This window comes from Microbispora rosea, from assembly GCF_044460045.1.
GTDB lineage: Bacteria > Actinomycetota > Actinomycetes > Streptosporangiales > Streptosporangiaceae > Microbispora > Microbispora rosea.
Genome location: NZ_JBITJO010000015.1, coordinates 107,113 through 163,045, shown reverse-complemented (window position 1 = coordinate 163,045; position 55,933 = coordinate 107,113). Strand labels below are relative to the sequence as shown.

Annotated in this window: 56 protein-coding genes and 1 tRNA gene (2 of these 57 running past the window's edge); 25 read left to right on the top strand and 32 right to left on the bottom strand. The window is 71.1% G+C overall.

Features of this window, described 5'->3' with window-relative positions; all coding sequences use genetic code 11:
- The 4 genes from rplK to ACIBK1_RS38120 all read right to left on the bottom strand — a co-directional run.
- Nucleotides 1-121 carry the start of a 50S ribosomal protein L11 gene (gene rplK, locus ACIBK1_RS38135; RefSeq protein WP_030510282.1) on the bottom strand. The gene continues 311 nt to the left of window position 1, outside the view, so the window shows 121 of its 432 coding nt (coding positions 1-121); its start codon is at nt 119-121; the stop codon falls past the left edge of the window.
- A 94-nt stretch (nt 122-215) separates the two neighbouring features.
- On the bottom strand, nt 216-998 hold the full coding sequence (nusG, locus tag ACIBK1_RS38130; RefSeq protein WP_030510283.1) for a transcription termination/antitermination protein NusG: 783 nt from the start codon (nt 996-998) through the stop codon (nt 216-218).
- A gap of 55 nt (nt 999-1,053) precedes the next feature.
- Nucleotides 1,054-1,311 carry a preprotein translocase subunit SecE gene (gene secE / locus ACIBK1_RS38125; RefSeq protein WP_030510284.1) on the bottom strand — a complete coding sequence of 86 codons (258 nt, stop codon included), beginning with the start codon at nt 1,309-1,311 and terminating at the stop codon, nt 1,054-1,056.
- A 75-nt stretch (nt 1,312-1,386) separates the two neighbouring features.
- Nucleotides 1,387-1,459: transfer RNA gene (locus tag ACIBK1_RS38120), tRNA-Trp, on the bottom strand.
- Between the two features lie 235 nt (nt 1,460-1,694).
- Between ACIBK1_RS38120 and ACIBK1_RS38115 the strand changes: the two genes are divergently transcribed.
- Nucleotides 1,695-2,900, top strand: a complete 1,206-nt coding sequence (locus tag ACIBK1_RS38115) for a pyridoxal phosphate-dependent aminotransferase (RefSeq protein WP_030510285.1) — start codon at nt 1,695-1,697, stop codon at nt 2,898-2,900.
- Between the two features lie 186 nt (nt 2,901-3,086).
- On the opposite strand, the gene ACIBK1_RS38110 is transcribed toward ACIBK1_RS38115, so the two are convergent.
- Together ACIBK1_RS38110 and ACIBK1_RS38105 are read right to left on the bottom strand one after the other, a co-directional pair.
- Complete coding sequence (locus ACIBK1_RS38110; RefSeq protein WP_081903811.1) at nt 3,087-4,085, bottom strand: PASTA domain-containing protein; 999 nt, start codon at nt 4,083-4,085, stop codon at nt 3,087-3,089.
- The gene (locus ACIBK1_RS38105) at nt 4,082-4,582 is read right to left on the bottom strand and encodes a SigE family RNA polymerase sigma factor (RefSeq protein WP_030510287.1); all 501 of its coding nucleotides are present in this window, start codon (nt 4,580-4,582) and stop codon (nt 4,082-4,084) included. Before ACIBK1_RS38105 ends, ACIBK1_RS38110 begins: the two co-directional genes overlap by 4 nt.
- A gap of 74 nt (nt 4,583-4,656) precedes the next feature.
- Here ACIBK1_RS38105 and ACIBK1_RS38100 point away from each other — a divergent pair, with 74 nt between their 5' ends.
- Nucleotides 4,657-5,676, top strand: a complete 1,020-nt coding sequence (locus ACIBK1_RS38100; protein WP_036408073.1) for an adenosine deaminase — start codon at nt 4,657-4,659, stop codon at nt 5,674-5,676.
- 9 nt (nt 5,677-5,685) lie between these two features.
- On the opposite strand, the gene ACIBK1_RS38095 is transcribed toward ACIBK1_RS38100, so the two are convergent.
- Nucleotides 5,686-6,450, bottom strand: a complete 765-nt coding sequence (locus tag ACIBK1_RS38095) for a hypothetical protein (RefSeq protein ID WP_396740498.1) — start codon at nt 6,448-6,450, stop codon at nt 5,686-5,688.
- Nucleotides 6,434-6,985: an RNA polymerase sigma factor gene (locus tag ACIBK1_RS38090; protein WP_030510290.1), complete on the bottom strand. Its 552-nt coding sequence runs from the start codon at nt 6,983-6,985 to the stop codon at nt 6,434-6,436. The genes ACIBK1_RS38095 and ACIBK1_RS38090 overlap by 17 nt, the downstream gene beginning before the upstream one ends.
- Before the next feature lie 301 nt (nt 6,986-7,286).
- On the opposite strand from ACIBK1_RS38090, the gene ACIBK1_RS38085 reads away from it, so the two are divergent.
- The 4 genes from ACIBK1_RS38085 (at nt 7,287) to ACIBK1_RS38070 (ending at nt 12,098) form a co-directional block, all read left to right on the top strand.
- Nucleotides 7,287-8,018: a class I SAM-dependent methyltransferase gene (locus tag ACIBK1_RS38085; protein ID WP_387073486.1), complete on the top strand. Its 732-nt coding sequence runs from the start codon at nt 7,287-7,289 to the stop codon at nt 8,016-8,018.
- A 78-nt stretch (nt 8,019-8,096) separates the two neighbouring features.
- Entirely contained in the window at nt 8,097-8,795 is a 699-nt protein-coding gene (locus ACIBK1_RS38080) for a response regulator transcription factor (RefSeq protein ID WP_030510292.1), read from the top strand.
- Nucleotides 8,795-10,180 (top strand): sensor histidine kinase, encoded by a 1,386-nt coding sequence (locus ACIBK1_RS38075; RefSeq protein WP_051762162.1) that lies wholly within the window; start codon nt 8,795-8,797, stop codon nt 10,178-10,180. Before ACIBK1_RS38080 ends, ACIBK1_RS38075 begins: the two co-directional genes overlap by 1 nt.
- 40 nt (nt 10,181-10,220) lie before the next feature.
- Nucleotides 10,221-12,098: an acyl-CoA dehydrogenase family protein gene (locus tag ACIBK1_RS38070; protein ID WP_357321996.1), complete on the top strand. Its 1,878-nt coding sequence runs from the start codon at nt 10,221-10,223 to the stop codon at nt 12,096-12,098.
- A gap of 64 nt (nt 12,099-12,162) precedes the next feature.
- Here ACIBK1_RS38070 and ACIBK1_RS38065 read toward each other — a convergent pair whose 3' ends face one another.
- The 6 genes from ACIBK1_RS38065 to ACIBK1_RS38040 form a co-directional block, all read right to left on the bottom strand.
- Nucleotides 12,163-12,321: a hypothetical protein gene (locus ACIBK1_RS38065; protein ID WP_156081078.1), complete on the bottom strand. Its 159-nt coding sequence runs from the start codon at nt 12,319-12,321 to the stop codon at nt 12,163-12,165.
- A gap of 504 nt (nt 12,322-12,825) precedes the next feature.
- On the bottom strand, nt 12,826-13,971 hold the full coding sequence (locus ACIBK1_RS38060; protein ID WP_363423643.1) for an acetyl-CoA C-acetyltransferase: 1,146 nt from the start codon (nt 13,969-13,971) through the stop codon (nt 12,826-12,828).
- A gap of 105 nt (nt 13,972-14,076) precedes the next feature.
- Nucleotides 14,077-15,102 (bottom strand): hypothetical protein, encoded by a 1,026-nt coding sequence (locus tag ACIBK1_RS38055; protein WP_396740495.1) that lies wholly within the window; start codon nt 15,100-15,102, stop codon nt 14,077-14,079.
- A gap of 81 nt (nt 15,103-15,183) precedes the next feature.
- Nucleotides 15,184-16,092: a class F sortase gene (locus ACIBK1_RS38050; RefSeq protein WP_030510297.1), complete on the bottom strand. Its 909-nt coding sequence runs from the start codon at nt 16,090-16,092 to the stop codon at nt 15,184-15,186.
- Between the two features lie 8 nt (nt 16,093-16,100).
- Nucleotides 16,101-17,021 (bottom strand): hypothetical protein, encoded by a 921-nt coding sequence (locus tag ACIBK1_RS38045; protein ID WP_030510298.1) that lies wholly within the window; start codon nt 17,019-17,021, stop codon nt 16,101-16,103.
- Nucleotides 17,022-17,177: 156 nt separating this feature from the next.
- Nucleotides 17,178-17,663 (bottom strand): hypothetical protein, encoded by a 486-nt coding sequence (locus tag ACIBK1_RS38040; RefSeq protein WP_156081079.1) that lies wholly within the window; start codon nt 17,661-17,663, stop codon nt 17,178-17,180.
- A 16-nt stretch (nt 17,664-17,679) separates the two neighbouring features.
- Between ACIBK1_RS38040 and ACIBK1_RS38035 the strand changes: the two genes are divergently transcribed.
- Together ACIBK1_RS38035 and ACIBK1_RS38030 are read left to right on the top strand one after the other, a co-directional pair.
- Nucleotides 17,680-18,222 (top strand): hypothetical protein, encoded by a 543-nt coding sequence (locus ACIBK1_RS38035; protein WP_156081080.1) that lies wholly within the window; start codon nt 17,680-17,682, stop codon nt 18,220-18,222.
- 316 nt (nt 18,223-18,538) lie between these two features.
- Nucleotides 18,539-19,300: a hypothetical protein gene (locus ACIBK1_RS38030; protein ID WP_156081081.1), complete on the top strand. Its 762-nt coding sequence runs from the start codon at nt 18,539-18,541 to the stop codon at nt 19,298-19,300.
- Between the two features lie 11 nt (nt 19,301-19,311).
- Here the strand turns inward: ACIBK1_RS38030 and ACIBK1_RS38025 are convergent, their stop codons facing one another.
- Nucleotides 19,312-20,196, bottom strand: coding sequence for a class F sortase (locus ACIBK1_RS38025; RefSeq protein WP_051762163.1), 885 nt, complete (start codon nt 20,194-20,196; stop codon nt 19,312-19,314).
- A gap of 11 nt (nt 20,197-20,207) precedes the next feature.
- Nucleotides 20,208-21,629: a hypothetical protein gene (locus tag ACIBK1_RS38020; protein ID WP_363529158.1), complete on the bottom strand. Its 1,422-nt coding sequence runs from the start codon at nt 21,627-21,629 to the stop codon at nt 20,208-20,210.
- Between the two features lie 237 nt (nt 21,630-21,866).
- Here ACIBK1_RS38020 and ACIBK1_RS38015 point away from each other — a divergent pair, with 237 nt between their 5' ends.
- Complete coding sequence (locus ACIBK1_RS38015) at nt 21,867-23,012, top strand: acyl-CoA dehydrogenase family protein (RefSeq protein ID WP_030510304.1); 1,146 nt, start codon at nt 21,867-21,869, stop codon at nt 23,010-23,012.
- Nucleotides 23,013-23,021: 9 nt separating this feature from the next.
- On the opposite strand, the gene ACIBK1_RS38010 is transcribed toward ACIBK1_RS38015, so the two are convergent.
- On the bottom strand, nt 23,022-23,183 hold the full coding sequence (locus ACIBK1_RS38010) for a hypothetical protein (RefSeq protein ID WP_396740492.1): 162 nt from the start codon (nt 23,181-23,183) through the stop codon (nt 23,022-23,024).
- 65 nt (nt 23,184-23,248) lie between these two features.
- Nucleotides 23,249-24,037 (bottom strand): alpha/beta fold hydrolase, encoded by a 789-nt coding sequence (locus tag ACIBK1_RS38005; protein ID WP_357314276.1) that lies wholly within the window; start codon nt 24,035-24,037, stop codon nt 23,249-23,251.
- A 161-nt stretch (nt 24,038-24,198) separates the two neighbouring features.
- Between ACIBK1_RS38005 and ACIBK1_RS38000 the strand changes: the two genes are divergently transcribed.
- Both ACIBK1_RS38000 and ACIBK1_RS37995 read left to right on the top strand, forming a co-directional pair.
- Nucleotides 24,199-25,398, top strand: coding sequence for an RNA-guided endonuclease InsQ/TnpB family protein (locus tag ACIBK1_RS38000; protein ID WP_396740489.1), 1,200 nt, complete (start codon nt 24,199-24,201; stop codon nt 25,396-25,398).
- 183 nt (nt 25,399-25,581) lie between these two features.
- Nucleotides 25,582-26,508, top strand: coding sequence for a hypothetical protein (locus tag ACIBK1_RS37995; protein WP_051762165.1), 927 nt, complete (start codon nt 25,582-25,584; stop codon nt 26,506-26,508).
- Nucleotides 26,509-26,552: 44 nt separating this feature from the next.
- Here the strand turns inward: ACIBK1_RS37995 and ACIBK1_RS37990 are convergent, their stop codons facing one another.
- Complete coding sequence (locus tag ACIBK1_RS37990) at nt 26,553-28,781, bottom strand: ATP-binding SpoIIE family protein phosphatase (protein WP_030510308.1); 2,229 nt, start codon at nt 28,779-28,781, stop codon at nt 26,553-26,555.
- Between the two features lie 120 nt (nt 28,782-28,901).
- On the bottom strand, nt 28,902-29,606 hold the full coding sequence (locus tag ACIBK1_RS37985; protein WP_030510309.1) for a metal-dependent transcriptional regulator: 705 nt from the start codon (nt 29,604-29,606) through the stop codon (nt 28,902-28,904).
- Nucleotides 29,607-29,684: 78 nt separating this feature from the next.
- On the opposite strand from ACIBK1_RS37985, the gene ACIBK1_RS37980 reads away from it, so the two are divergent.
- Nucleotides 29,685-30,296 carry a UdgX family uracil-DNA binding protein gene (locus ACIBK1_RS37980; RefSeq protein WP_030510310.1) on the top strand — a complete coding sequence of 204 codons (612 nt, stop codon included), beginning with the start codon at nt 29,685-29,687 and terminating at the stop codon, nt 30,294-30,296.
- A gap of 20 nt (nt 30,297-30,316) precedes the next feature.
- Here the strand turns inward: ACIBK1_RS37980 and pdxH are convergent, their stop codons facing one another.
- Nucleotides 30,317-30,961, bottom strand: a complete 645-nt coding sequence (gene pdxH, locus ACIBK1_RS37975) for a pyridoxamine 5'-phosphate oxidase (RefSeq protein WP_030510311.1) — start codon at nt 30,959-30,961, stop codon at nt 30,317-30,319.
- Between the two features lie 170 nt (nt 30,962-31,131).
- Between pdxH and ACIBK1_RS37970 the strand changes: the two genes are divergently transcribed.
- A complete protein-coding gene (locus ACIBK1_RS37970; RefSeq protein WP_030510312.1) occupies nt 31,132-32,238 on the top strand; it encodes a citrate synthase 2 in 1,107 nt (368 codons plus the stop codon).
- Between the two features lie 127 nt (nt 32,239-32,365).
- Here the strand turns inward: ACIBK1_RS37970 and ACIBK1_RS37965 are convergent, their stop codons facing one another.
- Nucleotides 32,366-35,101: an ABC transporter substrate-binding protein gene (locus ACIBK1_RS37965; RefSeq protein ID WP_396740487.1), complete on the bottom strand. Its 2,736-nt coding sequence runs from the start codon at nt 35,099-35,101 to the stop codon at nt 32,366-32,368.
- Nucleotides 35,102-35,224: 123 nt separating this feature from the next.
- Between ACIBK1_RS37965 and serC the strand changes: the two genes are divergently transcribed.
- The 3 genes from serC (at nt 35,225) to ACIBK1_RS37950 (ending at nt 37,734) form a co-directional block, all read left to right on the top strand.
- Entirely contained in the window at nt 35,225-36,343 is a 1,119-nt protein-coding gene (serC, locus tag ACIBK1_RS37960; protein ID WP_030510314.1) for a phosphoserine transaminase, read from the top strand.
- 150 nt (nt 36,344-36,493) lie between these two features.
- Complete coding sequence (locus ACIBK1_RS37955; RefSeq protein WP_396740485.1) at nt 36,494-37,060, top strand: RNA polymerase sigma factor; 567 nt, start codon at nt 36,494-36,496, stop codon at nt 37,058-37,060.
- Nucleotides 37,057-37,734, top strand: coding sequence for a hypothetical protein (locus ACIBK1_RS37950; RefSeq protein WP_030510316.1), 678 nt, complete (start codon nt 37,057-37,059; stop codon nt 37,732-37,734). Before ACIBK1_RS37955 ends, ACIBK1_RS37950 begins: the two co-directional genes overlap by 4 nt.
- A gap of 12 nt (nt 37,735-37,746) precedes the next feature.
- Here ACIBK1_RS37950 and ACIBK1_RS37945 read toward each other — a convergent pair whose 3' ends face one another.
- On the bottom strand, nt 37,747-38,373 hold the full coding sequence (locus tag ACIBK1_RS37945) for a rhomboid family intramembrane serine protease (RefSeq protein WP_030510317.1): 627 nt from the start codon (nt 38,371-38,373) through the stop codon (nt 37,747-37,749).
- A 134-nt stretch (nt 38,374-38,507) separates the two neighbouring features.
- On the opposite strand from ACIBK1_RS37945, the gene ACIBK1_RS37940 reads away from it, so the two are divergent.
- Complete coding sequence (locus ACIBK1_RS37940) at nt 38,508-39,110, top strand: TetR/AcrR family transcriptional regulator (RefSeq protein ID WP_030510318.1); 603 nt, start codon at nt 38,508-38,510, stop codon at nt 39,108-39,110.
- Nucleotides 39,107-40,015 carry an SDR family oxidoreductase gene (locus tag ACIBK1_RS37935; RefSeq protein ID WP_030510319.1) on the top strand — a complete coding sequence of 303 codons (909 nt, stop codon included), beginning with the start codon at nt 39,107-39,109 and terminating at the stop codon, nt 40,013-40,015. Before ACIBK1_RS37940 ends, ACIBK1_RS37935 begins: the two co-directional genes overlap by 4 nt.
- A gap of 147 nt (nt 40,016-40,162) precedes the next feature.
- Here ACIBK1_RS37935 and ACIBK1_RS37930 read toward each other — a convergent pair whose 3' ends face one another.
- The 3 genes from ACIBK1_RS37930 to ACIBK1_RS37920 are packed head-to-tail and all read right to left on the bottom strand — an operon-like array spanning nt 40,163 to nt 42,136.
- A complete protein-coding gene (locus ACIBK1_RS37930; RefSeq protein WP_051762170.1) occupies nt 40,163-40,960 on the bottom strand; it encodes a crotonase/enoyl-CoA hydratase family protein in 798 nt (265 codons plus the stop codon).
- A 15-nt stretch (nt 40,961-40,975) separates the two neighbouring features.
- Nucleotides 40,976-41,755 (bottom strand): SDR family NAD(P)-dependent oxidoreductase, encoded by a 780-nt coding sequence (locus ACIBK1_RS37925; RefSeq protein ID WP_076438470.1) that lies wholly within the window; start codon nt 41,753-41,755, stop codon nt 40,976-40,978.
- Nucleotides 41,756-41,788: 33 nt separating this feature from the next.
- Nucleotides 41,789-42,136, bottom strand: coding sequence for an STAS domain-containing protein (locus ACIBK1_RS37920; RefSeq protein ID WP_030510322.1), 348 nt, complete (start codon nt 42,134-42,136; stop codon nt 41,789-41,791).
- 353 nt (nt 42,137-42,489) lie between these two features.
- Here ACIBK1_RS37920 and ACIBK1_RS37915 point away from each other — a divergent pair, with 353 nt between their 5' ends.
- Nucleotides 42,490-42,705 carry a helix-turn-helix domain-containing protein gene (locus ACIBK1_RS37915; protein ID WP_396740482.1) on the top strand — a complete coding sequence of 72 codons (216 nt, stop codon included), beginning with the start codon at nt 42,490-42,492 and terminating at the stop codon, nt 42,703-42,705.
- Between the two features lie 21 nt (nt 42,706-42,726).
- Complete coding sequence (locus ACIBK1_RS37910; RefSeq protein ID WP_396740512.1) at nt 42,727-43,674, top strand: RNA-guided endonuclease InsQ/TnpB family protein; 948 nt, start codon at nt 42,727-42,729, stop codon at nt 43,672-43,674.
- A gap of 35 nt (nt 43,675-43,709) precedes the next feature.
- On the opposite strand, the gene ACIBK1_RS37905 is transcribed toward ACIBK1_RS37910, so the two are convergent.
- From ACIBK1_RS37905 to ACIBK1_RS37890, 4 genes are all read right to left on the bottom strand, one after another.
- Nucleotides 43,710-44,462, bottom strand: a complete 753-nt coding sequence (locus tag ACIBK1_RS37905; RefSeq protein WP_076438468.1) for an energy-coupling factor ABC transporter ATP-binding protein — start codon at nt 44,460-44,462, stop codon at nt 43,710-43,712.
- A complete protein-coding gene (gene cbiQ / locus ACIBK1_RS37900) occupies nt 44,459-45,223 on the bottom strand; it encodes a cobalt ECF transporter T component CbiQ (RefSeq protein WP_030510325.1) in 765 nt (254 codons plus the stop codon). Before cbiQ ends, ACIBK1_RS37905 begins: the two co-directional genes overlap by 4 nt.
- A 162-nt stretch (nt 45,224-45,385) precedes the next feature.
- Nucleotides 45,386-46,435: an energy-coupling factor ABC transporter permease gene (locus ACIBK1_RS37895; protein WP_030510326.1), complete on the bottom strand. Its 1,050-nt coding sequence runs from the start codon at nt 46,433-46,435 to the stop codon at nt 45,386-45,388.
- 75 nt (nt 46,436-46,510) lie between these two features.
- Nucleotides 46,511-48,400 carry a glycosyltransferase family 2 protein gene (locus tag ACIBK1_RS37890; protein WP_396740479.1) on the bottom strand — a complete coding sequence of 630 codons (1,890 nt, stop codon included), beginning with the start codon at nt 48,398-48,400 and terminating at the stop codon, nt 46,511-46,513.
- Nucleotides 48,401-48,546: 146 nt separating this feature from the next.
- Here ACIBK1_RS37890 and ACIBK1_RS37885 point away from each other — a divergent pair, with 146 nt between their 5' ends.
- From ACIBK1_RS37885 to ACIBK1_RS37870, 4 genes are all read left to right on the top strand, one after another.
- Nucleotides 48,547-50,910, top strand: coding sequence for a GH1 family beta-glucosidase (locus ACIBK1_RS37885; protein ID WP_396740477.1), 2,364 nt, complete (start codon nt 48,547-48,549; stop codon nt 50,908-50,910).
- A 96-nt stretch (nt 50,911-51,006) separates the two neighbouring features.
- Nucleotides 51,007-51,228, top strand: coding sequence for an EF-hand domain-containing protein (locus tag ACIBK1_RS37880; protein ID WP_030510329.1), 222 nt, complete (start codon nt 51,007-51,009; stop codon nt 51,226-51,228).
- A gap of 87 nt (nt 51,229-51,315) precedes the next feature.
- The gene (locus tag ACIBK1_RS37875) at nt 51,316-51,957 is read left to right on the top strand and encodes an acyl-CoA-like ligand-binding transcription factor (RefSeq protein ID WP_030510330.1); all 642 of its coding nucleotides are present in this window, start codon (nt 51,316-51,318) and stop codon (nt 51,955-51,957) included.
- Nucleotides 51,958-52,197: 240 nt separating this feature from the next.
- Nucleotides 52,198-53,778: an FAD-dependent monooxygenase gene (locus tag ACIBK1_RS37870; protein WP_396740475.1), complete on the top strand. Its 1,581-nt coding sequence runs from the start codon at nt 52,198-52,200 to the stop codon at nt 53,776-53,778.
- Nucleotides 53,779-53,782: 4 nt separating this feature from the next.
- Here the strand turns inward: ACIBK1_RS37870 and ACIBK1_RS37865 are convergent, their stop codons facing one another.
- Complete coding sequence (locus ACIBK1_RS37865; RefSeq protein WP_030510332.1) at nt 53,783-54,352, bottom strand: isochorismatase family protein; 570 nt, start codon at nt 54,350-54,352, stop codon at nt 53,783-53,785.
- 89 nt (nt 54,353-54,441) lie between these two features.
- Here ACIBK1_RS37865 and ACIBK1_RS37860 point away from each other — a divergent pair, with 89 nt between their 5' ends.
- Complete coding sequence (locus tag ACIBK1_RS37860) at nt 54,442-54,885, top strand: MarR family winged helix-turn-helix transcriptional regulator (protein ID WP_036408055.1); 444 nt, start codon at nt 54,442-54,444, stop codon at nt 54,883-54,885.
- A 4-nt stretch (nt 54,886-54,889) separates the two neighbouring features.
- On the opposite strand, the gene ACIBK1_RS37855 is transcribed toward ACIBK1_RS37860, so the two are convergent.
- Nucleotides 54,890-55,933, bottom strand: the 3' portion of a protein-coding gene (locus ACIBK1_RS37855; protein ID WP_030510334.1) for an MFS transporter. Its footprint extends 192 nt past the window's final position; 1,044 of the gene's 1,236 nt are visible here — the last part of the coding sequence; its start codon lies beyond the right edge, outside the window; it ends in the stop codon at nt 54,890-54,892.

Here is a 55,933-nt window from a genome sequence, read left to right as displayed (position 1 = left end):
CGAAGTCCATGATGTTGACGCCGTGCGGACCGAGCGCGGTACCGACCGGCGGCGCGGGGGTGGCCTGCCCAGCGGGAAGCTGGACCTTCACCAGGGCCGCGACTTTCTTCTTTGGAGGCATTTGTCTTTCTCCGGGTCCTTTGTCCTACAAAAGCCTCACGGGCACGCCGAAACAGGGCGTGCGTGAGGACGGCTATCGAGTCTACGCGAGGCGCTCAGATCTTCGAGACCTGGTTGAACGACAGCTCGACCGGGGTCTCTCGACCGAAGATCGAGACGAGGACCTTGAGCTTCTGCGACTCGGCGCTGATCTCGCTGACCGTGGCCGGCAGCGTGGCGAACGGCCCGTCCATGACCGTGACGGACTCGCCGACCTCGAAGTCGACGGTCGCGGTGGCGGTCTTGGTCGTGGCCTTCTTGACTTCCTCGGAAGGCTCCGGGGCCAGCAGCTTGGCGACCTCGTCGAGGTTCAGCGGGCTCGGCTTGTTGGACAGGCCGACGAAGCCGGTCACACCGGGCGTGTTACGCACCGCGGCCCAGGACTCGTCGGTCAGGTCCATCCGGACCAGAACGTAGCCGGGAAGCACGCGCTCCTTGATCGGAGTCTTCTTGCCGCCCTTGAACTCCGTGATCGTGTGGGTCGGCACCTCGACCTGGAAGATGAAGTCCTCCATGTTGAGGGACCCGATACGGCTCTCGATGTTCTGCTTCACGCGGTTCTCGTAACCGGCGTACGAGTGGATGACGTACCACTCGCCGAACTGACCGCGAAGCTGACGCTTGAACTCCTCGACCGGGTCGACATCCGGAAGGACGTCACCGTCCTCGTCGACCTGCGCGGCGGCCTCGGCCGAGTCTTCGCCGCCGTCACCGCCGTCTGAGTCGGCGACCGTGGTCTCCTCGGTCTCCTCGACCTCTGCTACGGCCTCGTCCTGCTCGGTGCCCCACTCGTCATGCTCATCATGGGAGCGGTCGGCCGGCATCGGGGACTCGGACACGGGACTCTTCCTTCTTCGCTTGGTGTCTTGACGTGCTGTGACGTCTCGGACCGGATCAGGATCCGCCGAAGAGCCAGAGCACTGCCTTACCCAGCAGCGTATCGATCCCGAACACGAGCCCAACCATGATCACAACGAAGACCAGGACAACTACGGTGTACGAGATCAGGTCATTACGCCGGGGCCAGATGACCTTGCGCAGCTCGGCGACGACCTGCCGGTAGAACAGAGCGGGCGAGGTGCGCTTTGCCTTCTTCTCACTGGTCGGCTTGCCTGGCTTGCCAGCGGTTTCACCGCGGGTGTCGATCGCCACAGTCCTCACCTGATCCGTCGTGTCCGTCGCAGTTGCGGCGCGCTTTCACGCCATTGTTGCGCGGACCGCACTCCGCAGGGCACGAGGGACTCGAACCCCCAACCGCCGGTTTTGGAGACCGGTGCGCTACCAATTGCGCTAGTGCCCTAAGCCGTGCACCACGATACCCGAGAAACGCGCCGGAGCGTCCGTCCCGTCGTTCACGTGGCCCACTAGTCGGTGAAGTGTACGCGGGATTCACCACTCCGTCGAACCACACGGCCACCGCACCGCCCGGAGGCGGCTCGGGTGCCGTTCGCGTGCGGTCTAAAGCTACCGTGCGAACCCGTCCGCATCCTGGATATGGAGACGAAACCGCGTGGCGCGTCTGGAACGATGGAGGCATGACGCGACCTCGCATCTCCGCACGTATATCCGCGATCTCCGAGTCCGCGACTCTGGCCGTGGACGCCAAGGCCAAGGCGATGAAGGCGGCCGGTCGCCCGGTCATCGGCTTCGGCGCCGGCGAGCCCGATTTCCCCACGCCCGACTACATCGTCGAGGCGGCCGTCGAGGCGTGCCGGAACCCCCGGTTCCACAAGTACACGCCGGCCGGGGGCCTGCCCGAGCTCAAGCAGGCGATCGCCGACAAGACGCTGCGCGACAGCGGGTTCCAGGTCGAGGCCGCTCAGGTCCTGGTGACGAACGGCGGAAAGCAGGCGGTCTACGAGGCGTTCGCCACGCTGCTCGACCCCGGTGACGAGGTCCTGGTCGTGGCGCCCTACTGGACGACGTACCCGGAGGCGATCAAGCTCGCGGGCGGTGTCCAGGTCGACGTGGTCACCGACGAGACCACCGGTTACCTGGCCTCGGTCGAGCAGCTCGAGGAGAAGCTGACCGACCGCACCAAGGTCCTGCTGTTCGTCTCGCCGTCCAATCCGACGGGGGCCGTCTACTCCCCCGCCCAGGTCGAGGAGATCGGCCGCTGGGCCCTGGACAAGGGCCTGTGGGTCGTGACCGACGAGATCTACGAGCACCTGGTCTACGGCGAGGCGCAGTTCTCCAGCATCGCCACCGCCGTCCCCGAGCTGCGCGACCGGGTCGTCGTGCTGAACGGCGTGGCCAAGACGTACGCGATGACCGGCTGGCGGGTGGGCTGGCTGATCGGCCCGTCCGACGTGGTCAAGGCGGCGACGAACCTGCAGTCCCACGCCACCTCGAACGTCTCCAACGTCGCCCAGGCCGCCGCGCTCGCGGCCGTCTCCGGCGACCTGTCGGCCGTCGCCCGGATGCGCGCGGCGTTCGACCGGCGCCGCCAGACCATGGTCCGGATGCTCAACGAGATCCCCGGCGTGGTCTGCCCTGAGCCGTTCGGCGCGTTCTACGCGTACCCGTCGGTCAAGGCGCTGCTGGGCAAGGAGATTCGCGGCAAGCGTCCGCAGACCTCGGCCGAGCTGGCCGAGCTCATCCTTGAGGAGGCCGAGGTCGCGCTGGTGCCCGGCGAGGCGTTCGGCACCCCCGGCTACTTCCGCCTGTCGTACGCGCTGGGCGACGACGACCTGACCGAGGGCGTCAGCCGGGTGACCAAGCTCCTGGCCGAGGCCCACTGAAAGATTCAGCCGGCCCGGCATCGAGGCGCACCGGCGACGGAGACCCGCTGAGAACCGAGTCCTCCTGGACGCCACGGATTCCGGTGCGAAGGCCCGGTCCCCCGAAAGCGGGACCGGGCCTTCGTCATGCTCCGGGCGTGATCGCGAAGCCCACCACAGAACGCGGGGGCCCGGATCGGGGTGGGGTCACTTGTCGAGGGCGGCTCCGGCGGCGATCTTCTTCAGCTCCTTGTCGGCCTCCGCCGTGCCGAGCTTGGCCGCGTAGTCAGGGCTGATCATGACCTCGGCCCCGACGCCGGGCGCGAGGGTCCACACGATCGTCCGGGTGCCGCCGTCCAGGATCCGGTCGCCGCCCTCCGACACGCTGACCAGGTAGGCCTTCCTGCCGCCGACCTCGACCGGCTCGGCGCCCTGCGCGGCGAAGCTCTGCATGCGCTTGGCCAGCACGCTCGCGGCGTCCTTCCGGTAGACGACCATCTGGACGTTGTACATGCCGGGTTCCAGGCCGGGCTCCACCCAGCTCGTGGTGTAGGTCTCCTTGCCGAACCCGTCCTTGCCGGACCACTTGCCCCATTCGAGCCGTTCGGGCAGGTAGCCGAGGTGCACACCGCCGAGCGTCCGGCCGTCCCCCAGGTCGCCGAGGTCCTGGGGCATCCCCGCCCCCTCGGCGCTCTCCGAAGGGGCGGGGGTCGGACCGGCCGTTGTGGCGATCATGATCGTGACCGCCGCCCCGGGGGGAGCGGCCGTCCCGGGCTGCGGCATCTGGGCGAAGACCGTGCCCGCCGGGGCGTCGTCGTTGAGCATCTTCATGACCCTCACCGTGTAGCCGGCCTCCTTCAGGATGGCGTCGACCTCCACGGCGCGCTTGCCGACCACGTCGGGGACGAGCACTTCCGGCGTGGCGACGGTGTCGCCGGAGGCGGCTGCGGACGCGGCCGGACCTCCCTGGCCGCCGGCGCCGGTCCCGGCGAGGCTGCCGGGGTTGGAGGCGGTGTCGGGCCGGGCGGTCAACGCCACGGGCACGCCCACGGCGACCGCCCCGGCGAGCACGACCGCCCCCGCCACACGAAATCTGACGGCGTGGCGGCGGTTGCCCCGCCGGACCGCCTGGCCCAGCGACGGCGACGCGTGCACGCCGGCGACCTGAGCGGCCATGGCATCTCTCAGTGCCTCTTCGACGTTCATGCGGACGCTCCTTCCAGGTTCTCCATGCGTGCGCGCACGCGTGCCAGGCCACGGGCGGCCTGGCTCTTGACGGTGCCGACCGAGCAGCCGAGCAGCGCGGCGGTCTCGGCCTCCGACATGTCCTCCCAGTAGCGAAGGACCAGTACGGCCCGCATCCGGGCCGGCAACTTCCTGAGTTCGGTGACGAGCACGTCGCGCAGGCCGAGGTCCGGCGACTCCACAGGTGTCTCCGGCGGCTGGGCGAAGGTGATCTCCTGGAGCACCTTGCGCCGCCTGGCCTTGCTGATCGCGCCGTTCACCACGACCCGGCGCGCGTACGCCTCGGGGTTGTCGTGCCGGATCCGCGGCCAGTGCCGGTAGACCTTCTCCAGCGCGTTCTGGACCATGTCCTCGGCATCCGACGCAGAGGCGCCGCAGACCAGGATCGCGGTGCGCAGGAGGGCGGTGCTGCGCGCGGCCAGGAACTCGTCGAAGGCCGCCTCGTCTTCTTCGGTCATGAGCTCCCCTTTCGCCCCTCCCCAACGCGCCAACCCCGCGACGGGTTGAGAGCGACATGCGGCAACATATGGAGATGGCACGTCCACTAAACACGCTCCCCAAGGCACACCTGCACCTGCACTTCACCGGCTCGATGCGGCATTCGACGCTGATCGAGCTCGCCCGGGAGCAGGGCGTCCACCTTCCCGACGCTCTGGTGGAGGACTGGCCGCCGAAACTGCGGGCGACCGACGAGCGCGGCTGGTTCCGGTTCCAGCGGTTGTACGACATCGCGCGGTCGGTGCTGCGCCGGCCCGAGGACGTCTACCGGCTGCTGCGCGAGGCCGCCGAGGACGAGGCCCGGGAGGGGTCGCGCTGGCTGGAGATCCAGGTGGACCCGTCCGGGTACGCCCAGCGGTTCGGCGGGCTGACCGAGACACTCGAACTCGTCCTCGACGCGACGGAGAGGGCAGCCCGGCAGGCCGGGATCGGCATGGCGGTGATCGTGGCGGCCAACCGCACCCGGCACACGCTCGACGCCAGGACGCTGGCCCGCCTGGCGGCGCATTACCAGGGCAGGGGCGTGGTGGGCTTCGGCCTGTCCAACGACGAGCGGCGCGGCCGGGCCAGGGACTTCGAGCACGCCTTCCGGATCGCCAGGCGTGCGGGGCTGCTCGCCGTGCCGCACGGCGGCGAGCTGCTGGGCGCGGCGAGCGTCGCGGAATGCCTCGACGACCTGGGCGCCGACCGGATCGGTCACGGGGTGCGCGCGGCCGAGTCGCCCCGCCTGATGGAACGGCTGGCCGACCGGCAGATCACCTGTGAGGTGTGCCCGCTGTCCAACGTGGGCCTCGGGGTGGCGGAACGGCCCGAGGACGTGCCGCTACGGCGGCTCTTCGAGGCCGGGGTGCCGATCGCCCTCGGCGCCGACGACCCGCTGCTGTTCGGCGCCCGGCTGCTGCCACAGTATGAGCTCGCCCGGGAGGTGTACGGCTTCGCCGACGCCGAGCTCGCCGAGCTGGCCCGGCAGTCGATCCGGTCGTCGACGGCGCCCGACGCGGTGAAGAAGGAGTTGCTCGGCGAGATCGACGCCTGGCTCGCCTCCCCCGAGTGAGTCCGCCGTTCACCGGACCGAGAGGGCGATCCGCACGGCCTCGTCGCGGTCCGGCCCCTCCAGCCGCAGCCCGACCAGCTTGTGCTGCCAGATGAGCGTCGGCCCTGCCACCCGCGCCTCTTGCGGCGCGCCGCCGGCCGACGGCATGTACGACACCCCGTGGGGCTGCTGGATCCACCATCCGCCGACCGCGCCCACCTGATCCGGCCACGGCTCTCCGAGCTCCTTGCGCCAGACGACGCTCAGCGTGCCGTCGAACTCGTCGAGCCGGACGCCCGGCCACAGGAGCGTCACCACCCGGCCGCCGTCGGCGACGCGTACGTCGGCCGGCACGCCGAGCGCGGACGGCACGGCGACGGGGAAGCGGGCGGTCCGCCGCGCCTCCTCCAGCGTCACCCGGCGCTCGCCGGGCAACGGGCCCGGCACCCCCGTGGGCAGCGGCCCGGCGCCGCCCACGTGGATCTCGACGCCCGCGAAGCGCAGCACCGACACCACCGCGGCCCGGCCCTGGGGGGTGGCCCCGAGCAGCACGGCCATCAGCACCGCCACCGCCGCTGCCGCCACGCGCGGCGACGGCCGCCATGCGGCCCGCCGCCGTGCCCTGTCGCCGGCGCGCCCGTCGTGGGCCCGGCCGTCTTCGAGGCGGGCGCGTACGGCGCGCGCCAGGTCGGCGGGAGGCGGCGCAGGAGGCACCGCCAGGTCCTCGCCGAGGGCCCGCAGCCGTGACTCGAGGTCCTCCGGTGCGATCGGATCGCTGTCATCCGAGGTGCTCACGGCCCACCTCCTCCCGCAGGCGCCGCAGGGCCCGGAACGTCCGCGACTTCACCGTGCCGAGGCGCACGCCGAGGACCTCGGCCGTCTCCGCCTCGGACAACTGCAGGAAATACCTGCAGACCACGGCTTCGCGTTCCCCGTCGGGCAGCGCGCGTACGGACTCCAGCAGGCGGGTCCTGCCGTCGGCGTCCACGGCCGCGTCCTCCGGGTCCTCGGGATCCCCTGGTCCGTACGGCTCCCGCTCGCGGCCCAGCCGTACGGCGAGGTCGGAGCGGCGGCCGCGCGACCGGGTGAGGTCGTGGGTCGCGTTGGCCACGATGCGCAGCAGCCAGGGGCGGAAGGACGAGCCGCGGCGGAACCCCTTGAGGTGGCGGAACGCCTTGACGAACGCCTCCTGGACGACGTCCTCCGCCTCGTCGGCCGCCCCGAGCAGGCTCGCCGTCCGGTGGGCGACCGCGCTGTATCGGGTGACCAGCACCTCGTAGGCGTCAAGGTCACCGGCCAGGGCGCGGGTAACTGCCTCGTCGTCGTCCATCAGGGGCAATCGGGGGCAATCGGGGGGCGGGATGGAGGTGAAGCCTACGATCAGGCGGGCATCTCGTCCACAGTGCTCTCTGAAGAACGGTGCTCGCCGAAGAACAGTGCTCGCCGAGAACGTGCCGTCGAAAGAATGGCGCCGCAGAAAGATTCACCGTGGCATCGAAGGATTCACAGTACCGCCATGAGAACAGTGCGGGCCGAAGCCGTCATCGGCGGCCCCTCCGGCGAAGCGGACGCCCGCCAATGGGGCGGGCACTACACTTTCCACGACCGTCAGCGTGCAGATCGAGGATCCTATGTCTGGGTATGACCGAGTAGTCCAGCCGGCGGCCGGGGACGAGGCTCTGGAGAACCACCTCGGCGGCGACGAGGCCAAGAACTACCGGCAGTACGAGTTCGACATGGTCGCACCGCACGTCGGGCGGTCGCTCCTGGAGATCGGTTCGGGTCTCGGGCACTTCGCCGAGCAGTTCCTGCCGCGCCTGGACCGGCTCGTGGTCAGCGACTTCGATCCCTACTGCGTGGAGCAGCTGCGCAAGAGGTTCGCCGACCGCGACGACGTGTCGGTGCTCCAGTTCGGCCTGCCGACCGAGATCCCCCTGGCCGACCCGGTCGACACCGTCGTGATGATGAACGTCCTCGAGCACATCGAGGAGGACGCCGAGGCGCTGCGGTCGCTGGCCAAGGTGACCGCTCCCGGCGGGCGCATCATCATCTGGGTGCCCGGCTACATGCAGCTCTACGGGGACTTCGACCGCAAGGTGGGGCACGTCACCCGCTACACCCCCGCCACCCTGCGCAAGACCGTGACCGACGCCGGCCTCGAGGTCCAGGTGCTCAAGCCGATCAACTTCCTCGGCGGCATCGCCTGGTGGGCGGCCGTGCGGCGGGGCGGCGTGGGCTACCCCGACCCCCGGCTCGTCAAGATCTACGACCGCACCGTCGTGCCGCTGACCCGGCTCATCGAGCGGTTCGTCCGCCCGCCGTTCGGCCAGACCGTGTTCTGCGTGGCCCGCGTCCCACGCTGACGCGCGACTGCCGCGTGGAGCGGCCACGGAGACCGTAATTGTGCGGCAAATGCCTTCTACCTGCACAATGGGTCCCTCATGAGTGAAACCAGGATCCTCGTCGTCGAGGACGAGCCAAACATCCGGGACGTCGTGGAAGTCGCGCTCAGATTCCACGGCTTCCGGGTGACGGCCGTGGGCACGGGAGCCGCGGCGCTCGGCGAGGTCCTGCGGGACCAGCCCGACCTGGTCGTCCTCGACGTCATGCTGCCCGACATCGACGGCTTCGAGGTGTGCCGGCGGATCCGCGCCGGCGGAGTGCACCCTCCCGTGATCTTCCTCACCGCCCGCGACGCGGTCGCCGACACGGTGCGCGGGCTGACGCTCGGCGGCGACGACTACGTCACCAAGCCCTTCTCCGTCGAGGCGCTGGTCGCGCGGATCCGCGCCGTGCTGCGCCGTACGACGGTGCCGGCGGCGGCCGAGCGGGCGGACGGGCCGATCCTCCGGGTGGCCGACCTGGAACTCGACGAGGCGCGCTGGGAGGTGCGGCGCGGCGGCGTCCCCGTTGAGCTGTCGCCGACCGAGTTCCGCCTGCTGGCCTTCCTGATGTCCAACGCCGGCCTGGTGCTCACCAAGCGGCGGCTGCTGGAGGAGGTCTGGGGCTACGGCGGGAGTTCGCAGGTGCTGGAGACCTACATCTCCTACCTGCGCCGCAAGCTCGACCCGCTCGGACCGCCGCTGATCCACACCCAGCGCGGCATCGGATACGCGCTGCGGCCTCCCCAGGATTCCTGATGTCGCTCAGGACGCGCCTGCTCGCCGGGTTGCTCGGGGTGAGCGCTGTCCTGCTCGTCGTGTTCTCCCTCGTCAGTGTCCTCGTCCTGCGCGGCCACCTGCGTACGCGGCTGGAGGGGCAGGTGGTGGCGGCGACCGTCACGGCGGCACGCCGGGTGGTCGTGGGCGACCCGCTCGAACAGGCGCTGACCGGCTCCACCTATGCCCTCGCCGCCTACGACCTCACCGAGGACCGCGCCCATCTGGTCAGCGGCGACGCCGCCGACGCCGCGGCGGTCCCCGGGCTGGCCGAGACGCTGGGCAAGGAGAGGTTGCTGGCGTACGCGGCGCAGGGCCGCACGTTCGACCTCGACCCGAGCCGCGACCACGACATGATCGCGGCGGTGGCGATGTCGCCGAGCGGTCTGCGGCTGGTGGTCGTCGCGGTGCCCCTGGACGCGGTCGACGACCCGGTGCGCCACCTGCTGATCAGCGAGCTGGCGACCGGCGGGGTGCTGATCCTGCTGCTGGCCGCGGGCGGCCGGCTGCTGATCGCCGGTGGTCTCGCGCCTCTCGGCAAGATGGCGGGCACCGCCCACCTGGTGGCCGAGCGAGTCGACCTGTCGGCCCGGATGCCCGAGGGGCCGTCGGAGGTCGGCAGGCTCGGCGCGGCGATCAACCTCATGCTCCACCGGATCGCCGACGCCTTCCGCGACCGCGAGGCGTCAGAAGAGCGCGTGCGCCGCTTCGCCGCCGACGCCTCCCACGAGCTGCGCACCCCGCTGTCGACCATCTCCGGGTATGCGGAGCTGTACCGGGCCGGGGCGATCCCGCCGGAGGACCTGCCCAAGATCATGGGGCGGATCGAGGCCGAGGCCAACCGCATGGGCCGCCTGGTGGGCGAGATGCTGGAACTCGCGCGGCTCGACCGGGGCGCCGCACTCGCGCTCGATGAGACCGACCTGACCGAGATGGCCCGCGAGGTCGCCGCCGACTCGGCCGCCCTCGATCCCGCGTACCCCGTGACGGTGGAGGCCCCGCCCTCCCTGGTCGCGACCGTGGACGAGGCCCGGGTGCGCCAGGTGCTCGTCAACCTGCTCGGCAACGTGCGGGCACACACCCCCGAGGGCACCCGGGCCACCTTACGGCTGCTGCGGGCCCCGGAGTCGGTGACGATCGAGGTGCGCGACACCGGGCCGGGGATGAGCCCGGAGCAGGCGGAGCGGGCCTTCGACCGCTTCCAGCGCGGAGAGGTGCACCTGTCCGGCGGGGCGGGGCTCGGCCTGTCGATCGTGAAGGCCATCGTGGAGGCGCACGGCGGCCGCTGCCGGATCGTCTCCTCCCCCGGCGAAGGGACGGCCGTACACATCGCGCTTCCCGCGATGCAAAAGGCTACTGGCGGGTAGTTAACGAGCACAGCTCCTATCACCGCCGAGGAGGTCGATGATGACGACCGATTACGCCAAGGCCAGGGAGGTGGCCGAGCAGGCGCGCGAGACGGAGTGGACCCGCCCGAGCTTCGGAAAGCAGCTCTTCCTGGGGGACTTCCGGCTGGACCTCGTGCACCCCGCCCCCCGCCTCACCGAGGAGGAGATCAAGAAGGGAGACGACTTCCTGCGCGCCCTGCGGGCGTTCCTGCAGGAGAAGGTCGATCCCGCGCTCATCGAGCGCACCGCCGTGATTCCGGACGAGGTGGTCAAGGGCCTGGCGGCGATCGGCGCGTTCGGCATGACCATCGAGGAGGAGTACGGCGGGCTGGGGCTGAGCCACCTGTACTACTGCCGCGCGCTGGAACTCGTGACCTCGTGCTCCCCCGCGCTCAGCGCGCTGCTGTCGGCGCACCAGTCCATCGGGGTCCCGCAGCCCCTGCGGCTGTTCGGCACCCCCGAGCAGAAGCGCCGCTTCCTGCCCCGCTGCGCCCGGGGCGAGATCTCCGCCTTCCTGCTCACCGAGCCGGACGTCGGCTCCGACCCCGCCCGCCTGTCGACGACCGCCGTCCGCGACGGCGACGCGTACGTGATCAACGGGGTCAAGCTGTGGACGACCAACGGCGTGGTGGCCGGCCTGCTGGTCGTGATGGCCCGGACCGGCGCCAAGATCTCGGCCTTCGTCGTGGAGGCCGACGCTCCCGGCATCACCGTCGAGCACCGCAACCAGTTCATGGGCCTGCGCGGCATCGAGAACGGCGTCACCCGCTTCCACCAGGTGCGGGTGCCGGTGGAGAACCTGATCGGCCGTGAGGGTCAGGGCCTGAAGATCGCCCTGACCACGCTCAACACCGGTCGCCTCTCCCTCCCGGCCACCTGCGTCGGCGCGGCGAAGTGGGCGACGAAGATCGCCCGCGAGTGGGGATGCGAGCGGGTCCAGTGGGGGCGGCCGGTCGGCCAGCACGAGGCCATCGCCCGTAAGGTCGCCTTCATCGCCGCCACCGCGTACGCGCTCGAGTCGGTGGTGGACCTGTCCAGCCGGATGGCCGACGACGAGGGCAACGACATCCGCATCGAGGCCGCGCTCGCCAAGCTGTACAGCACGGAGATGGCCTGGCGGCTCATGGACGAGCTCGTGCAGATGAGAGGCGGGCGCGGTTACGAGACCGCCGAGTCGCTGCACGCCCGCGGGGAGCGCGGCGTGCCCGCCGAGCAGATGCTGCGCGACCTGCGGATCAACCGCATCTTCGAGGGCTCGACCGAGATCATGCACCTGCTCATCGCCCGCGAGGCGGTGGACGCCCACCTGTCGGTCGCGGGCGAGCTCGTCGATCCGAAGGCCGGCCTGCGCGCCAAGGGCCGGGCGGCCACCCGGGCCGGCGCCTTCTACGCCAGGTGGCTGCCGGGCCTGGTGACCGGGCCCGGCCAGGTGCCCACGTCGTACGCCGAGTTCGGCCCGCTCGCCCAGCACCTGCGCTACGTCGAGCGGACCTGCCGCAAGCTCGCCCGATCGACGTTCTACGGCATGTCGCGCTGGCAGGCGCGACTGGAGCACAAGCAGGGGTTCCTGTCGCGGATCGTGGACATCGGCGCCGAACTGTTCGCGATCACCGCGGTCTGCGTGCGCGCCCAGGAGGACGCGGCCGAGTTCGGGCGCAAGCCGTACGAGCTGGCGGACACCTTCTGCCACCAGGCCCGGCAGCGGGCCGAGGCACTGTTCGACCGGCTCTGGGACAACACCGACACCATGGACGTGCGGCTGGCCCGGCGGGTGCTCGACGGGCGCTACACCTTCCTGGAGGAGGGCATCGTCGACCCGTCGCTGGAGGGCCCGTGGATCGCCGCCCAGCGCACCGGCCCGTCCATGTTCGACGACGTCCACCGGCGCATCGGCTGACGGGAACGGCACGGCCCCGCCCCCGGGACGTGGGGGCGGGGCCGTGCAGCGAGGCCGGTCAGGCTCACACGTCGAGGCACCACATCGTGCCGTACCCCGGCACGTAGCAGCGGTACCAGCCCTCGGGCATCTGGGCGTGCGCCGGGGCGGACAGGACGCCGAAGGTGGTGACCGCGACGGCGGTGGTGGCGAGAACGGCCGCGACGCGCTTGAGTGACTTCATTGGTATCTCCTGTGCAGGGAACGTCTCTCTGACGCGGTTGAGTACACAGGAACCCACTTGTCGCAGTCTGGTGAGCCGCTTGGAAGCGGCTTGGTCGCCTTGGACGGAACGAAAACCCTTTGTCCGGCGATACGACGGCTTGTTACTGTCATCCGCATGTGGATTCTCTACGGCGACCGCTGATCAGCTCTCTGAGCCGCTGATCCGCTCAGCTTTCCGGCCCTGTCCATCCGACGCGGCAGCTGAGTGACGGCACCTCGGTGCCGCGTTCCCGACGTACAAGGAGATCCCGTATGCGTACTCGCGCGTCCAGCAAGAGCGGCAAGCAGCAGAACCCGCGCACGCCGCAGCCTCAGCGTTCCTTCCCGCCGCCGCGCCAGATCCCGGCCCCGCCCATGCGACCGGTACGGCAGCCGCGGCGACTGCCGAGAGCCAAGTAACCGGCCCGGCAGGCAAAGGGCACCCCGGATCCATCCGGGGTGCCCTTTTTCTTTCGGCGGACGATCAGAGACGCTCGATGATCGTGACGTTGGCCTGGCCGCCGCCCTCGCACATCGTCTGCAGGCCGTACCGCCCGCCGGTGCGCTCGAGCTCGTGCAGGAGCTTGGTCATGAGGATCGCGCCGGTGCCGCCCAGCGGGTGCCCCAGCGCGATGGCGCCGCCGTTGGGGTTGGTCCGCGCCGGGTCGGCCCCGATCTCCTTGAGCCAGGCCAGCGGCACCGGGGCGAACGCCTCGTTGATCTCGATGACGTCGATGTCCTCGATGGCGAGCCCCGCCCTGGCCAGCGCCTTGCGCGTGGCCGGAATCGGCGCCGTCAGCATGTAGATCGGGTCGTCACCGGTCAGCGCGAGCGTGACGATCCGGGCGCGCGGCACCAGGCCGTGCTCGCGCACCGCCTGCTCCGAGGCGATGAGCAGCGCCCCGGAGCCGTCGGAGATCTGCGAGGAGGTGGCCGCGGTGATCCGGCCGCCCTCGCGGAGGGTCTTCAGCTCGGCCATCTTCTCCAGCGTGGTGTCGGGCCGCGGGCCCTCGTCGTCGGTCACGCCGTTGACCGGGGCGATCTGGTCCTTGAAGTGTCCGTTGGCGATCGCCTTCGCGGCCCGCTGGTGGCTCTCGTAGGCGTAGCGTTCCAGCTCGTCGCGCTCCAGGCCCCACTTCTCGCACATCAGCTCCGCGCCGCGGAACTGGGAGATCTCCTGCTTGCCGTACCGCTCCACCCACTTGTCGCCGAACGGGAACGGCATCCCCTTCTCCAGCGCCGCCGAGATGCTCGACCCCATCGGCACGATGGACATCGACTCGACGCCGGCCGCGACGACCAGGTCCTGCGTCCCCGACAGCACACCCTGCGCGGCGAAGTGGATGGACTGCTGCGACGAGCCGCACTGCCGGTCGATCGTGACCCCGGCCACGGTCTCCGGGAGGCCCGCGCTGAGCCACGCGTTGCGCGCGATGTCCATGGACTGCGGGCCGAACTGCATGACGCAGCCCATGATCACGTCGTCCACGGCGGCGGGGTCGACGCCGGTGCGCTCGATGAGCGCGGAGAGAGTGTGGGCGGCCAGGTCGACCGGGTGGACCGTGGAGAGCCCGCCCTTCTTCTTGCCGACCGGCGTGCGGACCGCCCCGACGATGTACGCCTCTGCCACAGTGCCTCCATAAGAAACCGAGCAATGTTCGGTTAGTGAGAGGTTACATCAGAACTTTCGTCGGGGGAGGCGACGATACGGGCACGGTTTATCCATGGGCAGGGCTCAGGCATATCCCCCCGGCAGCACGTCGGCAGGCTCGGCAAGCTGGAAACCCCGGCTGTCGGCAGCGATCCCCCGGAGCGCGTTGGCGAGCGTCACCGCGACGGCCGCCCGGACGAGCAGCGCCGCCCGCACCTCGTCGGCGCCCTCCGTGTCGTTCCCGCTCAGCACGTCCTCCGCGTCGGAGCCGGCATCCGTGTCGGAGCCGGCATCCGTATCGGATCCGGCATCCGTATCGGATCCGGCGTCCGTGTCCGTGTCCGCGTCCGTGCCCGATGCGGCGTCCAGCGGGCCCGGGGCCGCGTCCGCGTCCGGCACGCCTTCCGCCGGGCCGTCGGCAAGGTCCGCGTCCTCGCCTTCCGGCTCCTCCGTACGCGTCACCGGGGAGACCCGGGCGATCGCGATCTCCGTGAGGTACGGCCAGCGCGTCTGCGCGGCGGGCGGCAGGCGGTGCCCCTCCTCGATCGTGACCAGCACGTCGGCCCCCGCGTAGACGTCGGCCACCCTGCCCCCGCGGACGGGGACGTGGACGATGCCCTCGATCAGCTCGCCTTCCGGCCACCTCTCGGCGTCCACCGCCTCGGCGTGCCGCAGCGCCTCGGACAGAACCGGCAGGATCTCCTCGGGCTCGGGCACGGCCGGCAGATAGACCAGCGGGTCTCCGGCGTCCTCCGCCGGATCGAGCGGCTCGCCCTGGCACAGCGACCAGCCGCCCAGGCGGTAGGCGATGCCCTCGGCCAGGCTCTTGTCGAAGAAGTCCACCGGCAGCGGCCCCTCGGCCGCGATCCGGCACGCCCAGAGCCCGTCATCGTCGGGCACGCCGAGTTTGGCGAGGACGTCCGCGGTCAGTTCGACGGGCGGCTGGATGCGCGATCCGCCCGCGAGGATGTCGTCGCCGTCGGTTCTCGCCTCGGGATCGGCGAGCTGTGCGACCGCCAGCAGTGTCTTCGGATCCGGCCGGGCAGGCAGCAGCGCCGTGGGCCCTGTGCGCAGCCGACCGGGCAGCAGGAGTTTCGAGAACCAGCTCACAGGCCCTCCTCATGATCGGTCGAAGAGACCATAGCCTCCACGGCCTGCCCGCCACGAGCCCTTCCCGGGAGGTGTTCCGGCTCAGGACTTCGTTTTCGCCAGACGCGTTCCGGTCATCGTGGCGTAGACGATGACATTGTCGAAGTAGTGACCGGTCGAATAGTTGTATTTGCCGCCGCAGGTGATCAGCCTGAGCTCGGCGTTGTCGGCGTGGCCGTACACCCGGTTGGTGGGGAACGTCTGCTTGTCCGCCTGCTCGATACCGCCCACGGTGAAGATGGCCACGGTCCCGTCGAGGCGATACACCTCGATCTTGTCGCCGTACGCCAGCTCGTGCAGGCGGCTGAAGACGGCGCCGCGCGAAGTGGTGTCCTTGTGGCCGAGCATGACCGCCGGGCCCGCCTCCCCCGCCGTCGGGCCACCGCGATACCAGCCGACCAGGTTCGAGTTGCTGATGGGAGGCGTCTGGATCGCGCCTGAGCGGTCGAGGCCGACCGACTTGATCGGCGCGTTGACGCCGATCTTGGGGATGACCAGGCGCTTGGGTGTGGACGGCTGCATCGCCGGAGCCGCCGGAATCTTCGGAACCGGCGGAGGCGCGGTGGCGACGGCCTGCGTCAGCGGCTGCCCGACGCCGCCCGGCCCCACCGAGGGGGCGAGCCCGTTCTGCGGCGCCGCGAGCCTTACCGTCGAGCGGCTCGGCGCGCCGTACTCGTCGGGGTTGTTCACCATGATCACTACGCCCACGATCACGACGACCAGGCCCACGATGGCCGCCGTGATCAGCAACCGCCGGACCGCCGCCGCGCTGTCACGGGGAGGCTTCTCCTCCGGTGGCTGCGGCGGAGGCACCGGCTGCATCTGCGGCAGCATCACCGGCTGGAAGACCGGCTGACCGTAAACCGGCTGCGGGTAGCCCTGCCCGCCCGGCCCGGGAGGCACGCCGTACGGCTGGCCCGGCGGGTACTGTCCAGGTGGCGGGGTGGTCATGGTTCGTCCTACTGCCTCGCCGGGCGGCGCCGGGCCCGGAGCACGAGGCCGCCGGCGCCCGCCGCCAGCATGAGCGCGGTGCCGGTGAGGACGAAGAGCCGAGCGTCGGGGCCCGCCTCGCCTCCACCGCCGGTGGCCGCGCCACCCCCGGGCGTGTTCTCGACCTGGGCGGTCTTCGTCTTCGTCTTGACCGGTGTGGGCGATGCGAAGACCGTTTCGAACACCGTCCTGGTGCCGCGCGGCGAGGGCGAGGCGCTCGCGGAGGGGCTCGCGCTGGGGCTGGCACTCGCGCTCGGAGACGCCGAGGGGCTCGCCACCGCGATCGTCGCGACGGCGGGCGCCGTGTTGGCGCCCGTGGTGGCGATCAAGCAGTTGTAGAGCGCGGTCGGCGTCGTGGTGGTCGTGCCCGTGCCGGCGGGCGCGATCATGCTGATCTTGAAGTCTTTCGCCGTCAGCACGACGGAGGTGGCTCCGGCCGACGGCGTGACGGTCAGCGTCGCCGTGGGAAGCGGCGGCATCGTCCCCTGGGCCGTGACGGCCGCGGTCAACGGCGTGCCGGTCGGCGAGGGCGTGGACACGCCCGCGGTCATACCGGCAGGAAGCGCCGACGCCGACACGGTGGGCTGCAGCTCGATCGTCGCGCCGCTCGCGATCTGCACCGGCGCGGGGAACGCCGAGGTCGAGATCGGCTGGATGCTCAGGGTCGCGGTGTACTGGGTGCCGGTCACCGCCGAGGTGGCGGCGCTGAGCGTCACCGTGAAATCGTGCGTCACCGCCGCGCCGCCCGCGCTCGGGCTGCAGCTGTACGTGACGGTCTTCGTGTCGGCATGCGCGCCGAGCGCGCCCAGGCCCAGGAGAAGGCCCGCGCTGACCACTCCGGCCGCGGCGGCCCTTCCGGCGACACGGCCCCGCGCCTTTGACTTCAGCACTGACGTCTCTCCACTTCGATGCTCGCAGTCAACAGGCGTACCAGCATTCCAGCATACGGTCACAGTCAGGTAGAGATCTTACGGACAAAAGCCCCAAGACCGCCTCCGATTGCTCAAACTTTCTTCTGTTCTCGGCATGTTCATGTCAGCCGAACGCTAGCGCCTGCCGTACGAGCCGGGGTTCGGACCGAAGCGCCGCAGCAGCAGCCCTCCGGCCGCCGCGGCTGCCATCAGCGCCAGGCCGGTGAGCACGACGAGCCGGGCGTCCGGGCCCGCGTCGCCACCGCCCCCGGTCTGCGCGCCACCGAGCGGCGTCGTCTTGATCTGCGTGGTCGCCGTACGGGAGGCCGTCGCGGTCGCCGTGACCGTGGTGGTCGTCGTGGTCCTCGGGCTCGCCGACGCCGAGGCGCTGGGACTGGGCGAGCTGCTCGCGTTGCCGTTGCCGGCCGGGCTCGGCGAAGCGGACGGTGACGGAGACGGCGAGGGAGACGCCGCGGAGGCGGCCACCGTGACCGCGAGCGATGCCCGGGTCGCGGTCGCCGGCAGCGTGCACGTGTAGAGCGCCTCACCCGCGCCTGTGGTGTCCCCCGCGGCTCGCAGCCTCAGCGTGAAGTTCCCGGCCGCGACTCCGACCGTGCCCACCGCCGTCGGAGTCAGCGTGACGAGCAGTTCGGGGATCGGCGTCAGCGTGGCCGACGGCGAGAGCGACGACGCGAGCACCGTGGAGGCGGACGGGGTCAGCGTGATGGCCGGACTCTCCTCCTGCGTGCCGGTCTCCGTGTCATCCGTGGCGGAGCCACTGGCGGAGGGCGACGCACTGGCGGAGGGCGACGCGCTCGCGGAGGGGCTCGGGGACGTGCCCGTCGCCACCCGAGACTGCGTGCCGCCCTCCGAGCCGTTGAGGGAAGGCGATGCCGAGGGCGATGCCGAGGCGGATGGAGAGGCCGATGGACTCGGCGTCGGGGAGCCGGAGGGGCTGGGGCTCGGCGACGCGTCCGCGGGCTCGCTCACGACGGGAGCGCCGGTCACCTCCACCAGGCCCTCGGCGATCATGACGTCGTTCGCCGCGACGCCCGTCGCCGGCGCCACCATCGCGCTCTGGCCCTCCGACGGCGACGCGGGAGCGATCCGCCAGGTCACGGTGGCCGTGCTGCTCACCACCGGGTCGTCGGGCGCGACCAGGGTCACGTTCACGGGGTAGGTCGCGGCGGCGCCGCCGGCCGGAGTGCAGGAATACGGCACAGTCGTGGTTTTGGACGCCGCGAGAACCGGCCACGTCATCAGGGCCAGCGCGGCCGTCGCTCCCGCCGCCGACCGGGCCGCGATGCGACGCCGGGCACTCCTGCGCCGGGCACTGGGGTCGGGCACGACGTCTCTCCTGCCACCTCAGTCACGTACACGTGGCGAACAGTCTCCCAGAGTTGACCACCGGCATAACCCGTGGGTGCCCGATGTCAGGAAATTCCCAGGGAACCTTCATCCCCCTCCCACGGTAGGGAGGGGTGGAGGTGGTGAACATGAGACGACTGCTCGTGGCCCTCGCGGCGATGGCGGCGTTCCTCGCGCCGGCCCTGCCCGCTCACGCGCGGGCCGGCTTCTGGGCCGTGACCGAACTCGACCCGTTCCCCGGCAAGGTGCGGCCCGACGTCTCCTACACGGTGGGCTTCTGGGTGCTCCAGCACGGCACTCATCCGTACGAGGGCCCCGGCGCGCTCGAACCGATCGGCCTGCGCCTGACCGGAGAGGACGGCACGACACTGACGTTCGACGGGACGCCGCTGCCGGAACCCGCGCACTATGCGACGTCTGTCACGGTGCCCGCCGGCCGGTGGCGGGTGCAGGGTCTGCAGGGCATGTTCGCGCCGTACGAGATCGGCACGCTCACGGTGCCGGGCGGGCTGAAGGCGGCTCCGCCGCAGTTCCCGGTGCCCGCCGGCACCGAGGTCATGGACTATTGGGGGCCCGTGAAGCCGCCTGGGTTCCCCTGGAAGGCGGCGGCCGTCACCCCCAACCACCTGCCTGCGGCGACGCCCGCCGCGTCCGCGCAGCCGGTTCCGGCCGCCCAGCCGACCCTGGCCACCCAGCCGACCCGGGTCGCTGCGGCCGGCGGCGACTCCTCGCCGTGGCGTCAGCCGTACGCGCTGGTGGTCGTCGCGGTGGCAGCGGTGGCGGGCACACTGCTGATCCAGCGCGCGGCCCGGACGGTCGTACGGCGCAGGCCCCACGATCCGCCCGAGCGCGAGGCGCGGGAGGGCGAAGAGGTGATCAGCGCGGGCTGATCACCCCGTGATCACTTGCCCTTGGTCTCGGTCAGCGTCGCGTAGACGATGATGTTGTCGGTGTAGTGGTGCTGCTTGGCGTTGTAGACCCCGCCGCAGGTGATCAGCCGCAGCGACGACGTGATCGTGTTGTTGTAGACCCGCTTGGTCGGGAACGTCGACTTGCTGACCTGCTCGATCCCGTCCACCGTGAAGATCGCCATTTTGCCGTCCGCACGGAGAACGGCGATCTTGTTGCCGCGCTTGAGCTCGCGCAGACGGCTGAAGACGGCGGCGCCCTTGCGGGTGTTCACGTGCCCGAGGATGATCGCCGGCCCCTGGTCGCCGGGGGCCGGTCCGTAGCGGTACCAGCCGGTGAGGCTGGGCTTGCTCAGCGGGGGCGTCTGGATGACGCCGGACTTGTCCACGCCCACCGAGCCCACCGCGGCCTTCACGCCGATCGCAGGGATGCTGATCTTGAGCGGCCTGCCGGTGACCTTCGTGGTCGTCGTCTTCTTCGCGCCGGACGACGAGGACGACAGCGGCTTCGAGGACGACGAGGCCGCGCTCGTGAGGGTCAGCGGAGCGATCGGCTGCAGCGCGGGAGCCGGCGGCGGCGCGGTCGGGTCCGCCGCCGTGAGCGGCACGCCCGGCCCGCCCGGGCCCACGGTCGGTGGCAGGAAGGCCACATTGCCCGCGTCCTGGACGTTCACCGCGCCCGGAACCGGCCCGCTCTCCTGCGGGTCCGAGGGGCTCAGCACGACGAGCATCCCGGCCATCACCGCCGCGATGCCGGCGAACGACCCGGCCACGAGCAGGGTCGCGAGGACCGGCTGAGGCAGCGGCTTGCGCGTCTTCTTGGCGTCGGTGTCCGCGCCGCCCTGCTCGGGAGCGCCGTCGTCAGGAGTGCCGTTCATCGTCATCCTCCTCAGCCCCGCTCGCCCGAGTGCGCCGCCCTGCGCCGGAGCAGTGCCACACCGCTGAGCATGCCGATCAGCAACAGCGCGCCGCCCGAGCCGATCAGCAGCATGCCCGAGAACGAGACACGCTCCGGAGCCTCACCGGTCTGCGCGCCGCCCTGCGGCGTGATCGCCACCTGCGCCACGCTCGGCGTCGCGGTCAGAGTCACCGTCCTCGTCGCCGTCGGCGACGGACTGCCCTGCGTCACCACCGCTGTCACGACGTAGTTCTGCGTCTGCGCCGCAGCCGGCGACGGACTGGCCGACGGAGAGGGCGAAGGCGTGGCCGAAGGCGAAGGCGACGGCGATTCATCGCCCGGGTTCTCGTCCGTGGGACTGGCCGAAGGACTCACGGAAGCGCTGGCCGATGCGCTCGGCGACGTGTCAGGCGAGCTGTCCGGCGACGGGCTGGCCGGGTTGTCGCCACCGCCACCGATCTTGACCTGAACGGCGACCGGCGCGCTGACGATCTCGCACGTGGCGCGGTACTCCTGCGGCGGGTTGGCCAGCTCCCGCGTGACCACACGGAAGGCGTCAAGCTGGCCCCACTTGCCGTCCTCGACGTTCTTGACACTGATCGTGTGCTCGCCGAACTTCAGGCCCCGGAACTTCCACAGGGTCTGTCCGCCCTTGTTGGCGTCGTTGACCACCGTGCCGTCTTCGTTCCTGGAGGGGTCGACACGCGGCGGGGTGCCCGGCTCATTGTCGACGTAGATGTCGACCGGTCCGGCGCGCTGGTCCCTCTGCGCGATGTAGTCGATCCCGGTGCCCGTGAAGGTGAACGACGCCCACGCGTCCTTGGCCGTGGTCCTGTGCAGGTCCAGATGATTGTCGTTGTTCTGGCTCGGCTGGTCGTTGAGGTCTTCCCACCCGGGCCCGTAGGAGATCCGAGGATCGTCGTCGTTGACCACGACCTCCGAGGCAGGCGGGCGGAAGTCGATGAACAGCTTGCCGGGCTTGACCGTGAGGGTGCCCTCCCGGTCCGTGTAGGCGAAGTCCGCGATGCCTTCGGGAAGCTTGAGCGGAGTGCCCTTGACCATCGCCCCCGGCTGGTCCACGAACCCCTTCGGCTGAAGCTGCCCGATCCAGCTGCCGCTGAGGTTGACCCGTCCGGTCACCTCGACGCGGCCGCCGTTGGGCAGGAGCGCGGGCGCTCCCAAGCGCGTCGCGTCCTTGTAGCCGAGCTTCCAGGAGACGTTGAGTGGATCGCCGACGTTCAGCGTCGTCGGGACGGTGAGCTTCGTCCGGAGATGAACGGTGCCCGAGCCCGAGGTGGCGATGCCCTGCTGACAGGCATAGTCCACCACGAGGTCGGCGGTATTGGCCTCCGCCGTCACCGCCGGGACGACAATCGCCGCCGTACCGGCCAGGCCGAGGGCCAGAGCGGCCATGGTCCTAGGGAGACCAGCTTTCCACCGAATCACCGCATACTCCGATCACAGGACCGCCCTGGCGGGCCTATAGCAAACCGAAGGTAGATCTTAGAGGCAACCGAAGCGGTCAAAGGGGGCGTTATGGCGATGGTTTCGGAGTTGTGACCGTCCGTACAACGTGGAGCCGATCGACCGGGGATGACTAGAATCGTATTCTGGTGCGGCCAACAGACCCTGAGCCGGAAGGCGTACCCGATGCGGCGAGACCTCTTCGACGAGGAGCACGACCTCTTCCGCGAGACCGTCCGTGAGTTCATGGCCCGCGAGGTCGTCCCCCACCACGCGCAGTGGGAGAAGGACGGCATCGTCCCCCGCGAGGTGTGGAAGAAGGCGGGCGAGCTGGGCATGTTCGGCTTCTCGGTCCCGGAAGAGTACGGCGGTTCCGGGATCACCGACTTCCGCTACAACACGGTGATCGTCGAAGAGATCATCCGCGTCGGCGCCACCGGCCTGGGATTCGGCCTGCACAACGACATCATGGCGCCCTACATGGTCGATCTGACCAACGACGAGCAGAAGCAGCGCTGGCTGCCCGGCTTCGCGTCCGGCGAGCTGATCACGGCCATCGGGATGACCGAGCCGGGAGCCGGCAGCGACCTGCAGGGCATCCGCACCACCGCCGTCCGCGAGGGCGACCACTACGTGGTCAACGGGCAGAAGACGTTCATCACCAACGGCATCAACTCCGACCTCGTCGTGGTCGTGACCAAGACCGACCCCTCGGCGGGCGCGCGCGGCACCTCGCTGCTGGTGGTGGAGCGCGGCATGGAGGGCTTCACCCGCGGCCGCAACCTGGAGAAGGTCGGCATGCACGCGCAGGACACCGCCGAGCTGTTCTTCGAGAACGTCCGGGTGCCGGTGGCCAACCTCCTGGGCGGCGAGGAGGGCCAGGGCTTCTTCCAGCTCATGAACAACCTGCCGCAGGAGCGGCTGTCGATCGCGGTTGCGGCCGTGGCCGCGGCGGAGACGGTGCTGGAAGAGACGATCGAGTACTGCCGCAACCGCACGGCCTTCGGCCGCAACATCGGCAAGTTCCAGAACACCCGGTTCCTGGTGGCCGAACTGGCCACGGAGGTGGACATCGCCCGCCACTACGTGGACAAGTGCGTGCGGGCGCTCAACGCCAAGGAGCTCACGGCCGTCGACGCCGCGAAGGCCAAGTGGTGGACGACCGAGCTGCAGAACAAGGTCGTCGACCGGTGCGTCCAGCTCCACGGCGGCTACGGCTACATGCTGGAGTATCCGGTGGCCAAGGCCTGGCTGGACAGCCGCGTGCAGACGATCTACGGCGGCACCACCGAGATCATGAAGGAGATCATCGGCAGGTCCTTCGGCTTCTAGAGCCACACGTCAGCTCTGCTGCTGTCCCCAGATCAGCAGCATGGCCACCACGAACACGACCATCACGCCTCCGTAGGCCACCGGGCTCAGCCGGAAGACCCGGCGCACCTTGTTCAGCAGCCACGCGAACAGGAGTGCCAGGAAGACCAGAAGGATGAGTCCGGTGTCCACACTGATCAGTATGCGCGGGTTTCCCCGGCCCCGCGTGTCCCTCGGCACAAGCGGCACGGGAAGACTCAGCGAGGGTCGCCGCCTTCGCGGGCGCTGCCTTCGAGAATCACCCGCGCGACCAGGTCCGGGTCGTCGCTCATCGGCACGTGGCCGCAGCCCCGCAGCAGCAGCGTCCGCTGCCCCGCCCACCGCGCCGCCCGTACGGCCTGGCGGGGCGGCAGCAGCCGGTCGCGGTCGCCCCAGGCGATCGTGACCGGCACCTGGGGCGGCGCGGGCGGCGCGGCCCACGCCAGCGAGTCCAGCGCCTCTTCGAACCCCACGCACTCACGCATCGCCGTGGCCGCCGCGACCACGGCCTCGCGCGACAGCCGCTCCGGGTGGGCCACCAACAGGCCCATGGCCAGCGCCCTGCCCTCGCCCGTGCCGGCCGCGAGCGCGGGCAGCCCGTCCGCCCGCGTCGCCAGCCGCAGCAGGCGCAGCACGGCCCGCGCGTACGCGTGCTCGGTCCGGGACCAGAACCCCGCGGGCGACAACGCGACGGCCGTGCGGACGTCGGCGGAGGACGCCAGGTCGAGCGCGATGTAGCCGCCGAGCGAGTTGCCCGCGACGTGTGGCCGGCTGAGGCCGAGCCCGCTCCAGAACTCGCGCACCGCCCGCCCCAGCGTCTCCACGTTGTACGGCGTGCCGTACGGCAGCGGCGGAGACTCCCCGAAGCCGGGCAGGTCCACCGCGATGACGTCGTGCCGCTCGGCGAGCAGATCGAGGACCGGCAGCCAGCCGTGCCGGTGGTGACCGATGCCGTGCAGGAGGACCAGCGGCGGACCGCTGCCGCGGCGGTCGTGGGCGAGCTCCATCAAAGTCTCCCGAGGGGACCGTCGCCTTGAGAAGACGGTGGAATCGGGATCGGGAGGGCGGCCAAGGTTCGAACGTGCCCTGACCTTCGTGGTCTGCGCATCACAGATTTCCTTCCGGGTTTTGTCGGTGCCTTCCAGTAGCGTGATGATCTGATTACTGAATGTGGGAGGTGGGTGTGCGCCGGTCGTTCAAGTTCCTGCTGCGCCCCACCCGTAAGCAGGCCGCCGCGCTCACGCAGTGCCTGCACGACCACCGGGAGCTTTACAACGCCGCCTTGGAGCACCGCCGTACGGCCTACCGCAGAGCCGGGGTGAGGGTCCGGTACGGCGACCAGTCGGGCGAGTTGAAGCACATCCGCGCCGACGACCCCACCGGTCAGGGCCGGTGGTCGTTCTCCTCCCAGCAGGCCACGCTCCGCCGGTTGGACAAGGCGTTCCGTGCGTTCTTCGCCCGTGTGAAGGCCGGGCGCACGCCGGGGTTTCCTCGGTTCAAGGGGCGGGGCTGGTTCGACACGGTGGAGTGGCCCAAGGACGGCGACGGCTGCCGGTGGGACTCCCAGCCCGAACACCCGGCCGTGACCTACGTGCGGCTGCAGGGTATCGGGCATGTCCGGGTTCACCAGCACCGCCGTGTGCTCGGCACCGTCAAAACGATCAGCGTCAAGCGGGAAGGCGCCCGCTGGTTCGTCGTGCTGTCGTGCGACGAGGTGCCGGCCGGATCCCTGCCCGTGACGGGCGCGGTCGCGGGGATCGACATGGGCGTTGCGTCGCTGGCCACCACATCGGATGGCGATCACATCGAAAACCAGCGGCACCTGGCCGCGTCCGCTGACCGGCTGGCCGCCGCTCAGCGGGATCTCGCCCGTAAGAAGCGTGGGGCCACGCGTCGCCGTACGGCGGTGGCGCGCGTCGCCGCGCCGCATGCCAAGGTGCGCCGTCAGCGGTTGGACGGCGCGCACAAGGCCGCGCTCACTCTGGTCCGCGCATACGACGTGATCGTGCACGAGGACCTGCGGATCGCCGGTATGACCCGCTCGGCCGCCGGCACGATCATCCAGCCTGGGCGGAACGTCGCGGCCAAGTCCGGGCTGAACCGGAGCATCCTGGACGCGGGATGGGGGGTGTTCCTGCGTGTGCTCGCGCACAAGGCTGAAAGCGCCGGTCGAGAGCTGATCACAGTGAACCCCGCCAACACCTCCCGCACCTGCTCGCGTTGCGGGCACTGCGCGAAGGACAACCGCCTCACCCAAGCCGAGTTCGCCTGTAAGGCGTGTGGGCACACCGCGCACGCCGACGTGAACGCGGCCAAGAACATTCTCAGGGCAGGGCTTGCCCTTCGCGACGCTGCGGAAGCGGCTTAGCGAGAAGCCGCTCCCTTCAGGGAGCGGAGGAGTCACGCGTCCGAGTCAAGCACCAAGGGACGGCCGGAAAGAAGCGTCGGCGCGTCGCGTCCGTCGATGTCAGTTAACAGGCCCGCCGTTCGCTCGTCTTCTGCGCCTGCAATCATGTCCCGTCGCATTGGTTGAAAACGGAATGAACCACAAATGACCATCACCAAGCCGGAGGAACACTCCGGCCTCGCCGATCTGCCGGAGCCGGACACGAAACCCGGCGTCGTCGATCCACCGGAGCCGGACACGAAAGCCGGCGTCGTCGATCTGCTGGAACGCGGCGGATCGGTCGTGGTGCCGATCGGTATCGCCCTCTACGCGCTGCTCTATCTCGGCATCCAGCAGGTCTACGGCATCTTCAACATCAGCCCCGAGCAGGCGGGCATCGACCAGGCCACGATGTTCGGCCGTCTGGTGGGGACGCTGGTCCTGCTCATCATCGCCGGCGCCCTGCTCGCGGGTGTCGTCGTGGCTGTCGTGTGGCTGCTCGACAAGGCGAGCCTCGGCCATCTGTTCCGCCTGACCCAGGCCGTACGCGTGCGCCCGTGGGCCGCCGCGATCATCGGCGCGCTGTGGTGCGGAGCGAGCTACTGGGGCTTCCTCGGCTACCTCGGACTGGGCGAGGGCGTGTCGATGGCCGGCGTCGTGATCACCTCGGTGCTGATCGGCGCCCTGGCCTTCCTCGTGCCGTTCCGGCTGCTGCGGCGGCGCCCGAGCGGCCGCGCGGGCATGAAGATCGTGGTGGCGGCGTTCACCGGCATCGGGCTGGGCTTCGCGCTGATGGGGCAGATGGAGAGCGACGCGATCGCCGTCGCCGAGAAGGGCAAGCCCGCCAGCTTGCTCCTGTCCATGGTGGGCTTCCAGGACCAGTGGGTGGTGCTCAACGACCGCGAGAGCGGCAAGGTGCTGCGCGGGGGTGCGCAGGTGCTGCTACTCGGCGAACGCGAGGGCACGTACGCGTTGTACGACTGCGCGCACCAGGAGACCTTCCGCATCTCCATGGAGGCGACCGTGCTGCGGCAGGTGACGCTCGAACCCGAGCGCCCGGACGGATACAGCTGCCTGGACCAGAAGAACTGACGGTCACGTGTCGCGCCCCCCGCGCCCGGGGGGTGCGCCACGACCTAACGACCGCCGATGGGGATCTCGAACCAGACCGCCTTGCCCTCGGGGGTCGGGCGTGAGCCCCAGCGCCGCGCGAGCTGGTCGACGAGATAGAGGCCGCGACCGCCCTCGTCGTTCTCCCCCGCGCTGCGGATGCGGGGCAAGCGCAGATCCTGGTCGAAGACCTCGACCCAGACGGACTCCGCGCCCCTGCGCAGCCGCAGGGTGAACTCCTTGTCGCCGGTGATCTCCTCCTCGAAGCCCGGCACGTCCCACGACTCGTCGAACGGCAGCGGCGGCCCGTCGAGCACCAGCTCGCGGCGCGGCACGCTGGCGCTGGCGGCGTGCAGGACCACGTTGGTCACGACCTCGGAGACGAGCAGGCAGGCCAGCTCCGCGCGTTCCTCCGGCACCTGCCACCCGTCGAAGGCCTCGGACGCCATCCGCCGCGCCTCACTCACCATGATCGGCTGGGCCGGGAACGTGCGCTCCTGGGACTGCAGCTCCGCGCCCGCGGAACGGACGACGAGGATGGCCATGTCGTCGTCGATCTCGCCGGGGACGGCCACCGTGGCCAGGTCGGCGATGCGCTCGACGGACTCACCCGACGCCTTGACGAGCTTCTCGCGCAGGATGTCGAGCACCTCGTCGTCGCCGGGGACGCCCGTGGCGGAGTCGCGCGGCGGCCTGCGGTCGACCAGGCCGTCGGTGTAGAGGAGCAGGGTCGCGCCGGGCGGCAGCACCCTCGTCTCCTCCTTGTAGACCAGGTCGGCGTGCATGCCCTTGGCCCGCACCCCGAGCGGCTGGCCGACCTCGGTGATGTCCAGGTCTCTGACCTCGCCGTCCACGATCAGCAGCGGCGGCGCGTGCCCGGCGTTGGCGAACGACAGCTGCCTGGACCACGCGTCGTACACCATGTATTGGCAGGTGACGATCGGCGGGTTGGTGATGTCGGCGCCGAAGTCGTCGTGTTCCGGCGCGGCGACGATCCTGGTCCACTCGTCCAGGCGGGCGAGGATGTCGGCGGGCGGTTTGTCGTCCTGGGCGAAGGCCCGCAACGCGGCCCTGAGCTGGCCCATGACCGCCGCCGCCTTGGCCCCCCTGCCCTCGACGTCCCCGATCACGATGCCGACGCGGCCGGCCGACAGCGGGATCACGTCGTACCAGTCGCCGCCCACCTGGGTCTGGATGCCCTGGCCGTGCGAGGCGAGCGGAGCGGCCGGGTAGTAGCGGACGGCGATCTCCAGGCCGTCGAGCGAGGGCAGCGGCTGACGCGGGAGCAGGTGCTTCTGGAACGACTCGGCGGTGTGCCGTTCCTCCTCGAACAGCAGCGCGTTGTCGACGGCGAGCGCGACGCGGGTGGCGATGGCGCCGACGAAGTCGCGGTCGAAGGTGTCGTAGTGGGGCGATCGCCGGTTGGTGAGGTTCGACAGGCCGAGGTACATGAGGCCGAGCGTCTCGCCGCGCACGCACAGCGGGGCGACGATGGCGGAGGTCATCCCGATCTCGCCGCACAGCCGCGCCGCGCCCTCGCTCGCCGACGGGTAGCTGACCTGGGAGAAGTCCTCGACGAGGATCGTCTCTTGGCGGCGCAGGGCGGTCTCGGCGTAGTGCCCGAGGGGGTATCTGATCTCCGCGCCCACCGGCCGCCAGGTGTCCGGCGGCGGCGTCCAGCCGTTCACGTGGGTGGAGACCTTGCGCACCAGGCGGTCGCCCTCGTTCAGCTCGATGAAGCAGTGGTCGGCGAACTGCGGGACGAGCATCTCCGCGACCCGGTTGAGCGTCTCCTCGACGTACAGGGAGCCGGCGAGCCGCTCGCCGATCCGCTCCAGCAGGCCGAAGCGGTCCTTCTCACGCTCGTTGCTGCGCATCGCCTCACGCGCGGTGATCACGATGCCGCTCACGGAACCGGAGGGGTGCCGCAGCGGCACGGCCTGCGCGCGCACGTAGATCGTCGTGCCGTCGCCGCGGGCCACGTCGAACGTGCCCTCCCACACTCCGCCGCGCAGCACGTGCTTGGCCAGTTCGGCCGCGAGCGGATGGTCCTTGTCGGAGATCCCGAGGGTGTGCAGCGACTCCCTGCCCGGAGACGCGCCCACGCGGCCGAACAGCTGCTCGGCGAAGGGGTTCCAGTACAGGACATTGCTGAAGCGGTCGGTCACGACCACGGCCATCTCCGCGTGGTCGAGCACGGACCCGGCGGAAAGGTGGTCGTCGGCGTCCTGTGACAGATCTCCCCATCGCCTCATGCCACGACCGTCCCTTGACGAGGTGGGTTCGCTATGCCGGGCACGGGCGCTCCTGCGATGGCTGGGTCGCGAGAAATGAAAGGACTCCCTAGGGGATTCAACCAGGCACAACTCATTCCGTCATCGTCTGGTGACAAAAACGTGTGAGGCGACGTCCCTCGGAAGGTCCGCGGTCGTGGTTCCCACCTCACCATCACCAGTCACCGTTACACCGTTGTCACTCGCCGCGAGCGTCACCTCGCGTCCGGGTTGTATCCCAACTTGCTTGAGTTTAAGCATCACGGCGGGGTCGCTTTGCACTTGTTCGCTGATTCGGCGCACTACAACAGGCACGGGGGCCTGTCCCGCGAGGGTCACCATGGGAGAGACCGTCTCATCTCCGGCCGAACCGGACTGGGGCACCCCCAGCTCGTCGAGACCAGGGATCGGGTTGCCGTGCGGGCACACCCGGGGGTTCTTGAGAAGGTTCACGAGCCGGGTCTCCACCGACTCCGACATCACGTGCTCCCAGCGGCACGCCTCGATGTGGACCTCTTCCCAGGGCATGCCGATCACCTGGGTCAGCAGGCATTCGGCGAGGCGGTGCTTGCGCATGACCCGGATCGCCAGCGTGCGGCCCAGCGCGGTCATGCTGAGGTGCCTGTCTCCCTCGACCTTGACCAGGCCGTCGCGCTCCATGCGCGCCACCGTCTGGCTGACGGTCGGACCGCTCTGCTGCAGCCGCTCGGCGATCCGAGCGCGGAGCGGGACGATGCCCTCCTCTTCGAGCTCGAAGATCGTCCGGAGATACATCTCCGTCGTGTCGATCAGGCCGTGTGCGGTCAAGGCTCCTCCAGTCCTTGTAAATCGATGCTACGACCTCCCCCGTGTTCGCAGCCGACCCTATTGGGGAAGCGACCCAGGATGGGAAACATCGGCGCCGAGCGATTCCTTCCTGCGGAGATCAGCCTGCCCGCGCTCAGGGAGGCCGCAGCGCACTGCGAGGGTTGCGACCTCTACCGCGCCGCCACGCAGACGGTCTTCGGCGAGGGCGTTCCCGGCGCGCGGTTCATGCTGGTCGGCGAGCAGCCGGGCGATCAAGAGGACCGCGAGGGCGCGCCGTTCGTCGGGCCCGCGGGGCGCGTGCTCGACCGGGCCCTCGAAGAGGCGGGCATCGAGCGCGAGGCGGTGTACGTGACCAACGCGGTCAAGCACTTCAAATACGAGCCCCGCGGCAAACGCAGAATCCATCAGAAACCCACCGTGGGAGAGATCAACGCCTGCCGGCCCTGGCTTGAGGCCGAGATGCGCCTGGTGGACCCGGAGGTGACCGTGGTGCTGGGGGCCACGGCCGCCCGGGCCCTGCTGGGTCCGGAATTCCGGGTCACCAGGCACCGGGGAGAGCCGGTCCCCCGGCGCGAGGGGGCGTACTACGTGGCGACGATCCACCCCTCGGCGATCCTGCGCGCGCCCGACCGGGACGAGGCGTACTCCGGATTCCTCACCGATCTCAAGGTCGCGGCCGGGCTGCCCTGATCACATCGACGGGCGGGACATCAGGGGGCGAGGCGCTCCAGCGACCAGGTCGCGCCGGTGCGCCGGTAGCGGAGCCGGTCGTGCATGCGGTCGGTCTGGCCCTGCCAGAACTCGACCTCCGCCGGCACCACCCGGAAGCCGCCCCAGAAGTCCGGCAGCGGCGGGTCCTGCGGCCAGCGTGCGGCCAGCTCCCGGAACCTGGCGTCGAGCTGCTCCCTCGACTCCACGACCGCCGACTGACGGGAGGCCCACGCGCCGATGCGGGAGCCGTACGGGCGAGAGTGGAAGTAGGCGGCGCTGTCCTCACGCGGGAGCCGTACGACGGAGCCCTCCACCCGGACCTGCCGCCTGATGGGATGCCACGGGAACAGCAGGCAGGCCCGCGGGTTCTCACCGAGGTCCCGGCCCTTGCGAGACTCGTAATTGGTGAAGAAGACGAACCCGCGCTCGTCGAAGCCCTTAAGGAGGACGGTGCGGGCGGAGGGACGGCCACCGGCGGAGCTGGTGGCGACGACCATGGCGTTCGGTTCCGGCAGGCCCGCGGCGACGGCGTCCGCGAACCACAGCGCGAACTGCGTCACCGGGTCGGCCGCCATTCCGGTTTCGAGCAGGGGCTCACCTTCATAGCTGTGCCTGAGCCCGGGGAGGTGCGAAGCGCTGTCCACGGAACGGTATTCTCGCCTGCTCGGCGTACGTCTTGCTCGGTGGCCCCCACCTGGGGGAACCCCGTTGGGTAGGGCCGGGGGCGCGGCAGTCGGGCGCTGCGGGTTAAATTGACCCGCCGGTATCTCGACATCAAGGCTCTGGACTTCACAAGAGAGGGAGGCGGCCGAGAATGTCCGACTTCAAACCCGGGCTCGAAGGCGTGGTGGCGTTCGAGACCGAGATCGCGGAACCGGACAAAGAAGGGGGCGCCCTGCGATACCGGGGCGTCGACATCGAAGAGCTCGTGGGCAATGTCTCCTATGGACACGTCTGGGGCCTGCTCGTCGACAACACGTTCCAGCCGGGCCTGCCCCCGGCGGAGCCGTACCCACTTCCCGTCCATTCCGGCGACATCCGAGTAGACGTACAGAGCGCGCTGGCCATGCTGGCGCCGTCGTACGGCTTCCGCCCGCTGCTCGACATCGACGACGACCAGGCCCGCGACGATCTCGCACGCGCCTCGGTGACCGCTCTGTCGTTCGTCGCGCAGTCGGCCCGTGGCCTGGGCCTGCCCATGGTCCCGCAGAAGCGCGTCGACGAGGCCGAGAGCATCGTCGAGCGGTTCATGGTCCGCTGGCGCGGTGAGCCCGATCCGAAGCACGTGAAGGCCATCGACGCCTATTGGACGTCGGCCGCGGAGCACGGCATGAACGCCTCGACGTTCACCGCCCGCGTCATCGCCTCCACCGGCGCCGACGTGGCGGCCGCCCTGTCGGGCGCGGTGGGCGCGATGTCCGGCCCGCTGCACGGCGGCGCGCCGGCGCGGGTGCTGCACATGATCGAGGGCGTCGAGAAGATGGGTGACGCCCGCAAGTACGTCCAGAGCGAGCTGGACAAGGGCCAGCGGCTCATGGGCTTCGGCCACCGGGTCTACCGGGCCGAGGACCCGCGCGCCCGCGTGCTGCGGCGTACGGCCAAGGAGCTCGGCGCGCCCCGCTACGAGGTCGCGGCCGCGCTGGAGACCGCCGCGCTCGAGGAGCTGCACGCCCGCAAGCCGGACCGGGTCCTCGCGACCAACGTGGAGTACTGGGCCGCGGTGGTCCTCGACTTCGCCGAGGTGCCGTCGAACATGTTCACCTCGATGTTCACCTGCGCCCGGACCGCCGGCTGGGCCGCCCACATCCTGGAGCAGAAGCGCACGGGCAGGCTCGTCCGCCCCAGCGCCGACTACGTGGGCCCGAAGCAGCGCTCCATCAGCGAGGTGCCCGGCGCCGCCGAGGTCATCGGCAAGGCCTGAGCCTCGGCGCGGGTCGCGGCCCTGCGGCGTGCCACAAGCTCCGAGAGACCGCAGGGCCCCGCCCGTACGCCGTACGCTTGACGGCCCGCTCCTTCCGGGGAGCGGGCCGTTTGCGCGTCCGGACGCGTCATCGGCCGGAGTCCGCGGCGTCCCGGCCCGGCGGCGCGGACGGGCTCGCGGGCCGGCTCCCGGGCGAGGCCGTGGACGAAGCCGGGGGCGAGCCCGCCGCCGGCGCGTTCTGGGCCGCGCGCTCCCCGTCGAGGTCCAGGCAGATGCTCCTGGTGTCCTCGGGCTCGGTGGTCGCCAGGCGCCCGCAGCGCACCGCGACCTCGGACTTCCCCGAATCGGTCACTTTCAGGATCGCGATGGCCTTGTTCTCGGGCTCGTGGACGGTGGCGCCGAAGGAGATCACCCCGCTGGAACCGTTCCACCTGTCGCGCGGGGAGACGAGGGAGATCTGGTAGAGCACGTCTCCCCTGCTGGGCAGCCCGCCCCGGTAGGCCGCGTTGACGCGCTCGTAGAAAAGCTTGACGGCGTCGTAGCTGAGGATGAGGTTGTCGTCGGACTCCTTCGCGTGCCGGCCGCCCAGCAGGCCCTGGACGAAACCCGTGGGCGCCGCCGCGCCGTCACGCCACAGTTCGCGGCTCGCCAGCGCCGCGTAGTAGACCTGGACACGCCGGTAGTCGCCGATCGCGGCGCCGCTGTTGGCCACCGCCTTGATGACGTCGTCGCCCGCGAGGACCTTGATCTGCTCCTTGCCGCAGTCCTTGCCCTCGACGTAGCGGAGGAAGTCGAGGAAGTCGGCCGCGCGCCCCGCGTAGAGGAGCAGGTCGGGCCGGCGGCCGCAGGCCCGGCTCACCGCCATGTCCATCCCGGTCCCCCGGTCCTTGTACGGGACGCTTTCGGCGATCCTGATCTTCGCCGCCCGGGCCTCGCTCACGTAGTCGTCGGCGAGGTTGTTCGTGTAGTTGTCGTTGTCCGTCTGGTCCTTGACGACCACCGCGGTCGGCTCGGGCACGGCGCCGAGGAGCCGCTCGCGGGCGAACCGGACGGCCAGCCGCGCCTGCCGCCGGTTCGACGACCCCAGCCGGAACACGTACGGCGAGGGGTAGTCGGACCCCGCGGAGCCGTCCGGCACGTACCCGAGCCGGTCCGCCGTCGCGGTGGTCACCAGCATCGGGATCTTCGCCGTGTGCAGGGTCTGGATGGCGTCCTCGACGCCGCTGACGCTGCGCTGGAAGCCGATCACCCCGAGCACGCGAGGGTCCTCGGCCGCCATCTCGCTCACGAGCTCCGCCGTACGCCGCCCCTGGTCGAAGTTCGTGCCGGCGTTGGCCACCAGCACCTGGAGGCGGGGCGCGCCCGAGACGCCCTGCTGGTACTCCTGCACCGCCGTGAGCTCCGCCCGTGCCCCGACGAACGCGCTGTCGTTCTGGTCCTGCGCGACGGAGTACTCGCCGAACAGCACCACGCTCACGTACGTCCCGGCCTCCCTGGCCAGGGCGTTGTTCTGGTCGATCCGGGCGACCAGCTTCGTTATCTCTTTCGACGGGAAGAGCCCGTCCGGGGAAGGGCCGCCGGCGTTCACGACGCCGACGCACTCCTTGCCGATGCGCTCGACCCAGGACAGGCCGCCGCAGTGCGCGTTCCGGTCCTGCTGGATGCGTCCCAGCAGGACGACGGGACCGATCAGCAGCAGCGCCATCACGCACCAGTAGCCGACCGCCCGTAGCCGGGGGGCCAGCAGATGCGGCCGGTAGTCGTCGTCCACCGGCATCTCGGGCGTGCTGACCATGAGCCGCAGCGGCGGCACCCGCCGCCGCGCCGCCGTCCGCCACGCCGCCACGAGCGCGGGCAGGTCCGCCAGCCGGCCCGCGGTGACCGGGCGGTGGCCCGGCGCGAACGACTCGGGCACCGCGGCCATCACCAGGAGCGGCGGCAGCAGCCCGGTCTCCTCGACCGACTCCTCCAGCGTGCGCAGGAACCGCTCGTTGACGTCGCCGGACCACCGCGCGTCGAGGACCAGCATCGCGTAGAGGCCGCGCCCCCAGCTCGGCCACGGGATCAGCCACTTCTGGTAGGCTTGGCGCAGGTCCTGGCACAAGGCGTGGACGAGCAGCCGCTCGACCTCCGCCTCGCTCGCGTTGGCGATGCGCAACGCGTACTTCGGCAGGCGTTCGAAGGGCTTCCTGGCCAGGTAGGGCTGCTTCCTGAACCAGCCGTTGAAGAACGACCCCCGGATCGACAGCATGGCCTGGATCAACGTGCCGACGACGGCGACGAGCACGCCGAGCGCCCACGGGATCAGGCCGACCAGGTCGGAGGCGCCGCCGAGCGACCAGGCGGCGAGCGTGCCCACCGGCACCCAGGTGGTGGCCGCGCGGCCGAGGAAGTCCGCCGCGGTCCTGCGCCCCCGGTCGCCGCCGTACCTGCCCCTGCGCCAGTCCTTGAGCCGCTCCTTGAACGCCTCCTGGCCCGTACGCGACTGGGGGTCGGGCGGCCAGATCCGGCCGGGCACGTCGACCGGCTCCCCCGGAGGCGGTTCCTCCCGCTGGCGGCGCGCCCACAGCACGAACTGGACGAGCGGAAACCGCGGCGGCGGCAGGAACGAGCCCCCGACGGGCTTGCCGAGCTGCCCGTGCTCCCCCGCCAGCGCCTCGACCAGCTCGCGCAGCGTGTCGTACTCCCCCGCCCTGACCGTGGCCTGCGGGAGGAAGTCCTCGAAGGGCGCGGCGAGCCGCCGGGCCGCGTCGAAGGCGCCGCCGTCGCAGCCGACCACGAGAACGAGGGGCAGAGGGCGGTCGGAGCGCCAGAAGAACGGCCTGCGAACCAGTGCCTCGATTACGGCGTGCGGGTCGGCCACGCGCATGTCTCCCGGGGGGCGGAGTCCATTCTTGAGGTGCTACGTGATCTTAAAACCAGACCATGATGTCTCACGATCCGGACCATGGTCTAGAGCATCCGCAGGTCTCACTAGGCTTGAACCGTGGCTGACATCGTGATTCCCGCTGACATAAAGCCCGCCGACGGCCGCTTCGGCTGCGGGCCCTCGAAGGTACGCCCCGAGCAGCTGGCCGCTCTCGCCGACGCCGGGGCGAAGGTGATGGGCACCTCCCACCGGCAGAAGCCGGTGAAGAACCTCGTCGCCCGCGTCCGCGCCGGGCTCACCGACCTGTTCTCCCTCCCGGAGGGGTACGAGGTCGTGCTGGGCAACGGCGGCACCACGGCGTTCTGGGACATCGCGTCCTTCGGGCTGATCCGGGAGAAGTCGCAGCACCTGCACTTCGGGGAGTTCTCCTCCAAGTTCGCGACGGTCGCGAAGAAGGCTCCCTGGCTCGCCGACCCTTCGGTGATCAAGTCGGAGCCGGGCAGCCACCCGCTGCCGGTCGCCGAGGAGGGCGTGGACGTCTACGCGCTCACCCACAACGAGACCTCCACCGGCGTCGCCATGCCGATCAAGCGGCCGACCGGCGCGGACGACGAGTCGCTGGTCCTCGTGGACGCCACCAGCGGCGCCGGCGGCCTGCCGGTCTCCGCGGAGGAGTTCGACGTCTACTACTTCGCTCCGCAGAAGAGCTTCGCCTCCGACGGCGGCCTGTGGATCGCGCTGTTCTCGCCCAAGGCGCTGGCCCGGGTGACGGAGATCGCCGATAGCGGCCGGTTCGTCCCCGAGTTCTTCAGCCTGCCGACCGCGATCGACAACTCGGTCAAGGACCAGACGTACAACACCCCGGCGGTCGCCACGCTGTTCCTGCTGGCCGACCAGATCGACTGGATGAACGCCCAGGGCGGCCTCGGCTGGACCACCGCCCGGTCGGCCGACTCCGCCTCGCGGCTGTACACCTGGGCCGACAAGACGTCGTACACCACGCCGTTCGTGGCCGACCCGGCGCAGCGCTCCAACGTCGTCGGGACCATCGACTTCGACGACGCCGTCGACGCCGCGGCGGTCGCGAAGGTGCTGCGGGCCAACGGCATCGTGGACACCGAGCCCTACCGCAAGCTCGGCCGCAACCAGCTGCGGATCGCGATGTTCCCGGCGGTCGACCCCGCCGACGTCGAGGCGCTGACCGCCTGCGTCGACTACGTGGTCGAGCGTCTCTAGCGGTTCTCACGGCGGCCGCCTCCCGGGCGGCCGCCGCTCCGGCCGACGGTCTCCGGACCGTCGGCTTTTTCGTTTTTCCGGTCCTGTAACGGTGTGCGGCGCTTCGTCCAAGCAGGGATGTGTTTTCTCACACGACCGAGGGGAGCGCCGGTGCGCCGTGAACAGACGGGTCCGGCGGGCTTCGCCCGTGATCCCGACGCATTCGAAGTCTTCTACCGGCGGCATGTCGGCGCCGTGACGCGGTTCCTGGCCAGACGGGCGGACGATCCGCACACGGTCGCCGACCTCACGGCCGAGGTGTTCCTCGCCGTGCTGGATTCCGCGCACACCTACCGCCCGGACAGGGGCAGCGAGATCGCCTGGCTGTACGGCGTGGCGCGCAACACCGTGCTGGCGCAGCGCCGCCGTACGGCGAGGGAGTCGCGTGCCACCAGCCGGATCGCGGGCCGCCGCCTGCTCGATGCCGACGACATCCTCCGTCTGGAGGAACGCGTCGATGCGGAGTCACCGGCCCGCCTGGCACTGGAGGCGATGGCCGATCTGCCGGACGGCGACCGCGCGTTGCTCGAACTCGTGGCGGTGGACGGGCTCAGTCCCGCCGAGGCCGCCGCCGCGCTCGGCATCAGGCAGGGCACCGCCCGGGTCAGGCTGCACCGCGCCCGGCGGCGGATCCAGCGCGTCCCCGGAGTCATGCAACCGATCGGAGGAACGAAGTGAACGACACGTTCGAGGAGAGGCTGCTCGCGGAACTCAAGGCGGAGATCGTCACGCGGGCCCGGACGCGGGCGCCGGACGGGCGCCGGAGCATCCGGGCCCGCTTCCTTGCCGGGGCCGGGATCGCGGTCGCCGCCGCCACCGCCGTCGCGGTGCCGCTCGTGGCCGGGCAGCAGTCCCCGGCGTACGCGTTGACCAGGCACGCCGACGGCTCCATCAGCCTCCGGATCACGGAGTTCAGGGATCCGGACCAGGTCGAGCGGGACCTCGCGAAGATGGGCGTCCGGGCCGACATCACCTACCTGCCCCTCGGAAAGAGATGCGCGGACGGACGCGCTCCTTTCGTCGCGGGCGACCACACGTCCTTCTCGAAGGAGGAGTTGACGAGCGGGGACCCGGCCGTGCAGGCGCGTATCCGGAAGGAGGCGCGGAAGCTGGCCTCGGCCAGGGCCATCCGGTCGGAGCACGGCATCACGATCCACCCCCGGTTCATCGAGCAGGGACAGATCGTCATGATCGAGATCAACGAGAACCAGGTGCGGCCGGACGCCGCGCATCCCGGGGTCGCCTGGCAGTTCAGCGGACGTCTGACGGACGGCCCCGTCAAACCCTGCCGGCTGATCGACGACCCCTCGGCCTTCGACACGGGGACCGCCACGCCGCCGCCCGGGTCCTGAGCCGTTCGCAGGTCAGGCCGTCACGGTCTTCCGGCGGCGTAGCAGCCAGGCGGCGATCACGCCGCCGATGAGGCCGAACAGGTGGCCCTGCCAGGAGACGCCCGGCTGGGTGGGCAGAGCCCCCCACAGGATCGAGTAGTAGAGCACGGCGACCACGACGCCGAGCACGATGTCGAGGGTCCGGCGGTCGAACAACCCCCGGGCCACCACATAACCGAAATATCCGAAGACGAGGCCGCTCGCGCCGATCGTCAGTGTGTCCGGCGGGCTGGTGAACCACACGCCCAGCCCGCTGACCAGGATGATGACCAGGCTCGCCGCGAGAAACCTGCCGATCCCCCTGATGGCGGCCACGAACCCCAGGATCAGCAGCGGCACCGAGTTCGCCATCAGATGGCCGAACCCGGCGTGCAGGAACGGCGCGAACAGGATCCCGGGCAGGCCGTCCGGCTCGTGGGCGATGATGCCGTACCTGTCGAGCCGCCCGTTCTCCACGTAGTCGACGATCTCGATCGCCCACATCACCGCGACGAGCACGATCATCAGGATCGCGCTGCCGAGGGCACCGGTGAGCAGCGCGGACGTCCGCTCCCGCATCGACCGGCCCGGCCGGGGAAGCCCGGGCCCGGAATCACTCATGGTTTCACCGTACGCAGTCCCGCTCACAAACGAGCGGACTGCCCTGATCCGCCGGGATCATGCCGTCGAGTTGCGAGGAGAGACCAGACGGCGGTATTGATAAATGAACAGTCATTTATCAATGGGAGGGACCGGTGGCGGGACGACCCCGCGGAGTGGACGATTCGGTGATCCTGCGTGCGGTGGCCGAGGTGATCGGCAAGGTGGGTCCCGCCGGGCTGACCCTCGCCGCCGTCGCCGACGAGGTGGGGCTCGTGCCCGGCACCCTCGTGCAGCGCTTCGGGTCCAAGCGGGGGCTGCTGGTGGCGCTGGCGAGGCAGTCCGCACACGAGGCGGAGGCTCACCACGAGCGGCTGCGGCGGAGGCGTCCTTCGTCTCTGGAGGCGCTGACGGCGCTGGCCGAGGAGTCGATGGCCCTCATGGACACCCCGGAGCGCTTCGCCAACCACCTGGCTTTCCTGTGCATGGACCTCACCGATCCGGAGCTGCACGAGTACGCCCTGGCCGTCCACGAGGCGCAGCGAAAGGCGATCCTGGCCCTGCTCGACGAGGCGGTGGCCGAAGGAGAGCTGCGGACCGGGACCGACACCGCCGCGCTGGCCGAGTCCGTCCAGGCGCTGATCGCCGGCACCGGCCTGACCTGGGCTCTCGACCGGCAGGGCACGCTGCAGGAGCGGCTCCGGCAGGCGGTCACCGCGCTCCTGTCGCCCTATACCCGTTCGAAGGAGACGTCGTGAACGACAGACAGCCGCTCGCCGGGAAGGTCGCCCTGGTGGCCGGAGGCACGCGGGGCGGCGGACGCGGAATCGCCGTCGAACTCGGGGCCGCGGGCGCCACGGTCTACGTCACCGGCCGCAGCAGCACGGCCGGCCGCTCCGACCTGGACCGCCCGGAGACCGTCGAGGAGACCGCGGCACGGGTCACCGCCGCCGGCGGCGCCGGCATCGCCGTGCGCACCGACCACAGCGACCCCGAGGAGGTGCGCGCCCTGGTCGACCGCATCGCCGCCGAGCAGGACGGGCGGCTGGACGTCCTGGTCAACTCGGTGTGGGGCGGCGACGCGCTGACCGACTGGGAGCATCCCCTGTGGGAGCAGGACCTCGATACCGGCCTGCGGTTGCTGCGCCGGGCGGTGGACACGCACATCGTCACGAGCAGGTTCGCGCTTCCGCTGATGGTCGCCCGCCGGAGCGGCCTGGTCGTGGAGGTCACCGACGGCAACACCGCCCGCTATCGCGGCTCGTTCTTCTACGACATCGCCAAGTCCACCGTGATCCGCCTGGCCGTCGCTCAGGCCGCCGAGCTGAAGCCGTACGGCGTGGCGGCCGTGGCCGTGACGCCGGGCTTCCTGCGTTCGGAGGCGATGCTCGACCACTTCGGCGTGACCGAGGCCGGCTGGCGGGACGCGGTCGCGCAGGATCCGCACTTCGCCCGCTCCGAGACCCCCGCCTACCTGGGACGGGCCGTCGCCGCCCTGGCCGCCGACCCCGGCGTCATGACCAAGACCGGACGCGCCCTGGCCACCTGGGGCCTGTACAAGGAGTACGGATTCACCGACGCGGACGGCGCCCAGCCAGACTGGGCCGCCCACTGGGCCGACGTCCTGGAAGAGGAGCACGGTCCCCTCGGCGACCCGCTCTGACCCGGCTCGCACTGGCCCGGCTCGCACTGACCCGGCTCGCACTGACCCGGTTTCGCGCTGACCCGGTTTCGCGCTGACCCACCGACCCGGAGATGGCTCGGGGCGCCCCTGGCCGGGGCGCCCCGAACGGTCCTGCGAGGGGTGTGATCACTCGCCCTTCCAGACGGGAGCGCGCTTCTCGGCGAAGGCCGCCGCGCCCTCCATCGCGTCCTTCGAGCCGAAGACGGGCGCCATGATCTCGCCCTGCCTGCGGAACATCTCCTCGCGCGACCAGTCGGCCGACTCGACGATGATCCGCTTGGTCGCGGCGAGCGCCAGCGGCGCGTTCGCGGCGATCGTGCGGGCCAGTTCGAGCGCGCCGTTGAGCGCCTCGCCCGGGTACGTGATCCGGTTGACCAGGCCCAGCTCGTACAGCCGGGCGGCCGGGTAGTGGTCGCCGGTGAGGGCGATCTCCATGGCGACGTGATACGGGATCCGGCGCGGCAGCCGCATGATCCCGCCCGCGCCGGCGACCAGGCCGCGCTTGGGCTCCGGCAGGCCGAACTTGGCCTCCTCGGACGCCACGACGATGTCGCACGACAGCGCCAGCTCGAAGCCCCCGGCCAGCGCGTACCCCTCGACCGCGGCGAGGATCGGCTTCTTCGGCGGCGCCTCGGTGATGCCGCCGAAGCCCCGGCCCTCGACCACCGGCATGTCACCGGTGAGGAAACCCTTCAGGTCCATGCCTGCGGAGAACGTGCCGCCGGCCCCGGTGAGGACGATCGCGGACACGTCGGGGCTTTCGTCCAGCTCGTCCAGGGCGGCCGCGATCCCGCGCGCCACCGCGCCGTTCACGGCGTTCCTGGCCCTGGGCCGGTTGATGGTGACGACGGCCACGCCGCCGTCGACGATCTCTACGAGTACCTCGTCCGGCTCGGCGGCCGGCCCGGAGTTGACCTCGGACACCTGACCTCACTCGGCTTACTTGGGCTGGAAGCGGATGCCGCCGTCGAAGCGGATGACCTCGCCGTTCATGTAGTCGTTCTCGATCAGCGCGCGCACCAGGTGGCCGAACTCGGAAGCCTTGCCGAGCCGCTTGGGGAACGCCACCGGCCCGATGAGCTTGGCCTTGAACTCCTCGGCGTTCTTGTCGCCGATCTTCCCGTAGATCGGGGTGTCGATGATGCCGGGGGCGATGGTCAGCACGCGGACGCCGATGGCCGCGAGGTCGCGGGCCGCGGGGAGGGTCATGCCGATGATGCCGCCCTTGGACGCGGAGTACGCCACCTGGCCCGTCTGGCCTTCGATGCCGGCCACCGACGCGGTGTTGATGACGACGCCGCGGGCGCCGTCCTCGTCCACGGGCTCGGTCGCGGCCATGGCCGCCGCGCCGATGCGCATGAGGTTGAAGGTGCCGATCAGGTTGACGTCGATCACCCTGCGGTAGGACGCCAGGTCGTGGGGGGAGCCGTCCCGTCCGACGGTGCGCTGCGCCCAGCCGATGCCGGCGCTGCTGATCACGGCGCGCAACGGCTTGCCGGTGGCGACCGCCGTCTCCACCGCGGCCTGCACCGACGCCTCGTCGGACACGTCGGTGTGGGCGAACACGCCGCCGATCTCGTCGGCCAGCGCCTTGCCGCGCTCCGCGTTCAGGTCGGCCACGACCACGGTCGCGCCCACGCGGGCCAGCTCGCGGGCCGTGGCCTCGCCGAGGCCGCTGGCACCGCCCGAGATGATTGCTGCTGCTCCGTTCAGATCCATAGCCGGACCTTAACGCGCGAACCGAATGAAGTTCTACTCGGGGTGCTGCAAAATCGCGGTATCGACGTCGGGGTAGACCTTGATGCGCCGGTCCAGGCCGGTCGTGCGCAGGATGCGGGCCACCGGAGGCTGCGGTGAGGCGAGGCACACCCCGCCGCCCTCGCTCGTGGCGAGCCGCCAGGCCTCGATGAGCACGCTCAGCCCACTCGAGTCCATGAACGACAGCTCGCCGAGGTCCAGCACGAGCGTCGGGCCGTCGTCGCGTATGGCGTCCCGTATCTCGTCACGCAGGAACGGCGCCGTGAACAGGTCGAGCTCCCCCTCCACCGCCACCACCACGACGGCGTTGGAAAGCGATTGGCGCGCGAGCCGCAGCTTCATCGTCGGGACCTCCTCAGCTCCGGCCCACTTTACTTATCCATCAGAACCTCGGCAGGGGACCGTCGCCTTCAGGCGACGGGGGATGCGGTCCCTGATTGGTTTTCTGCCTGGGCTGATCGCGGATGCCTTTCACCTGCGCGATTGGATGGGGGGTGCCGACGATGATCCTCTGACTCCTCAGGTGCGCACCCTGCTGGATGCCTGGATGCGGCCTATGACCTCGGGTACCAGGTGGTGCGGGAACCGCCGTCCCGGCCGCAGGTCGGCGGGCTGGTATTTCGAGCTGCCTCCGGTTTTGTCGGCGCCTTCCAGTAGCGTGGTGTTCTGATTACTGTAGGTGAAGGGGTGGGTGTGTGCGCCGGTCGTTCAAATTCCTGCTGCGCCCCACCAGCAAGCAGGCTGCCTCGCTCGCCGCCTGCCTTGAGGATCACCGGCAGCTCTACAACGCCGCCTTGGAGCACCGGCGCACTGCCTACAGTAAGGCGGGCGTGAGCGTTCGGTACGGCGACCAGTCGGCCGATCTCAAGCACATCCGCGCCGATGACGCCGGGGGTCAGGGCCGGTGGTAGTTCTCCTCGCAGCAGGCCACGCTGCGGCGGTTGGACAAGGCGTTCGCCGCGTTCTTCCTCCGCGTCAAGGCCGGACGCACGCCCGGGTTCCCCAGGTTCAAGGGGCGCGGCTGGTTCGACACAGTCGAGTGGCCCAAGGACGGCGACGGCTGCCGGTGGGACTCCCAGCCTGAACACCTGGCCGCGACGTTCGTCCGGCTGCAGGGCATCGGCCACGTGCGGGTGCATCAGCACCGCCCAGTCCAGGGGCGGGTGAAGACGATCAGTATCAAGCGGGAAGGAACCCGCTGGTATGTGATCCTGTCCTGTGACGCGGTTCCCGCCGAGTCCCTGCCTGCGGCGGGCGCGGCCGTGGGCCTGGACATGGGCGTGGCGTCGCTGGTCACCACCAGCGACGGGGAGCCTCTGGCCAATCCGCGCCACCTGGCCGCCTCCGCCGGCCGTCTGGCGACGGCCCAGCGGGCCCTAGCCCGCAAGAAGCGGAGGTCCAAGCGGCGGCGCAAGGCGGTGGCGCGGGTGGTGGCGCTGCATGCCAAGGTCCGCCGTCAACGTCTTGATACCGCGCACAAGGCGGCGCTCACGCTGGTCCGCGGCTATGACGTGATCGTGCATGAGGACCTGCAGATCGCGAACATGACCCGCAGCGCGTCCGGCACGATCGGACAACCCCGGCGGACCGTCGCCGCCAAGTCGGGGCTGAACCGGAGCATCCTGGACGCGGGTTGGGGGGTGTTCCTGCGTGTGCTCGCGCACAAGGCTGAAAGCGCCGGTCGAGAGCTGATCGCAGTGAACCCCGCCAATACCTCCCGCACCTGCTCGCGCTGCGGGCACTGCGCGAAGGACAACCGCCTCACCCAAGCCCAGTTCCGATGCCAGGTGTGCGGCCACGAGGCGCACACCGACGTGAACGCGGCCAAGAACATTCTCAGGGCAGGGCTTGCCCTTCGCGACGCGGCGGAAGTGGCCTAGCGAGAAGCCGCTCCCTTCGGGGAGCGGAGGAGTCATCACCCTGGCTGAGCAGGGACGGCGAAGCCGTAGGGAAGTTCGAGCCGGTGCGCGGCCAGCAACCGCTCGTCGGCGAGCAGCGCACGCGTCGGTCCGTCGGCCGCGATCACCCCCTCGGACATGACGAGCGAACGCTCACACAGCTCCAGCGCGTACGGCAGGTCGTGGGTGACCATCAGCACGGTCACGTCCAGGCTCTTGAGGATCTCGGCCAGTTCGCGGCGGGACGCCGGGTCGAGATTCGACGACGGCTCGTCGAGGACGAGGATCTCCGGCTCCATCGCCAGCACCGTGGCCACCGCCACCCGCCGGCGCTGGCCGAAGGACAGGTGGTGCGGCGGCCGGTCGATCGCGTCCAGCATGCCGACCCGCTCCAGCGCGTCGCGCACGCGGCGGTCGAGTTCCGCGCCGCGCAGCCCGAGGTTGGCCGGGCCGAACGCGACGTCCTCCCGCACGGTCGGCATGAAGAGCTGGTCGTCCGGATCCTGGAACACCAGCCCGACCCGGCGGCGGATCTCCCGCAGGGTGTCCGCGCGTACGGGGAGCCCGGCCACCTCGACCGTCCCGTGGCCGGCTGTGAGGATGCCGTTGAGGTGCATGACGAGGGTGGTCTTGCCCGCGCCGTTCGGGCCGAGCAGGGCGACCCGCTCCCCCCGCTCGATCGTCAGGTCCACGCCGTACAACGCCTGCGTCCCGTCGGGGTAGGCGTACGCGAGCCTGCTCACCGTGAGCGAGGGGCTGCCGGAGGTCATGTCGTGCTCCACGCCAGTAGGGCCGTCACCGCGGCGAGGCAAGGCAGCATGCCCGCCATCGCCCAGTCTCGCCCAGTTGCCGATATATCCCTAATCGTTGGCATCTCACCCGTGTAGCCGCGGCTCAGCATGGCGAGGTGGACCCGCTCCCCCCGCTCGTACGAGCGGATGAACAGGGCGCCCGCCGACTTCGCCAGCACGGGGGCCTGCCTGAGGTCCCTGGCGACGAATCCCCGCGACTCCCTGGCGACCCGCATGCGCCGCATCTGGTCGAGGATCACGTCCAGGTAGCGCAGCATGAACGTCGCGATCTGCACGAGCAGCCGGGGCAGCCGCAGCCGCTCGGCGCCGAGCAGCATCATGCGGGGTTCGGTCGTGGCCGCCAGCAGGATCGAGGCGACCACCCCCAAGGTGGCCTTGGCCAGGATGTTCCAGGCCGCCCACAGGCCGGGGGCGCTCAACGACAGGCCGAGCACCTGCACCCGCTCGCCCGTGCCGATCAGCGGAATCGCCAGCGCGAACAGCACGAACGGCACCTCGACCGCCATGCGCCGCACGATCGCACCCGCCGGCACCCGGGCGGCGGCCGCGACGGCGGCCAGCAGCAGCGCGTCGACGGCGAAGGCCCAGAAGCGCTCGCGCGGCGTGGCGACCACGAACACCGCGAACGCGACGACCGCCGCCAGCTTGCACTGGGGCGGCAGCCGGTGGACGGGCGTGTCGGCGGGCCGGTAGATCGGGTGATGGTGACCGGCGCTCACTTCGCACTCACCGTGTCATCATCGCCGACCCTCCCCGCCCGGCATGCGGGCAGGGCGCTCACGGCCTCGCCGTCGCCGTGCTCGGCGAGCCCGCCCGGCTCACCGGGCTCAACGGGGTCACCGGGTTCATCGGGTTCACAGGGTTCATCGGGTTCACAGGGTTCACCGGGCGCTCGCGGGCGTCATCGCGTCGGCTCCCCGCCGACGGCGGCGGATGACGTAGAACACGCCGCCTCCGGCCACGACCGTCAGCGCGACCCCCGCCACCCCGGCCAGGCCGCCGGACAGCCGCTGGTTCTCCACGCCCTTGATGCTGTATCCGGCCAGCGGGCCGTTCTCCGCCGTGTGCGGCTTCTCCTGCGCGCTCAGGCCCTTGTCGGCCGCCACCTTCTCCAGCCCGTCGGGGGCACTGGAGGCGTAGAACGAGACGACGCCGGCCAGCAGCACGGCCACGAGCGCGCCGCCCACCAGGACCGGGCGCAGGCCCATCCCGGCCGAGGGAGCCTCCGGAGCCGCCGGCCCGACCTGGACATCCCCCTCGGCGGTGCGCAGCGTCAGCGCCCTGGTCATCCCGCGCGCGCCGTACACGAGGTCGGGACGCACGGCCAGCACGCTGCTCACGGTGAGCGCGGTGATGAAGCCCTCGCCGAGCCCGATGAGCAGGTGCACGCCGCCCATCGCGGCCGCGACCGAGCCCAGCTCGATCGGCGCGGTGCCGCCGAGCCAGAACAGGGCCGTGAACACGAGTGCCGCCGCGGGGACGGAGACCAGCGCCGCCACGAACGACCCGGCCACCAGAGTCGCGCGCCCGCGCGGCGCCCCCCTGGTGATCAGCCGGAATACCGCCCAGCCGACGACCGCGGTCACGATCGCCATCAGCGTGATGTTGACGCCCAGCGCGGTCAGGCCGCCGTCGGCGAAGAAGAATCCCTGGACGAGCAGCACGACCGCGACGCATAACACGGCGGTGTAGGGCCCGACGAGTATCGCCGCCAGGGCCCCGCCGAGCAGGTGACCGCTGGTGCCGGCCGCCACGGGGAAGTTGAGCATCTGCGCCGCGAAGATGAACGCGGCCACCAGACCCGCCATGGGGGCGGTCCTGTCGTCGAGCTCCCGTTTGGCGCCCCGAAGGCATACGGCCACCCCTGCGGCCGCGAAGACCCCGGCACCGACGGACACGGGGACGTCAAAGAACCCATCGGGCACGTGCACGGCTATAACCCCTTCGAAACGGGCGAATCTCCTCACACTTTAGAGCACTGGGTTGTAGTTGCAAATGATTCGCAATTAGCGCTGCCGCAGGGTCCTGGCCATCCGCCTGACCACGGTCAGCGGGGTCGCCACGCGCACCGACACGCTGAGCCGCCGGTTGACCGCCGTGGCGTACGGCCGGACGGTCCACTGCGCCACTCCCCCTCGCAGCGCGCCGCGCCACCACCGCAGGGGCCGGTCCAGCGCGTCGGCCTCGGCGACCTTGACTGGGAAGCGCACCGGAGGACCGCCGAGGCCGAGTTCGAGGTAGGCGTCCCAGATGCCGGGCCGCAGACGTGCCGTCTCGGCCGCGAACTCCCGTGGCCCGACCGCCATCGCCCGCTCACGGTGTTCGCGTCCCGACGCCCGCTCGCGCCAGATCAGGTGCCGTACGGCCGCGGCGGCGGCCTCCTCGCCCACCAGCGCCCTGCCCTCGACCCGCAGCCGCCTGCCCCGCCACCACGTCCGCGCCAGCCGTACGACGGCGGGGACCCGGACGACGTGCCCTCCGAGGTCGAGGCCGAGGTGGCCGTGGGACCGGGTGAGGAAGGGCACCGCGACGACCCCGCCCACCAGGTGGGCGGCCGGAACGCCCGCTCCGGGTTCGCGGCGGGAGCCGAGCCGGGCGAGCCTGCGCGCCCCCTCGCACTCGACGGCCACGTGGACGTCCCACACGCCGGGCGGCAGCGCCGCCACGTCGAGCACGGCGGTGAAGGATCCCGAGGCGGCGGTCCCGCCGCGGGTCACGAAAGGAACGCGCTCCTGGCGCGACATGCGCTCGCGCAGCACCAGGCCCACGGTGCCGGTCAGCACAGCGCCCTTGAGCGAAGTGCCGTTCAGCGCGGCGCCTTCATGCGCGGCGCCGTCCGGGCCCGCGCCGGCCGATGCGCCGTCCGCGTCGCCCAGGGCGGCCCACCCCTCGATCACCAGGCGGTCGCCCCGCCATTCGGCGCCGGTCAGCCGATGCCGCAGCGGCGCCGCCTCGACGAGCGCGAGCCGTACGAGCCGGTCGGGGTCGTCGAGCGCGGCGACACGGGCGGCGTCGACGCCGTCGAGACCGGCGCGCACGCCCGGCGTCAGCCACTGGCCGCAGATGTCGGCCACCTCGACGGCGATCTTCTCGCGCTCGGCCTCGCACGCCGCCAGGAACGGCACCCCGAGCTGGGCCAGCACGTCACGGCGCAGGTGCCGCAGGAGCAGGCGGTCGCGCAGCGCGCCGGGCGGCACGTGCCGCGCCATGACCTCGATGGGCGTGCGGACCACGCGCAGCCAGCCGAGCGGATCCCGCGCGGACGCCTCGCCCCCGCCCTCCGCGTGGTAGCAGTCCCCGTCCGCGACCACCGAGATCACCCGCGCGTGGCAGTACGCGTGGACGGCGAAGGTCATGTCCTCGCCACGCCGCTGCGTCTCGTCGAACCGGATGGCGTGCCGATCCAGGAAGTCCCGGCGGAAGAGCTTGAAGCAGGACAGATCGTCGTAGACGGCGGTTAAGGAGGCCCTGTCGGCGCTCTCCCGCAGTCCCTGGCGGGCGCCGGCGACTTTTCCCACGACGACGTCGGCGCCGTTCCGGTCGGCCGCGGCCACCAGGCGGGCCAGCGCGTCGGGGGCGAGGTGGTCCCCCGCGTCGCAGAAGAAGACGAATCTGCCGGCCGCGCGCTCAAGTCCACGGTTGCGGGCGCCGCCGGGCGTGCCGGGCTGGGCGTCCTGGATCACGGTGATCAGTCGCCGGTGGTGTGCGGCGTAGAGGCCGAGCAGCGCGCGGGTTCCGTCCCGGGAGCCGCCGTCGACCACCACGATCTCCTTGGCGACCCGCTGCACGAGCAGCGAGGTGAGGCAACGGTCGAGCGACGCCCGGCGGTTGTACGCCGGGACGACGACGCTGACGTCGATCCCCCGATCGGCGCCCTGGTCACTCCCCGTATCCATTGCCTTTCATTATGTGCCGACGACCCGCCCCACCCCCGTCTGCGCCGCGCCGGGCGCGCTAATCAGGTCCGCCGGTACGGAGTAGCGGGTCCGGCGCGCGAGGCGGCAAACTGAGCGCTCACCGAGTCACCGGGGGTTTCGCGTCGATGCGTACCGCGTTGTTCCCAGAGGGTTTCGTCTGGGGAGTGTCCACGTCCGCGTTCCAGATCGAGGGCGCCACCGACCGCGACGGCCGGGGCCCCTCGATCTGGGACGCCTTCGCGGGCGGGGGGTACGGCGACCCGGCCTGCGACCACTACGGGCGCCACCCGGAGGACGTCCGGCTGATGCGGGACCTGGGCCTCGCCGCCTACCGGTTCTCGGTCAGCTGGCCGCGCGTGCTGCCCGGGGGGCACGGCCACGTCAACGGGCCGGGGCTCGACTTCTACGACAGGCTCGTGGACGAGTTGCTGCAGGCGGGCATCGCGCCGTACGCGACGCTGTACCACTGGGATCTGCCGCAGGCGATGCAGGACGCCGGGGGATGGACCGCACGCGACACCGCCTACCGCTTCGCCGACTACGCCCAGGTCGTGTACGACAGACTCGGCGACCGCGTGGACACCTGGTTCACGTTCAACGAGCCGTGGGTCGCCGCCTTCCTCGGCCACGCCTCGGGGGTGCACGCCCCGGGCCTGCGGTCGGCGGCCGACGCCTTCGTCAGCGCCCACCACATGCTGCTCGCGCACGGGCTGGGCCTGGAGGCGCTGCGCGCGCGGGGCGCCGCGAAGGCCGGCGTCGTGCTGAACCTCTCCCCCGTCCTCACCCCCGCGCAGCTCGGGGACATGTCCAGCGGCATCCCCGAAGAGGACGCCGAGGCGGTGGCGCGGATCGACGCCCTGCACAACCGCCAGTTCCTGGAGCCGGTGCTGCGCGGCCGCTACCCCGCCGAGCTGCTGCCGCTGATCGAGAAGGCCGCCGGGCTCGGCCACATCCGCGACGGAGACCTCGACCTCATCGGCCGGCCCATCGACCTGCTGGGCGTCAACTACTACACGCCCATCGCGGTGCAGGCCCAGCCCAGTGCCCCGGCCGACCCGGCCTTCCCTGGCAGCGAGGGCGTCCTGTTCTGCAGCGTGCCCACGGCCGTCACCGCGATGGGCTGGCCCATCATGCCGAGCGGCCTGTCCCTGCTCCTGCGGCGCCTGTCGGAGGAGTATCCCGAGACCGAGCTGATGATCACGGAGAACGGCGCCGACTTCGAGGACGTCGTCACCGCCGACGGCATCCACGACGTCGACCGGATCAGCTTCGTCGAGGAGCACCTGCGCGCCCTGCGGACCTCGATCGACGAGGGCGCGCGGGTCCGCGGCTACCTGCTGTGGTCGCTGCTCGACTGCGTCGAATGGGCGGACGGCTATCGGCGCAAGTTCGGCATCGTCCACGTCGACTTCACCACGCAGCGGCGGCTGCTCAAGGACAGCGCGCTGTGGTATCGCGACGTCATCGCGCGCAACGGGCTCGGGGCCGAGCGGCCGAAGCGGCCCACGCTCGAGACCGTCGCCGCCCGTGCGGGCGTCTCCCGGGCCACGGTCTCGCGGGTGGTGAACGGGGAGGCGCGGGTCAGCCCCGACGTGCGCGCCGCCGTGCTGCGCGCCGTCCAGGAGCTGGGCTACGTGCCCAACGCCGCCGCCAGGAGCCTCGTCACCCGGCGGACCGACTCGGTCGCCCTCGTCCTGTCGGTCCCCCGGCATGGCGGCGAGGCGCTGACCTCCGCCGTCGTCCAGTACGTCACCAGCGTCCTGGAAGGGGCCGGCAAGCAGATCACGCTGATGCTCGCCGACACGGCCGAGAGCCATCGGCGCATCATCCGGCACGTGGAGGCGCGGCAGGTCGACGGAGTCGTGCTCGTCCCCCCGGACGGCCCGGACACGCTCACCGAGCGGCTCGCCCGCACCGGGGTGCCGGTCGTGCTGCTCGGCAAGCCCGCGATCGCCTCCCTGGTGCCGCATGTGGACGTGGACAACGCGGGCGGCGCGAGGGCGGCCACCCGGCACCTTCTCGACCGGGGTCGCCGCCGCATCGGCGCGGTCTGCGGCCCCATGGACCTCGTCGCCGTGAAGGACCGCCTCGCCGGGCACCTCGCCACGCTCCACGAGGACGGGCTGCGGCCGATGGTCGCGCTCGCCGGCCTGGACAGCGAGTCGGGCGCCGCCGCCGCCCGCGAGCTGCTGTCCGGCGGCCAGACGCGGCCCCTCGTGGACGCCGTGTTCGCCACCTCCGACGAGCTGGCGATCGGCGTGATGGAGGCGGCGCGTGAGAGGGGACTGGGGGTGCCGGAAGACCTGGCGGTCGTCGGCTTCGGCGACATCCACGCCGCCTCCTGCACCACCCCGGCGCTCACCACCGTCCGGGTGCCCGCCGCGGACCAGGCCCTGGCCCTGGCGCGGCTGCTCCTGTCCCGCCTCGACGGCCGCCACACCAGCCCCGTCGTCCTCCCGACGCGCCTGGTGGTCCGCGCCACGACGTGACCGGGTGGACGGCGCAAAGCTCGGCCCGCCATCGATCTTTTGTGCCGTACGGCATAGGTTGTCTGGAGTCGTCCCCCGGTGCGAAGGCAGGTCCTGGTGACTCACGAACTCAGCCACGAGCGGTTCGAGACCCTCAAGCGCGAATTCGAGGCGATCGACGGCGACGGTGACGGCTTCATCACCGAGGCGGAGCTGCGGTCGTACTTCCCCGACCTGCCGCCGGAGGCCATCGGCGCGCTCGACCGGGTCGCCGACGTGGACGCCGACGGCCGGTTCTCGCTGGAGGAGTTCATCCGCCTGACCGGAGCGCGCGACTGACGCGCTTGTCGGTCAAAAAGTGCGCCTCCCGCAAAAATACGTCTCACGCATCTTTGCGTCACACGCAAATAGTTGTAGGGTGATGGCGTGAGCAGGGAAGGCGAGCGCCCGGGGCTGCGCGAGCGCAAGAAGCAGGAAACGCGCATCGCGTTGAGCTGGGCGGCGATCCGGCTCGCCGTGGAGCGCGGGCTGGAGAACGTACGCGTGGAGGACATCGCTGCGGAGGCGCGCGTGGCTCCGCGGACCTTCAACAACTACTTCTCCAGCAAGGGCGAGGCGATCGCCGCCAGGCACCTCGACCGCGCCCGCCTGATCGCACAGGAGCTTCGCCGCCGCCCGGCGTCGGAGCCTCTGTGGGAGGCCATCAAGATCGCCGTGATCACCCAGCTCGCGATGGGTGCGAGCTACGACGCCAGACAGCCGGACCAGCAGTGGCAGACGGGAATCCGGCTCATGGTCAGCGAGCCCTCGTTGCAGGGCGAGATGCTCAAGGCCAACGCCATCGCCGAGGACGAGCTGGCCGCAGCGATCGCCGAACGGACCGGCACCGACGTCGCCCGCGACCTCTACCCGCGCCTGGTGGCGGGCGCGGCCGGGGCCGCGATCAGAGTGGCGATGGACCAGTGGTTGCGGGCCGATCCCCCGGTGCCCGTCAAACCCCTCATCGAGGACGCGCTCGACCGGCTCTCCGCCGGGCTGCCCGAGCCCGGAGCAGAAGCCCGGCCCTGACAGAAGAACCACCCTCGGGCCCGAACCCGCGATGTGACGTGCCGCTCCGGCACGCCGCCCGGCCTTTCACGCCCTGACGCGGGCGCCGTAAGCACCCGGCGCCGTCCCGTCACCCGCCATGCGGCGACACCGCCATGCCCCGAGTTCGCCATGCCTGGAAAGCGCCATGCCAGGCAAGTGCCACGCCTTTCATTCGCCATTCCTTCGCCATGCACGCCGAATCCCCAGGGAGGGACCACCATGACCGCCGACGTCGTGATTGCCGGAGCCGGACCGAACGGGCTGATGCTCGCCTGCGAGCTGAGCCTTGCCGGAGTGCGGCCGATCGTGCTGGAACGCCTGAACGGGCAGACCAAGGAGAACCGGGCCAACGGACTCGTCGGCCAGGTCGTACGCGCCCTCGACCGCCGTGGGCTCCACGAACGCCTGAGCGGCAGCGCGGAGCCGCCCCGGCCGAGCCCGGCCTTCGTGTTCGGCGCGATGCCCCTCGACCTGGGCAGGCTCGACGACAATCCCATGTACGGCTTGGCGGTGCCGCAGCGCCGGATCGAGCAGGTGCTGGAGGAGCGCGCCCTCGAACTCGGGGTGGAGATCCGCCGGGGACACGAGCTGACCGGGCTCTCCCAGGACGAGGACGGCGTCACCGCGGAGATCGCCGGCCCCGAGGGGCCCTATCGGCTGCGAACCCGCTACCTCGTCGGCGCGGACGGCGGGCGCAGCGTCACCCGCAAGCTGTGCGGCATCGGCTTCCCCGGAGTGACCAGGGACGACTCGGTCTCCCGGGGCGGGCACGTCAGCATGCCCGCCGAGCTGATCGACCCGGTCACCGGCGGGCTGAACGTGCCCGGCTACGGACCGATCCCCCCGTTCATGCACCACCGCACCGACCACGGCATGTTCGTGTACGCGCCGTTCCCCACCGGAACGCTGGTGAACGCCACCGAGTGGAACCAGGACGGCGGCGACGAGCCGATGAGCCTGGACGAGCTGAGGGAGAGCGTGCGCCGCGTGCTCGGCGTCGACCTGCCGTTCGGCCCGCCCGAGGGCCCGGGCCCGCACCAGTTGCGCCGCCTGAGCGGCGGCAACACCCGCCTGGCCGAACGCTTCCGGGACGGCCGGGTGCTGCTGCTGGGCGACGCCGCGCACGTGCACAGCGCGATCGGCGGTCCCGGCCTCAACCTGGGCCTCCAGGACGCGCTCAACCTCGGCTGGAAGCTGGCCGCCGAGATCCACGGCTGGGCCCCGCCCGGCCTGCTCGACACGTACGAGACCGAGCGGCGCCCGGCCGCAGAGCGCGTCGTCATGCACACACAGGCGCAGGCGGCGCTCATCGCCCCCGGGCCCGAGGTCACGGCGCTGCGCGTGCTGTTCGGCGAGTTGCTGCGCGACGCGCGGACCACCAAGCACATCGCGGACCTGATGTCCGGTGCGGACATCAGGTATGCCCTTGAGGGAACCCACCCCCTCACCGGGCGCCCGGCCCCCGACCTCGTGCTGGAGACGGAGACCGGCTCCGTACGGCTGGCCGAGCTGACCAGGACCGCCCGGCCGCTGCTCATCGACCTGACGCCGGACGCCGCGCTCGCCGGGGCCCTCGACGGCCGGCGCGACCGCGTGGACCTCGTCACCGCGAAGACGAGCGGGGAAGGTCTCCCCACCGCGCTGCGCTGTGCCCCCGCCGCGCTGCGCTGTGCCCCTACCGCTTTGCTCGTGCGCCCCGACTGCTACGTCGCCTGGGCGTCGGACTCCCTCCACCCCGACGCCAAGGAGCTCGACACCCTGCGTACGGCCCTGGCCTCCGCCTTCGGCGCCGATCGCTGAAGGGTCAGGCGAAGGCGGCCAGGATCGACTCGGTCGTGTCGATCTGCGCGATCCGCGGCAGGATCACCCCGAGAGCGTTCTCGTGGGCCGAGGCGACGAGGTCGGTGACCGCGTCGGAGGCCACCGCGATCTCGTAGCCCCGCTCCCGGGCGCCGCGCGCGGTGGACTCCACGCCGATGCTGGTGGAGATTCCCGCCAGCACGATCCCCGTGATCTTCCGGCGGCGCAGTTGCAGGTCGAGCTCGGTGCCGTGGAAGGCGTCCCAGCCGCGCTTGGTGATCGGGATGTCGGTCGGCCCGTCGGGTACGCGCTCGTCATAGTCGGCGAAGTCGGGAGCGGGCGCGATCGCGGGCCCGGGCGCGTCCGTCCGGGCCCGCAGCACGTCACCGCCGTCGGGGGAGAACGCCACCCGCACCCGCACGACCGGAAGGCCGCGCTCGCGCGCGGCCCCCGCGAGCCGGGCGGCGTTGGCGACGACCTCGGCCGCCGGATGCACGGTGGGCAGGGCGGTGATCCCCTTCTGCAGGTCGATCAGGACGACGGCCGTACGGTCGTCGAGCAGTGTGACGGGCATGTGAGCTCCTCCAAATATAGACAGCAAGACTGTACAGCCATGCTGCATAGATTGCCAGCAATGCTGTCTATCTCGGCTACGCTGAGCCCATGAGGGACGCGTCCGAGGTCGCCGCCGAGCTGCGGCTCGTGGTCGGGCAACTGGTCAGGCGGGTGCGCGAGGACGACCCGATGCCTCCGGGGGTCATCGCGGTGATCGGCCTGCTCGGCCGGCAGGGCCCGATGACCACCAGCGAACTGGCCGCCGCCCGGCGGGTGCGCCCGCAGTCGATGGCCCGCACCGTCGGCCAGCTGATCGACCAGGGGCTCGCCGAGCGCGGCACGCATCCCGTCGACGGCCGCAAGGCCCCCGTCTCGCTGACCGCCGCCGGGCTCGACGCCCTGGAACAGGTGCGCACCCGGCGGGCCGACTGGCTCGCCGAGGCGATCGAGGACACGCTGTCCCCCGCCGAGCGGGAGACGCTGGCGGGCGCGGTGGACCTGGTTCGCCGCCTGGTCGACTGGGAGCCGTCCGGGCCGGGAAACCGCACATGAGCCGTCAGCCGGTGGCGCCGGACAGCTCCGGGTTCTGCTGACGGATGGGCGTGAAGAACGCGGCGACCGCGATCAGCAGGCAGGTCGCCCCGGCCAGCACGCAGACCACCGCGACCCCGTGGCGCTGCGCGCCCCAGGTGAGCACGGCCGCCCCCGCCGGGCCCAGCGCGTAGTGGATCGTCCAGAAGGCCGAGGTGACCCTGCCGAGCAGGTGGTCGGGGGTGACCTGCTGACGCAGCGACATCGAGCAGATCCCGGCCACGCTGACGCAGGCGAGATAGGCGGCGGCCGTCCCCGCGGCCACCGGGAGGCCGGTGGACACGCCGAGTCCCACGATGGCGAGCCCGGCGACCGCGATCGCCCCGATCCAGGACGCGCCGAACCCCAGCCGGCGGCGTACGGGACCGACGAGGAGCGAGCCGGCGACGGTGCCCAGCGCGGCGACCGCGAGCACCACACCGACGGCGCCGTCGGACTGGCCGAGGTCGTGCTTGAGGTGATAGATCAGCACGTCGGTCAGTCCGAGGGTCAGGAAGATGAAGAAGGACAGCAGGACGGTCAGGGCACGCAGCACCGGCTGCCGCCACAGGAAACGGGCCCCGGCGAGCAGCTCGTGCCAGGGCCCCCGTGCCTCCTCCGGCGAGGGCGAGGGCGCCGGCTGCCGCCTGAGCCGGATCAGCAGGACGCCGAGCGCCGAGACCCCGAAGCTGGCCGCGTTGATCGCGATCGCGGCCGTGGGCCCGAACCAGCCCGCCACCACCCCGGCCAGCAGCGGCCCACCGATCCCGGCAGCGGCGGCGGTGGCGCCCAGCCGCCCGTTGGCCTCGGTGATCCGGTCCGCGTCGACCAGGCCCCGCACCGCCGTGACGTACGCGACCTGGAAGACCATGCCGATCGCCTCGCTGAGCGGCAGGACCACGTAGAGCAGCCAGACCTTCGGCCCGAAGGCCCAGGCGACCGGGACGACGCCATACAGGGCCATCCTCGCCACATCGCACCAGATCAGCAGGCGCCTGCGGTCGAGCCGGTCGACCAGCACCCCGGCGAA

Coding starts and splice junctions, on each gene's coding strand:
- ACIBK1_RS37980 (WP_030510310.1), top strand. CDS start 29,685: ATGGGAAACATCGGCGCCGAGCGATTCCTTCCTGCGGAGATCAGCCTG.
- ACIBK1_RS37995 (WP_051762165.1), top strand. CDS start 25,582: ATGACCATCACCAAGCCGGAGGAACACTCCGGCCTCGCCGATCTGCCG.
- ACIBK1_RS37945 (WP_030510317.1), bottom strand. CDS start 38,373: ATGAGTGATTCCGGGCCCGGGCTTCCCCGGCCGGGCCGGTCGATGCGG.
- ACIBK1_RS37885 (WP_396740477.1), top strand. CDS start 48,547: ATGCGTACCGCGTTGTTCCCAGAGGGTTTCGTCTGGGGAGTGTCCACG.
- ACIBK1_RS38005 (WP_357314276.1), bottom strand. CDS start 24,037: ATGGAGCTCGCCCACGACCGCCGCGGCAGCGGTCCGCCGCTGGTCCTC.
- ACIBK1_RS38105 (WP_030510287.1), bottom strand. CDS start 4,582: ATGACCGAAGAAGACGAGGCGGCCTTCGACGAGTTCCTGGCCGCGCGC.
- ACIBK1_RS37905 (WP_076438468.1), bottom strand. CDS start 44,462: ATGACCTCCGGCAGCCCCTCGCTCACGGTGAGCAGGCTCGCGTACGCC.
- ACIBK1_RS37920 (WP_030510322.1), bottom strand. CDS start 42,136: ATGAAGCTGCGGCTCGCGCGCCAATCGCTTTCCAACGCCGTCGTGGTG.
- ACIBK1_RS38030 (WP_156081081.1), top strand. CDS start 18,539: ATGAGACGACTGCTCGTGGCCCTCGCGGCGATGGCGGCGTTCCTCGCG.
- ACIBK1_RS38065 (WP_156081078.1), bottom strand. CDS start 12,321: ATGAAGTCACTCAAGCGCGTCGCGGCCGTTCTCGCCACCACCGCCGTC.
- ACIBK1_RS38090 (WP_030510290.1), bottom strand. CDS start 6,985: ATGGACGACGACGAGGCAGTTACCCGCGCCCTGGCCGGTGACCTTGAC.
- ACIBK1_RS37870 (WP_396740475.1), top strand. CDS start 52,198: ATGACCGCCGACGTCGTGATTGCCGGAGCCGGACCGAACGGGCTGATG.
- ACIBK1_RS37925 (WP_076438470.1), bottom strand. CDS start 41,755: ATGGATCTGAACGGAGCAGCAGCAATCATCTCGGGCGGTGCCAGCGGC.
- ACIBK1_RS38050 (WP_030510297.1), bottom strand. CDS start 16,092: ATGACCACCCCGCCACCTGGACAGTACCCGCCGGGCCAGCCGTACGGC.
- ACIBK1_RS37890 (WP_396740479.1), bottom strand. CDS start 48,400: ATGGATACGGGGAGTGACCAGGGCGCCGATCGGGGGATCGACGTCAGC.
- ACIBK1_RS38070 (WP_357321996.1), top strand. CDS start 10,221: ATGACGACCGATTACGCCAAGGCCAGGGAGGTGGCCGAGCAGGCGCGC.
- ACIBK1_RS38100 (WP_036408073.1), top strand. CDS start 4,657: ATGGCACGTCCACTAAACACGCTCCCCAAGGCACACCTGCACCTGCAC.
- ACIBK1_RS38080 (WP_030510292.1), top strand. CDS start 8,097: ATGAGTGAAACCAGGATCCTCGTCGTCGAGGACGAGCCAAACATCCGG.
- ACIBK1_RS38115 (WP_030510285.1), top strand. CDS start 1,695: ATGACGCGACCTCGCATCTCCGCACGTATATCCGCGATCTCCGAGTCC.
- ACIBK1_RS38015 (WP_030510304.1), top strand. CDS start 21,867: ATGCGGCGAGACCTCTTCGACGAGGAGCACGACCTCTTCCGCGAGACC.
- ACIBK1_RS38110 (WP_081903811.1), bottom strand. CDS start 4,085: ATGAACGTCGAAGAGGCACTGAGAGATGCCATGGCCGCTCAGGTCGCC.
- ACIBK1_RS38000 (WP_396740489.1), top strand. CDS start 24,199: ATGTGGGAGGTGGGTGTGCGCCGGTCGTTCAAGTTCCTGCTGCGCCCC.
- ACIBK1_RS38085 (WP_387073486.1), top strand. CDS start 7,287: ATGTCTGGGTATGACCGAGTAGTCCAGCCGGCGGCCGGGGACGAGGCT.
- ACIBK1_RS38020 (WP_363529158.1), bottom strand. CDS start 21,629: ATGGCCGCTCTGGCCCTCGGCCTGGCCGGTACGGCGGCGATTGTCGTC.
- ACIBK1_RS37970 (WP_030510312.1), top strand. CDS start 31,132: ATGTCCGACTTCAAACCCGGGCTCGAAGGCGTGGTGGCGTTCGAGACC.
- ACIBK1_RS38075 (WP_051762162.1), top strand. CDS start 8,795: ATGTCGCTCAGGACGCGCCTGCTCGCCGGGTTGCTCGGGGTGAGCGCT.
- ACIBK1_RS37860 (WP_036408055.1), top strand. CDS start 54,442: ATGAGGGACGCGTCCGAGGTCGCCGCCGAGCTGCGGCTCGTGGTCGGG.
- ACIBK1_RS38025 (WP_051762163.1), bottom strand. CDS start 20,196: ATGAACGGCACTCCTGACGACGGCGCTCCCGAGCAGGGCGGCGCGGAC.
- ACIBK1_RS37990 (WP_030510308.1), bottom strand. CDS start 28,781: ATGAGGCGATGGGGAGATCTGTCACAGGACGCCGACGACCACCTTTCC.
- ACIBK1_RS37865 (WP_030510332.1), bottom strand. CDS start 54,352: ATGCCCGTCACACTGCTCGACGACCGTACGGCCGTCGTCCTGATCGAC.